The sequence below is a fragment of the Pseudomonas sp. P9_35 genome, assembly GCF_034008205.1.
Classification (GTDB): domain Bacteria; phylum Pseudomonadota; class Gammaproteobacteria; order Pseudomonadales; family Pseudomonadaceae; genus Aquipseudomonas; species Aquipseudomonas kilonensis.
Map to the genome: position 1 here is coordinate 1,035,556 of NZ_CP125373.1, position 57,671 is coordinate 1,093,226.

Consider the following 57,671-nt stretch of genomic DNA (forward strand, 5'->3'; position numbering starts at 1 on the left):
CGACTCGGCCAGCGAGCCGGGGTCCAGGCCCAGTTCGTCCAGCAGGCGTCGATTGCCCAGGGCCAGGCTGCGCCCGTCGAGGCTGCCGGCGATACCGCGTCCAGCCAGGGACTGACTGTCGCTGACATCCGCCACGTCCAGGCCGCGCTCGGCGCAGGTGTCCAACACGGCTTTGGCAAGAGGGTGCTCACTGCCGCGTTGCAGGGCGCCGGCCATTTTCAGCAGCGCGTCTTCATCTCCCTCCAGAGCCGTCAAGTGCGCGATGCGCGGCGTGCCGGAGGTCAGTGTGCCGGTCTTGTCGAACACCACGGTGTTGACTTCATGGGCGCGCTCCAGGGCCTCGGCATCCTTGATCAGAATCCCGTGGCGTGCAGCCACGCCGGTGCCGGCCATGATCGCCGTGGGCGTCGCCAGGCCCAGGGCGCAGGGGCAGGCGATCACCAGCACGGCGACGGCGTTGATCAGCGCGGTTTCCAGTGGCGCACCGTACAGCCACCAGCCGATCAACGTCGCCAGGGCCAGCACCAGCACCACCGGTACGAACACCTGGCTGACTTTATCCACCAGTTTCTGGATCGGGGCCTTGGCGGCCTGGGCGTCTTCTACCAGGCGAATAATGCGCGCCAGAACGGTTTCGGTACCCAGGGCCAGCGTGCGTACCAGCAGCCGGCCTTCGCCGTTGATGGCGCCGCCGGTAACTTTGTCGCCGGGCTGCTTGGGCACCGGCAGGCTTTCGCCGCTGATCAGCGCTTCGTCGGCGTGGCTCTGGCCTTCCAGTACTTCGCCGTCCACCGGGAAGCGTTCGCCGGGCTTGACCAGCACCCGGTCATTCAAGCGCAGGGCACTGATGGCAACATCCCGCTCCTGGCCATCGATCACCTGGATCGCCCGCTCCGGGCGCAAGGCCTCGAGGGCGCGGATGGCGCTGGCGGTTTGTCGCTTGGCGCGGCTTTCCAGGTATTTGCCGAGCAGTACCAGGGCAATCACGACGGCCGAGGCTTCGAAATACAGGTGCGGCATGCCGCCAGGGCGGGCGATCACCCATTCATAAAGGCTCAGGCCGTAGCCGGCGCTGGTGCCCAGGGCCACCAGCAGGTCCATGTTCCCGGCACCGGCACGCACGGCCTTGAAGGCGGCGACGTAGAAACGCGCACCGAAGATGAATTGCACCGGCGTCGCCAGGGCGAACTGCACCCAGGCTGGGAGCATCCAGTGCACGCCGAACGGCTGTAGCAGCATCGGCAACACCAGCGGCGCGGATAGCGCAATCGCCAGCACCAATATCAGGCGTTCACGGTTCAGACGGTTGGCCTGCGTGTCGGCGGGCTGTTCGGCCTGCCAGACAGTGGCGTCATAGCCGGCGCGCTTGACCGCGTCGATCAGGGTTTGCGGATCCACCTGGCCGAGCAGTTCGAGGTGGGCCCGCTCATTGGCAAGGTTGACGCTGACACTGTTCACACCGTCGACCTTGCCCAGGGCGCGTTCGACCCGGCCGACACAGGAGGCGCAGGTCATCCCGTCGATGTTCAGCTCCAGGGTTTGCACGGGGACGCTATAGCCGGCCTGTTCGACGGCTTGCATCAAGGCCGGCAGGCTGCCTTCGGGGGCCTGCACCCGCGCCAGTTCAGTGGCCAGGTTCACACTGACAGCGCGGGTGCCGGTGACTTTGCTCAAGGCCCGCTCGACTCGCCCGGCGCAGCTGGCGCAGGTCATGCCGGCAATCGGTAGATCGAACGTGGTGGATTCGGACATCGGTCAGGCTCCCTGTAGTGAATGACTACAGGATCAACCTTGCCATGCTGGCAAGGTCAAGCGCCAATCCAAAAAGCGCTGCCGACTCCTAATATGAGATCTGGCTCTGTGGGAGCAAGGCTTGCCCGCGATGAAAGCACCGCAGCTTTCTGAATGACCGCGGCGCCTGGATCGCGAGCAAGCTTTGCTCCCACAAAGCTTGCCCAAAGGGGCAAGAGGTGTGTCAGTAACCGAGCCCAGCCTGCTTGAGGTACATGCCTTGTTCATTCATGGCGATGCGGAACTTCAGGATGTCACCGGCCCTGAGCGTGATGTTCTGCGACCCTGGCGCGAGCATGCCCGGGTTGCACCCCGGTGCCTGGCCTGGCAGCAACTTCAGGCGTAAGGAGAACTGGCCCGGCGGCAGGTTGAACGAGGTGCTTTGCTCTTGGAACAGCCTGGCCGAGAGCTGATCCTGGATGTAGATGCCGATTTCGCAATTGGTCGCCACTTCCAGGCGCTCGCGAGAAATGATCAACACGCCGTAGTCTTCGCCAGCGGCCGATGCCTGGGGCGCCACCGCTGAAAAACCGAGCATGCAAAACAGGCTGAACGCTGACCAGCGCATGGCTGAACCTCCGGTGTTAAATCCTTGATGTGTGCAGCTTGGCTGAGCGCGATGCCGATTGCCAGCCCGGCAGTTTTTGTCAGAACTTGACCTTGCCATGATGGCAAGCTTGAGACTGCTGGCAACCTCAATCCCAAGGAGTCATCTCATGCACACTTTCAATGTCCAGGGCATGTCCTGCGGTCACTGTGTCAAGGCCATCACCCAGGCTGTCCAGGCCAAGGACCCGGCGGCCGACGTGCAAATCGACCTGGGTGCCAAGACTGTCCAGGTCCAGAGTTCGTTGTCGGCCGATGCCGTGCTCGCGGCCATCAAGGAGGAGGGCTATGAGGCCAGCGCTGCTTGAAGTTTTTTAATCGTTAGCGACCTACCGGAATGTTCAAGAGCGTCCGGCACGGCTAGACTGTCAGGCTGTCGAACGACGCCTGAGCTGGACGCCCGATGAACCTCCGTACCATTCTGATTCTTGGCGCCTTGAGCGCTTTCGGTCCCTTGGCGATCGACTTCTACCTGCCTGCCTTTCCGGCGATGGCCACGGCCTTCGGTACCGACGAAAAACACATTCAGTTGACCCTGGCGGCTTATTTCCTCGGCTTATCCATCGGGCAACTGGCTTATGGGCCGGTGGCGGATCGCTTCGGACGGCGAGTTCCATTGCTGACCGGTGTCGGTTTGTTCACGTTGGCCTCCCTGGCCTGCGCCTACGCGCCGAGCCTGGAATGGCTGATCGGCGCCCGCTTCGTCCAGGCCCTGGGTGGATGCGCCGGGATGGTGATCTCGCGGGCGGTGGTCAGCGACAAATGCGACGCGGTGGGTTCGGCCAAGGTGTTTTCGCAATTGATGCTGGTGATGGGCCTGGCGCCGATTCTCGCGCCGATGCTCGGCGGGTTGCTGGTGAACCTGCATGGCTGGCAGTCAATCTTCATTGCCCTGACCGTGTTCAGCGCATTGGCGTCGATGGCGGTGGCCTTGTGGCTGCCGGAAAGCTTGCCGGACCATGTGCCTCGGCAACCGTTGTCGGGGGCGTTGCGCCAATATGGCCGGTTATTGACCGACACCGTCTACCTCGGCCATGCACTGACGGGGGGCATCGCTATCGCTGGGATGTTTGCCTACATCGCCGGTTCGCCTTTCGTCTTCATCAAGCTCTACGGGGTACCGGCCGAACACTTCGGTTGGCTGTTCGGCACCAACGCGGCGGGCTTCATCCTGGTTGCCCAGGTCAACGCCCGGCTGCTGTCCAAGCGCGGCCCGGCGTTCCTGCTGAGCCGCGCGGTATGGGTCTACCTGGGGGCCGGGCTGAGCCTGTTGGCCGTCAGTTCATTGCAACCTGCGCAGTTGTGGCCGCTGCTGGTCCCGCTGTTTATCTGCATCGCCAGCCTGGGTTGTATCCTTCCCAACGCCTCGGCCTGCGCCATGAATGGACAGGGCGCCCGGGCCGGCAGTGCTTCGGCGATGCTGGGATGCCTGCAGTTTTCCGTAGCCGCTGGGGCCGCCTCGTTGGTGGCGGCATTGCATGACGGCACCGCCGTGCCCATGGCACTGGTCATCAGCCTTTGCGGGCTGTTGGTGGTGAGCGCAACGATGCTGAGTCGTCGCCTGCAAAATGCCCGGGCGCTGGCCCAGGCCAGTCGCGAGGGCTGACTCAGCCGGCCGCGCGCTGTTGTTGTTCGGGGAAATGATGGGGCGCGAGGATCCGCGCTTGCAGGGTGCTGGCGAAGGCCTGGGCCTCGGCCTCGGTACGGAAGGTGACGACGTGCTGGTCAAGGCGCACTTGCCATTGGGATTTTGCCACTTCTTTTATCAGGATCTTCATTGCTGACCTCCTCACGAAAAGATTGCGTTGCAAAGGCCTCGAGTGTAGACCCGAATGCGATCGCAATTGTGACAAGGATCAATTCTCGGACTGACGGTGCAGTTCCAGGTTGATGCAACACCTGTGGGAGCGAGCTTGCTCGCGATAGCGGTAGACCCGCCGACATCAATGTTGCCTGACCTGGCCCCATCGCGAGCAAGCTCGCTCCTACAGGATTGTTTGCAGGGCGACTGCCCAGTGCCGTCAGAAACCTTCAAGCACAATCTTGCCCTTGGACTTGCCGCTTTCCAGCAAGGCATGCGCCCGGCGCAGGTTCTCGGCGTTGATGGTGCCGAAATGCTCGCCAACCGTGGTCTTCAGTGTGCCAGCGTCGATCAGGGCGGCCACGCGGTTGAGCAGTTTGTGTTGTTCAAGCATGTCGGCCGTCTCGAACAGGGAGCGGGTGTACATGAATTCCCAATGCAACGACAGGCTCTTGCGCTTGAGCTTGGTCACGTCCAGCGCCTTGGGATCGTCGATCAGCGCCAGTTTGCCCTGGGGCGCGAGGGCTTCGACCAACTGGTCCAGATGCTGGTCGGTCTGGGTCAGGCTGGCGACGTGAGTCACCTGGGGCTGGCCCGCTTCTTTCAACACTTCGCTCAATGGCTGGCTGTGGTCAATCACCAGGTCGGCCCCCAGGTTGCGCACCCAATCCTGGGTCTGCACACGGGACGCGGTGCCAATCACCTTCAGCCCGGTGAGTTGGCTGGCCAGTTGCGTCAGGATCGATCCCACGCCGCCCGCAGCGCCGACGATCAACAAGCTCTGGCCCAGGTCGCTTTGGCCTTCCTGGATTTGCAGGCGCTCGAACAATAACTCCCAGGCGGTAATGGCCGTCAGCGGCAGCGCCGCCGCTTCGGCGAAACCGAGGGTCTTGGGCATGTGGCCGACGATGCGCTCATCCACCACGTGCAGCTCGCTGTTGCCGCCGGCCCGGGCGATGGAACCGGCGTAGAACACCTGGTCCCCGGCCTTGAACAGCGTGACCTCGCTGCCCACCGCCTTGACCACACCGGCCACGTCCCAGCCCAGCACCTTGACTGCGCCGTCTTCGGGCTGGACGTTCTGGCGGACTTTGGTATCCACCGGGTTGACCGAAATAGCCTTGACTTCCACCAGCAGGTCCCTGGGACCGGCGACCGGTTCCGGTAGGTCGATGTCCTGGAGCGATTGCGGGTCAGTGATGGGCAACGAGTGGTAGTAGGCGATGGCTTTCATGAAGGGGTTCCGTGAGATGAGTTCGATGAAAGCCATGTTTAGCTATTTATCGTCGAGATAAAACCGGCTAAAAGAACAGGCTCTTTCAATAATTTTTTGATAATGGAGTCGTCATGCTTCGCTTCGATGACTTGCAGTTGTTTGTCCGGGCGGCGGACCTGGGCAGTCTTTCGGCTGCGGCCAGGGTCATGGACCTGTCGGCGGCGGTGGCCAGTGCCGCGTTGAAACGGATCGAGCAGCACCTCGGCGCGCGGCTGTTGGCCCGTTCCACCCGTAGCCTGCGCCTGACGGCCGAAGGCGAGGGCTTTCTCGAATATGCCCGGGCCGCATTGAGCAGCCTTGACGAAGGCCGGCGGTTATTGACCAGCGGCCAGGACCAGGTCAGTGGGGTGTTGCAGTTGTCTGCACCGTCGGACCTGGGACGCAACCTGCTGCTGCCCTGGCTGGACGCGTTCCAGCGCGAGCACCCCGGGCTGACGGTGCGGCTGTTGCTGGGCGATCGCATGGCCGATCTGTTCAAGCAGCCGGTGGACATCGCCTTGCGTTATGGCGAGCCGGAAGATTCGAGCCTGGTCGCCCTGCCCATTGCCGCGGATAACCGCCGGGTGTTGTGCGCATCGCCGGACTATCTGGCTCGCCAGGGTGAACCCCATCAGTTAGAGCAACTGGCCCAGCACAACTGCCTGTTGTACATGCTTGGCAGCCGGGTCCATGACCGATGGGGTTTTCATGACGGCAAACGGGAAGTGAGCCTCACCGTCAGTGGCGACCGTTTCAGTGACGACGCCGATGTGGTGCGGCGCTGGGCGGTAGCGGGTGCCGGGATTGCCTATAAATCGTGGCTGGATGTGTCCACCGACGTGCTGGCCGGGCGCTTGAGAATCCTCTTGCCGCACCTGCAATGCGAACGCGCGCCCCTCAATCTGCTGTGTGCCCACCGGGCGCAATTGAGCAAGCCCATCAACCTTTTGCGGGACATGCTCCAGGCCCGCTGCGGTGAGTTGACGGCGCGTTTTCCGCTCTCGATGGGGGGCAGTCATTAGTCGCGGGCAAATAGAGAATTTTCCCTCAGGAACAATCGCCTCCATAGGTTTCCGGAGGACAGGAAAGCTCGAGCGCCCCGCTTATACTAGCGGCCGCCTGCGCCAGAGCAGTAGACGAATGATTCAACAGGGAGTGAATACATGGAACATGCACCTTGCATCAGCCAGATCGCCACGCTGCTGGCTGACCCCAAGCGCAGCGCAATGATGTGGGCCTTGATGGACGGCACGGCCCGCCAGGCCGAGGAGTTGGCGTTGCTCGCCGGGTTGTCGCCGTCCTCGGCCAACGCGCATCTGGGACGCCTGTCCGCCGGAGGCCTGTTGAAAGTCGAAGCCCGGGGTCGCAAGCGGTTTTTCCGCCTGGCCGCGCCTGAAATCGGCGCGGCCGTCGAAGCGCTGGCCAGCGCGACGCTGGTCAGTACGCCGCGGCAGATTCCAGACGTCTTCAAGCGCCGGGTCATGCCGACCAAGGCGCCGTCGGCCCCTGCTTCGTTGATGCGCGCCAGGCTTTGCGACGATCACCTGGGAGGAACCCTGGCGGCCGACCTCTACCAGCGCCTGCTGGATGCCGGGTGGATCGAGCAGTTCGAGCAGCGGGTGATCGTCACCCACAAGGGCGCCAATCAACTGGCCGGACGTGGCCTGTTCATCCAGGCCCTGGCCCATCGCAACACCCACATCGCCTGTGCCTGCCCCGACTGGAGCGAGCGTCGTCCACACCTGGGGGGCGCGCTGGGGGCGGCCCTGCTGCAACTGTTCATGCAGTCGGGTTGGCTGAGCTTGCCCAACGATTCGCGAGCCTTGCAGGTGACGACGCTCGGCCAGCAGGAAATCCACCGGTTCGCCCGGCAGGACACGGTGGAGATGGCAATCTAGGAAACGCTCCTGATGCGTCGCTCAGGGCTGTCGGCAGGTCGTATTCAGCAATAGCCACCTGCAAGGTTCGCGCACACTCGTTCCGGGGAATTATCGGATTGGGGGAGGCAGCATGGACACTCACGGCTACAGCGCGGCGGAACGCCTGGAACGGTTACCCATCAGCGGTTACCACCGGGTCATCTTCATTATCATCGCCCTGGCGTTTTTCTTTGACTCCATGGACCTGGCGATGATGACGTTCCTGTTGGGGTCGATCAAAGCCGAGTTCGGCCTGAGCACCGCCCAGGCCGGTTTGCTCGCCAGCTCCAGCTTCTTCGGCATGGTGGTGGGAGCGTCGCTGTCGGGCATGCTCGCCGATCATTTCGGGCGCAAGCCGGTGTTCCAGTGGAGCATCGTGTTGTGGGGCATTGCCAGTTACTTGTGCTCCACGGCCCAGGACATCGAGACCTTGACGCTGTTTCGCATCCTGCTGGGCATCGGCATGGGCATGGAATTTCCGATTGCCCAGTCGATGCTTTCGGAGCTGATCCCGGCCAAGCGTCGGGGCCGCTACATCGCCTTGATGGATGGCTTCTGGCCGCTGGGTTTCGTGGCGGCGGGGGTGCTGTCGTATTTCCTGCTGCCGGTGGTCGGCTGGCGCGACATCTTTCTGGTGCTGGCGGTGCCGGCGGTGTTTGTCCTGGCGATTCGTTTCTTCATTCCCGAGTCGCCACGCTGGCTGGAGCAAGCCGGTCGGGGTGACGAGGCGGACGCGGTGCTCAAGCGAATCGAAGACAAGGTCCGGGCCTCGCTGGGGCATCAGAACCTGCCGGAGCCGATCCGTTTGCCAAGGGTTGAGAGTACGCCGGGCAATTTCTTTTCGGCCCTGGCGCAGATCTGGTCACCGCAGTATCGCCAGCGCACGATGATGATCTGGAGCGTCTGGTTCTTTGCCCTGCTCGGTTTCTACGGCCTGACCTCCTGGCTCAGTGCGTTGTTGCAGCAGTCGGGGTTTGCGGTGACCCAGTCGGTGTATTACACCGTGCTGATTTCCCTGGGCGGGATTCCCGGCTTCTTGATGGCGGCCTGGCTGGTGGAGCGCTGGGGGCGCAAACCGGTGTGCATCATCACGCTGTTGGGCGGTGGGGCGATGGCGTTTCTGTATGGGCAGAGCGCGGTGTTTGGCGGCAACGTCGGCCTGTTGATCGGCACCGGGTTGCTGATGCAGTTTTTCCTGTTCGGCATGTGGGCGGTGCTCTACACCTACACGCCGGAGCTGTACCCCACCTCGGCCCGGGCCACCGGCTCAGGCTTTGCTTCGGCGGTGGGACGCGTCGGTTCGTTGCTCGGCCCGCTGGTAACCGGGCTGGTATTCCCCATCACCGGCCAGGGTGGCGTGTTTGCCCTGGGCGCGTTGTGCTTCGCCGTGGCGGCGGGGGTGGTCTGGTTGTTCGGGATGGAGACGCGGGGCAAGACGTTGGAGGAGTTGAGCGAAGCGACCGTCGCCGACTAAACACTATCCCTTGTGGGAGCGAGCTTGCTCGCGAAGGCGGTGTGTCAGTCGACATTAATGTTGGCTGATCCAAAGCTATCGCGAGCAAGCTCGCTCCCACAGGGGTTTCGGTGACGCTTAAGGCTTGACCAACCGCGCATCCAGGCTGTTCTGGGCCAGGCGCTTGGCCTGGTCCTGGGTCATGCCCAGGTGGGTATACAGCGCGTGGAAGTTCTCGGTGACGTAGCCGCCGAAGTACGCCGGGTCATCGGAGTTCACCGTCACTTTCACGCCGCGCTCGAGCATGTCGAGGATGTTGTGCTGCGACATGTCGTCGAATACGCACAGCTTGGTGTTGGACAATGGGCACACCGTCAACGGAATCTGCTCGTCGATGATCCGCTGCATCAGTCGCTCATCTTCAATTGCTCGTACGCCATGGTCGATACGCTGGATCTTCAGCAGGTCCAGGGCTTCCCAGATGTACTCGGGCGGGCCTTCTTCACCGGCGTGGGCGACGGTCAGGAAGCCTTCGTTGCGTGCGCGGTCGAATACGCGCTGGAACTTGCTCGGTGGATGGCCCATTTCCGAACTGTCCAGGCCCACGGCCACGAATGCCTCGCGGAACGGCAGCGCCTGGTCGAGGGTCTTCTCGGCTTGTTCTTCGCTCAGGTGGCGCAGGAAACTCAGGATCAGGCCGCTGGTGATGCCCAGTTGCTGCTCGCCGTCCTTGAGGGCGGCGGCGATGCCGTTGAGCACCACTTCAAACGGGATACCACGGTCGGTGTGGGTCTGCGGGTCGAAGAACGGTTCGGTGTGGATCACGTTCTGCGCCTTGCAACGCAACAGGTAGGCCCAGGTCAGGTCATAGAAATCCTGGGAGGTGCGCAGCACATCGGCGCCCTGGTAATACAGGTCGAGGAATTCCTGCAGGTTGTTGAAGGCATAGGCCTTGCGCAGGGTGTCGACGTCGCTCCACGGCAGGGCGATCTTGTTGCGTTCGGCCAGGGCGAACAGCAACTCGGGCTCCAGCGAGCCTTCCAGGTGCAGGTGCAGTTCAGCCTTGGGCAGGGCGTTCAGCCAGTCGTACATGGTCTTTTCTCATCAGCGAATCGATGGCGGGCATTCTACAGACGCTGGCCGCCCTGTCGGGTAAAACCTGACCGGCTGATCCACTACACGGCGAGCGACTCACGCCGGTAAGCATAGGTGTCGGCGAAGCGCGACAGCAGGAATTCGGCGCAGGTAGTCGTTGGGTACTTTGGCGGGTGGGCGTCATCCTGGCAACCGGGCAGGCATTGGATCAGCGTGTCGGGGTGCGGCTCGGCAAAGAACGGCATCGAGTACCTGTCCACCCCCAGCGGGCTGATCACCCGATGCGGCGTGGACAGGTAACGGTCGTTGCTCCAGCGCGCCATCATGTCACCGAGGTTGACCACGAAGGTGCCGTCGATGGGCGGCGCGTCGATCCACTGGCCGTCGACGTTGCGCACTTGCAGGCCGCCGGCGGCGTCCTGGTAGAGCAGGGTGATGCAACCATAATCGGTATGGGCGCCGGCACCTTGCTGCTCGGCGCTACTGGCGGTGTCGCGGGGCGGGTAGTGGATCAGGCGCAGTACGCTGACCGGCTCGTTGAAGCACGTGTCGAAAAAGTCCCGTTCGATACCCAGCGCCAGGGTCATGGCCCGCAGCAGGGTTTGGGCAAGTGCCTGCATGTCGTGGTAATGCTGCTCCATCAAGGTTTCCCAACCGCCCAGATGCGGATGCCGGTTGGGGCCGCGCAAGGGTTTTTCCGCCAGCACGTCGGGATGATCGGCCGGCAAGTGCAGGCCCATGTCGAAGGTTTCCTTCAGGTCGCTGGGCTTGGTCGGGTCCAGTTGTTCGGTGGCGACGGCGCCATAGCCACGGTGGTGGCGGGTCTGGGTGATGTCGATCTTGAGCTTTTCTTCGACGGGCAGGCCAAAGAAGCGTTGAGCACTGCCCAGTACCTCGGCGATGCGCGCCGGAGTGATGGGATGGCCCTTGATGTAGAAAAAGCCCCATTGGCGGCAGGCGCGGTCGATCTGCTCGGCGACGGTTTGCCAGGCGTCGGGTTCATCGCCGTAGAGTGGGCTGATGTCGATGATGGGAAGGCTGTTCATCCTGCTTTCCTGACTTGAAATAGGCACCCCATATGGGAGCGAGCTTGCTCGCGATAGCGGTGGGTCAGTCAATACAAATATTGAATGTCAGTCCGCTATCGCGAGCAAGCTCGCTCCCACAATGGGTTTTGTGTTGGTTTTTGGGCTGGGGGTTATTTCGGAATCTCAGCCTTCATGCCTTCCACGTAATAATTCATCGACGCCAGTTCCGCGTTGGTGGCGCTCACGCCCGCCGGGATTTTCTCGACGCCGGCCTGGTCCTTGATCGGGCCGGTGAACGGGTGGAAGGCGCCGCTCTCGATGTCGGCGATGATCTGCTCGGCTTCGCTTTTGACCGCTGCCGGCACCAGGTCGCTGATCGGCAGTTTCACCGTGCCTTCCTTCAGGCCACCCCAGTAGTCCTGGGATTTCCAGCTGTGGTCGAGCACGCTCTGGGTCGCCTGGATGTAATGCGGGCCCCAGTCATTGACGATGGACGTCAGCACCGCCTTGGGCCCGAAGTGAGCCATGTCCGAAGCGTAGCCCACTGCATAGACGCCGCGTCGCTCGGCAGCCTGGATCGGCGCCGGGCTGTCGGTGTGCTGGAACACCACGTCCACACCCTGGTCGATCAGCGCGTTGGCGGCGTCGGCTTCCTTGCCCGGGTCGAACCAGGAGTTGACCCACACCACTTTGATCTCGCTGCCGGGGTTGTACTTGTTCAGGGCCAGTTGGATGGCGTTGATGTCGCGGATGACTTCCGGGATCGGGAAGGACGCGACGTAGCCGATCTTTTTGGTCTTGGTCATCTTGGCCGCGAGGAAGCCACCGACGTAGCGGCCCTCGTAGGTGCGAGCCAGGTATGTGCCCAGGTTCTTGTCCTGCTTGTAGCCGGTGGCGTGTTCGAAGGTCACCTTGGGAAACTGCTTGGCGACTTTCAGTGTCGGGTTCATGTAGCCGAAGGAGGTGGTGAAGATCAGGTCGTATTTATCCTTGGCCATGTTGCGGATCACCCGCTCGGCGTCGGCACCCTCCGGCACGTTTTCCACGTAGTTGGTGGTGATCTGCTCGCCGAATTTCGCCGCCAGCTCCTTGCGCCCTTGTTCATGCTGATAGGTCCAGCCATGGTCGCCGATCGGGCCGATGTAGACGAAGCCGACCTTCAGCGGGTCGGCGGCACTGGCATTCAGGCCGGCGCCCAGGCCGAGGGCGGCGACGACGGCGCAAAGCAACTTTTTCAAGGGGCGTTGGTGCATGAACTCGAACTCCATTTTGTTGTGAGGTTGGCTGTGCAGCACCAATGCAAAATGCTGACCAACAAGACAACAAATAGTCGATACCTTGTTGCCGTCATCGCGGGCAAGCCTTGCTCCCACAAGTGCAAGGCCAAACCATGTGGAATCAGGCCTTGCCCCAACAGATGGGCAGCCCAACCTCAAGGGAGAGCAAGCTTGCTTCACAAGTGCGCCGCGATACTTGTGGGAGCAAGGCTTGCCCGCGATGAGGCCCTTGAGAACAATAAAGGTGCACCCTGCCTGCAAGCGCCACCCCCTGGTGCATCACACCGAACGAAACGTTCACCGCCTCCTATAGTCAGTAACTCATGACCCCGCCCACGCTGACAGGCCCGCGATGCTCACTTTGCTCAAGCAAGAAAAACTACTGTTGCTGGCGCTGATCGCCGCGTGTATCGCCTATCCGCTGGAGCACTGGCTGCTGGGCAGCGGGCAAGTGGTGGCGTTGGCCGGCGGCCTGGTCCTGATCGGTTTCATCGTCGCGGCGTCCATGCGTGTGGCCCATCACGCCGAACTGCTGGCGGAAAAGGTCGGAGACCCTTACGGCACCATGATCCTGACGCTGTCGGCGGTACTGGTGGAGGTGGTGATCCTGGCGATCATGATGAGCAACGAGGCTTCGTCGACGTTGGTGCGGGACACGATCTACTCGGCGGTGATGCTCGACATCAACGGCATCCTCGGGCTCGCGGCGCTGATGGGCGGGATCAAGCATGGCGAGCAGGCCTACAACGACGATTCGGCGCGCACCTACAGCGTGATGATTCTCACCGCCATGGGGGTATCGATGGTGGTGCCGGAGTTCATTCCCCGCGAGAGCTGGAAAATGTATTCGGCCTTTACCATCGGCGCGATGATCGTGCTGTACACCTTGTTCCTGCGCATGCAGGTCGGGCCTCACAGTTATTTTTTCAGCTACAGCTATCCGGAAAAACGCCGCAAGAAAGAACCGGTGGAAAACGAACCGCAACCCATCAGCCTGACGCTTTCCATCGGCGCGCTGGTGTTTGGCGTGGTGGTGATCGGCGCCCTGGCCGAAGTCATGTCCAAGGCCCTCGACCTGGGGTTGGAAGGCTCGGGTGCACCGCCGGTGGTCACGGCGATCCTGGTGGCCGCTATCTCCGCCGCACCGGAAATCCTCACCGCCCTGCGCGCGGCTCTCGCCAATCGCATGCAGTCGGTGGTGAATATCGCGCTGGGCGCTTCGCTGTCCACCGTGATCCTGACCGTGCCGGTGATGGAGGCCATGGCCCTCTACACCGGCCAGCCGTTTCAGATGGCAATGACCCCGGTGCAGACGGTGATGATCTTCATCACCCTGATTGTCAGCGCGATCAATCTCAACGATGGCGAGACCAATGCCATCGAAGGCATGACCCATTTTGTGTTGTTTGCGACGTTCATCATGTTGTCGTTGCTGGGCCTCTGAGCACAACACAATACCCATTGTGGGAGCGAGCTTGCTCGCGATAGCGGCCTGACATTCAACATCAGTGTTGAAAGATCTGGCGTCATCGCGAGCAAGCTCGCTCCCACAGGGGATTTGGTTTGGGTCAGGTGCCGGCGATCAGTTCCCGCGCCGCCTGGCTGTGATCGGCAATCAAGCCCTTCAAGTCCAATCCCTCGACCTGCCCGTCGATGACCCGCCATTGCCCACCGATCATCACCCGATCCGCCCGATCCGCACCGCATAGCAGCAGTGCGGAAATCGGATCGTGGCTGCCGGAGAAGCGCAGCTCATCAAGCTTGAACAGCGCCAGGTCGGCCTGCTTGCCCACCGCCAATTCACCGATATCGCTGCGCCCGAGCAGTTGCGCCGAGCCCCGGGTCGCCCAGCCCAGCACGCGTTCCGGCGTGATCGCTTGCGCACCGTAGCGCAGGCGCTGGATGTACAGCGCCTGGCGGGTTTCGAGGATCATGTTCGAGGCATCGTTGGATGCCGAACCGTCTACCCCCAGGCCCACGGGAGCGCCGGCGGCGGTCAGGTCCAGGGTCGGGCAAATGCCCGAGGCCAGGCGCATGTTCGAACTCGGGCAGTGACAGATGCCGGTGCCGGCGGCGCCGAGACGGGCGATTTCATCCGGGTTGAAATGAATGCCGTGGGCCAGCCAGGTACGCGGGCCAAGCCAGCCGACGCTGTCCAGGTAGTCCACGGTGCGCAGGCCGAAGCGTTGCAGGCAAAACGCTTCTTCATCGAGGGTTTCGGCCAGGTGCGTATGCAGGCGTACGTCGAGTTTTTCCGCCAGTTCGGCGCTGGCGCTCATGATCTGCGGCGTGACCGAAAACGGCGAGCAGGGCGCCAGGGTAATCTGGATCTGCGCGCCGTCGCCGCGCTCGTGGTACTGACCGATCAAGCGCTGGCTGTCGTCGAGAATCACCTGGCCCTGCTGCACGGTCTGCTGCGGCGGCAAGCCACCGTCGGCTTCGCCCAGGCTCATGGAACCGCGGGTCAGCATCGCGCGCATGCCCAGTTCACGAACACTTTGCACTTGCACGTCGATGGCATTTTCCAGGCCTTCGGGAAACAGGTAATGGTGGTCGGCCGCCGTGGTGCAGCCCGACAGCAGCAACTCGGCCAAGGCCACTTTGCTGGCCAGGGCGAGTTTTTCCGGGGTCAGCCGCGCCCACACCGGGTAGAGGGTCTTCAGCCAGGGGAACAGCGGCTGGTTCACCACCGGCGCCCAGGCGCGGGTCAGGGTCTGGTAGAAGTGATGGTGGGTGTTGATCAACCCCGGCAGGATCACATGCTCGCGCGCGTCGAAGATGTCGTCACAGGGCTGGGCGGGTTGCTGGCCGGCGCTCAGCAGTTCGACGATCACACCGTCCTGCAGGACGAGGCCGCCACGGGCATCGAGGTCGTTGGCCGTGAAAATGGCGAGGGGATTTTTTAACCAGGTACGGGTCGCAGGCATGGTGGCCGGCTCCTCTGAAAGTGGGTTCAGGTTAGCCAGCTCAGTGATGCCCTGTCTGCTGATCCAGGGTCGCCGTGGGGGGGCGAGGGTCGGAGTTTACTCAGGTTGCCGAAAACATTTCCAGTGCCCACTGAGATCAAAAATGTGGGAGCGAGCTTGCTCGCGATAGCGGTAGGTCAGTCGACATCGATGTTGGATGTGAGGCCGCTATCGCGAGCAAGCTCGCTCCCACAGGGGATTAGCGGAGTTACCAAGGGATTGTTTCGCCCCTGTAGTTGACGAAGTGATGCCCGCCTTTGCCGACGAACGCATTCACTTGGTCGATCAACCCGCGAGTGCTCGTCTCGACATCGATGTCCGCGCCTTCGCCGCCCATGTCAGTCTTCACCCAACCCGGGTGCAGCGACAGCACGGTCAATGCCTGCTCGCCCAGTTGGCTGACAAAGCTATTGGTCATGGAGTTGAGCGCTGCCTTGCTGGCCTTGTACAGCGCCAGTTCCGGCGCATCGGGCATGGTCACGCTGCCCAGCACCGAACTCATGAAGGCGAGTACGCCGCTGCCGTCGCGGATCTGGCCGACAAAGCGTTGGGCCAGGTTGATCGGCGCCACGGCGTTGGTGAAGAACAACTGGCCGACTTCGGCCAGCGTCGCGCCGCCCGGGTTCTGGTTGTCCGGGCCCTTGACGCCGGCATTGACGAACAGCAGGTCGAAGGTCTCGCCCTTGAGCTGTTGGCTCAGGGCGATGACCGCTTGCTGGTCGTCCATGTCGAGTTTTTCGATCCGCACCGGGCCCAGCGTCTTCAAAGCCTCTGCGTTCTGCGGGTTGCGCACGGTGGCGGTCACGTTCCAGCCATCGCTGAGCAACGTCTTCACCAGACCAAGGCCCAGGCCCCGGGAGGCGCCGATGATCAATGCGTTTCTTGCCGAATTCATGAGAGGCATCCTTGAAAGAAAGAGGTCATGGATTTAATGGACAGCGTTGCCCGAGCCGTTGTTTCAGCTCGTGACGCAACGCATCGAGTTCGGTGATGCGGGTTTCGATCAGGTTCAGTTTGTCTTGCAGCAATTGCGTCACCGCGCAGTCCGGATCGGGGGCGTTCCACAGGGCGCCAACGCTGGCGCTGATCTCGCCCAGGGTAAAGCCCAGGCGCTGGGCGGTCTTGATATAGAGCACCAGTTGCACTATGTCGGCGGGATAGTCGCGATAGCCATTGGCGCTACGCGACGCTGCGATCAGGCCCCGCTGCTCGTAGAAGCGCAGCGTGTCTCGACTGACGGCGCAGGCCTGGGCTAATTCACCGATGCGCATTGTGGAACTCCGGAGGACTTGACCTTGGAGCATACCCCAGGCTTTAGCCTCTTCGCTCCCCAATTATCTGGAGCAAAGTGTATGTGGACTTCGATGCAATACCGCCGGGTGGTGCTTGGCAGCGCCTGGTACGACCTGATCGTGTCGGCCGCGCTGGTCACGCCGTGGAGCTTTGCGGCGCTGCATGGTGTGTTGATGAGCCTGACTCAGCTATTCGACCTGCCTGGAGAACTACCGCCGTTTGCGCCGGCGCATGTGCTGATGGTGAATCTGCTCGGCTCGATTGTCTGCGTGTGGGCGGTGCTGCGGATTCGGGATCCGCAGCCGCTGTACGGGCGTTATGACGCGACGGGGCGGTTTCTGTTTGCAGCCTGGATGCTGTATGCACTGCTTCATGGGGCCAGCGCGGTGTTGTGGGTTTTCCTGGTTTTCGAGGTGGTGTGGGGTTTGGTTCAGGTGTTGCCTGTTCGGGACTCATCGCGAGCAAGCTCGCTCCCACAGGGGGCCTGAGTCGGAACTGCCGGCCGTGTGTGGGAGCGAGCTTGCTCGCGATAGGCACGCCACGGTCTATCTCAATGCCCCGCCTGCCAAGGCTGCCCCAGGGACACCGGCGCATACAGCCGGGTGCGCACGGCGTCCCGGGATAACAGCACCAGCACCACAATGGTCGCGGCATACGGCAGCATCGCCAGTAGACTCGATGGAATCGCCAGGCCCAGCCCCTGGGCCACCAGGTGCAGGATGCTGGCGAGGCCGAACAGGTAGGCGCCCAGCAGCAGGCGCCACACCCGCCAACTGGCGAACACCACCAGCGCCAGGGCGATCCAGCCGCGCCCGGCGCTCATGTTCTCGGCCCACATCGGCGTGTAGGCCAGCGACAGATAGGCGCCGGCCAACCCGGCCATGGCGCCGCCAAACAAGACCGCCAGGGTTCGCACCCGCAGCACCGGCAGGCCCATGGCACTGGCGGCATCGGGGTTTTCCCCGACGGCCTGGATGATCAACCCGACGCGACTTTTCACAATCATCCACGCCACCAGGGCAAACAGCGCGAAGGACAGGTAAACCAGCAGATCCTGGGCAAACAGCATCCGCCCGATCAGTGGAATGTCACTCAAGTAAGGAATCGCCAGCGGCTCGAACCCGGCCAACGGCTTGCCGACCCAGGCCGCGCCGACAAAGCTCGACAGGCCCACGCCGAAAATCGTCAGCGCCAGCCCGGTGGCGACCTGATTGGCGTTGAACACCAGCGCCACCAGCGCGAACAACGCCGACAACAGCATGCCGGCAGCCATCGCCAGCAGCACGCCGAGCCAGAGGTTGCCGCTGTTGAACGCGACGATAAAACCGATCACCGCGCCGAACAGCATCATGCCTTCCTGGCCCAGGTTGAGGACGCCGCTTTTTTCGCAGACCAATTCACCCAAGGCTACCAGCAGCAATGGCGTACCGCAGCGGACCATGGCGTAGAAAATATTGCTCAACAGGTCGATATCCATCACAGCGCTCCTGCCTGTACGGCGGTGGTTCGGGTACGTCGGGCCCAGCGCAGGTTGAGGCGTGGCCGGTACAGAATCAGCACGTCGCAGGCCAACAGGAAAAACAGCATCATCCCTTGGAACAGTTGGGTGATTGCCTGGGGCAGGTTCAGCGACATCTGCGCGCTCTCGCCGCCGATGTACAGCAATGCCATCAACAGGCTGGAAAACAGAATGCCGATGGGATTGAGGCGACCCAGGAACGCCACGGTAATTGCTGCATAGCCGTAGCCCGGCGACACCTGCGGCACCAGCTGACCGATCGGCCCGGTCACTTCGCAGACGCCGGCCAGCCCGGCCAGTGCCCCGCTGATCAACAGCGTCAGCCACACCAACGGCTTCTGGCGAAAACCGGCGAACCCGGCGGCGCGGGCATCGAGGCCCAGCACCTTGATCTGAAAGCCGACGAAGCTTTTCTGCAGCAACACCCACACCGCCACCAGCGCCAGCAGGGCGAAATACAGCCCGGCATGGACCCGCCCATCTTCCAGCAGCAACGGCAGGCGACTGGCCGCGCCGAACATCGCCGACTCCGGGAAGTTGAAACCCTCCGGGTCTTTCAACGGCCCGTGAACGCAAAACAGCAGCAGGTTCAGGGCGATGTAATTGAGCATGATGCTGGTCAGGATCTCGTTGGCGTTGAAGCGCGTGCGCAGCCACGCCGTGAGCCCGGCCCAGGCGGCACCGGCCAGGGTGCCGGTCAGCAGGATCAGCACCAGTGCCCAGCGGCTTTGCATGTCGATGATGTTCACTGCCAAGGCACTGCCGGCCAGGGCGCCCAGCAACAGCTGGCCTTCAGCGCCGATGTTCCAGATTCGCGCCTGATAGGCCACTGCCAGGCCGAGGGCACACAGCAGGATCGGCAAGGTCTTGACCAGCCATTCGGACACGCCGTACAGGTCGCTGATCGGGGCGATCAACAAGGTGTACAGCGTTTGCAGCGGGTCATGCCCGAGGGCGATGAACAGCAGTGAGCCGCAGGCCAGGGTCAGCACGGCGGCCAAGAGCGGCGAGCACCAGAGCATCAGGCGCGATTGCTGGCCGCGAGGTTCGAGAGAAAGCAGCATGTAGAACTCCGTTAAACCGGCGCGCGGGCAGGGGATTGAGGGGCGTCGAACTGGCCGGCCATCCAGCCGCCGACGTCACTGAGCCGGGTCTCGACGGTGGGCCTCAAGGCCGACAGACGCCCGCCGCACAAGGCGCCGAGGCGGTCGCTGATCTGGAACAGTTCGTCCAGGTCTTCGGAGATCACCAGAATCGCCGCGCCTGCATCGCGCAGGGCAATCAGGGCGCGATGGATGGTCGCCGCCGCGCCGACGTCCACGCCCCAGGTCGGGTGAGCGGCCACCAGCAGCTTCGGCTGTTGCAGGATTTCCCGGCCGAGAATGAATTTCTGCAGGTTGCCTCCCGAGAGGCTGCGCGCTGGGGTTTTGGTGTCGGGTGTCTTCACGCCAAAGCGACGGATGATCTCCTCGGCCAGGTGTTCGACCTTGCTGCGGCGAATCAGTCCGTGGCTGACCAGGCCCTGTTGGAAAGCGCTGAGCAAGGCGTTATCCGCCAGGCTCAACTGCGGCACGGCGCCATGGCCCAGGCGCTCGGCGGGGACAAAGGCCAGCCCGAGCCGGCGACGGGCGTCGGGGCGTAGATGAGCCACGGGTTGCCCGTCGAATCGGATCGTTTCGCCTTGCTGGCGGGCAAGCGGCGTTTCTCCGCTGAGCAACGCCAGCCATTCATCCTGACCGTTGCCCGCCACCCCGGCGATGCCGACGATTTCGCCGCTGCAGACCTCAAGGTCAATGTCCCGCAACGAGCAGCCGAACGGGTCCGGGTTGTGCCAGGACAGCTTGTTGATCTGCAGGAAGGCTTTGTCTGCGCTGACCTTGGGATAATCCGTGATCAGCCCGGCCGCTTCGCCGACCATCAGTTGCGCCAACTCCCGGTCCGAGCAGTGCGCCGGCGTGCAATGCCCCGACACCCGCCCGCCGCGCAGCACCGTGGCGCTGTGGCACAACGCTCGCACTTCCCCAAGCTTGTGGCTGATAAACAGGATGCTGCAGCCCTCGCTCGCCAGGCGGCGCAGGGTCACGAACAATTCTTCGGCTTCCACGGGCGTGAGCACCGAAGTCGGTTCGTCGAGAATCAGCAGGCGAATGTCCTGCATCAGGCAGCGAATGATCTCCACCCGCTGCCGCTCGCCAATCGACAAGCTGTGGACCAGCCGCTGCGGCTCCAGCGCCATGCCGTAGCGCCTGGAAACCTCGCGGATCCGGGGTTCCAGCTGCGCCGGCGTACCGGCTGCCGCGCCCATAGCCAGGGCAATGTTTTGCGCAACGGTGAGGGTTTCGAACAGCGAGAAATGCTGGAACACCATGCCGATTCCCAGGCTGCGGGCCTGGGCCGGGTTGCGCAGGTTGACGCGCTGGCCTTGCCAGATCACCTCGCCCGAATCGGCAGGGGTGACGCCGTAGATAATCTTCATCAGGGTACTTTTACCCGCACCGTTTTCCCCGAGCAGGGCGTGGATCTCCCCGGGTTGGATGCTCAGGTCGATGGCGTCGTTGGCCAGGCAACCGGGGTAGCGTTTGCTGATGTTGCGCAATTGCAGGCGCGCGATGGAATCGGGGTTGGACATGACAGGCTCGGGCCGATGGACAGGAATGCCTGTGGATAAAGCAATTTCCTGGCCATCAGGTCAGGAAATTGCCTCGGCCCGCGTCGCCAAGGCTCTCTGCATGTCGCCTGGGCATCTGCCGCAGGAAAATTCTGCACCGGCTTGGAGCGCACGAGTTTTGCGCAGGCATCGGTTTGCTCTGAAATGGGTGGTTAAAAATTGAGCAAGCGGCTGCGAGCCATGCCCTTCTTGGGGTGGCAGGAGCCATGAACGGGTTATCCACAGGTTGCTCCACAGTTATTGTGTGCAAGCCGGAAACTCGGGCATAAGCACTGCGGGGCTTTCTTCTAAAGGTGATAAACCGCCGCAAGCGTTTGTTTTATGGATGGATTTGTCGGTTCGGCGAGACTTTGGCTGAAAAATGAGCAACTCTCTGAAACCCGCATGACAGAAGGGTTACAGAGGGATGTGCTCAGGTTATCCACAGTCGGGTACACAGTGGATGTGGGCAAGTTGAACGATTGCGGGGCGCCCTGAAAGGTCGCAGGTTGTCTCAACGTGCCAGCAGGATCCGGCCACGGCTCAGGTCGGCGAGGTGCGTTTGCAATGTTTCGATCTGCGCTTCGCCCACGGCCAGTTGAAGGTCGACGCCATTGGCCGTAAAGCGTTCTTCATTGACCAACCCGCCGCATTCGGCGACGCGCAGTTTCACCAGGGCCAGTTCGGCGAATCCACAGGAACAGCGCAACGCCACGCGACTGATCAATTCGATTTTCTCGGCGTTTTGCAGGCATTTGTTCGCGCCGCCGCCATAAGCCCGGGCCAGCCCGCCCGTGCCCAGTTGAATCCCGCCGTACCAACGGATCACCAGCACCGCGACCTGGTCGCAGGCTTGTGCTTCGATCGCGGCCAGGATCGGCCGCCCGGCGGTGCCTCCCGGCTCGCCATCGTCGTTGCTGCGGTATTGGTCGCCGAGTTTCCAGGCCCAGCAATTGTGCGAGGCATTCAGGTCGCTGTGCTGGTCGATAAAGGCCTGGGCGTCGGCGGGGCTGGTGATGGGCGCGGCGAACGTGATGAAGCGGCTTTTGCGAATTTCTTCGCGGTATTCGCAAAAGCCGGCAAGGGTAAAGGGCATGGCGATCTTAGAGGGCAGGTGTCAGGCCGCAGCCCTTGAGAATGATGCGGATCAGGTTGTCGCCAGCCTCGACCATGTCCTGCTTGGTCAACTTGCTGCGCCCGGTCACGCGACAGATCTGGGTGGCGAAGTCGGCGTAATGCTGGGTACTGCCCCACAACAGGAAAATCAGGTGAACCGGGTCGATCGGGTCCATCTTGCCGGCATCGATCCAGGCCTGGAATACGGCCGCCCGACCATTGAACCAGGCGCGATAATCCTGGTTGAAATACTCGCTCAGGCATTCGCCACCGCTGATCACTTCCATGGCAAACAACCGCGACGCCTGGGGTTGGCGACGAGAGAATTCCATCTTGGCGCGGATATAGCGGGTCAAGGCTTCGGCCGGATCATCCTCGGTGGTGAGGGTATTGAAGGTGCTGTCCCACAATTCGATGATGTTGCTCAGCACCGCCACGTACAAGCCGAGCTTGTTGGTGAAGTAGTAATGCAGGTTCGCCTTGGGCAGCCCGGCCTTGAGGGCGATGGCATTCATGCTGGTGCCTTTGAACCCGTGACGGGCGAATTCATCTTCGGCAGCCTTGAGGATCGTCTCTTCATTCTTTTGACGAATGCGACTGGTGGGTTTGCCACCGTGGGCAGGGACTTCAAAGGTCATGGGCGTTTCCGGGCTGGGTCTGTGGGCAAGCAAATGCGTTGATAGCGCACCGGCATCAATCCGACAAGTGCCATCACACTAAAAGCCCGACTAAACACCTGTGGGAGCAAAGGGGATCAGCGGGTGGCGGCGAGGCTTTCGAGAAAACTCTCCAGCACCAGGTGAGGCCGACGCCCCTTGCGCGTGACCGACGCCAGGCTCAGGTCATAGAACCGTGCGGAGGGCTTCAAGGCGCGCAGCCGACCTTGCTGGACCCAGAGGCTGGCGTAGTGATCGGGCAGGTAACCGATGTAGCGTCCGGTGAGGATCAGGAACGCCATGCCTTCGCGGTCCGATGCGCTCGCGGTGCAATTGAGCGCCTGGTAATGGGCCTGTATTTCGGCTGGCAGGCGGAAGGTCGGCGCGATGGCGTCCTGGCTGTTGAGGCGAGCGTCCTCGAGTTGCTGGTCATCGACATAAAACAGTGGATGCCCGACCGCGCAGTACAGCAGCGATCGTTCGCTATACAGCGGTTGATATTCCAGCCCGGACAGGGCACTGGCCTGGGGAACTACGCCAACATGCAAGCGCCCGTCGAGCACGCCTTGCTCGACTTCATTGGGGGCGATCATGCGAATCTGGATCTGCACGTCGGGCCCGCGTTCTTTCAATTGCGCCAAGGCGTGGGTGATGCGCATGTGGGGCAGGGTGACCAGGTTGTCGGTCAGACCGATGGTCAACTCACCGCGCAAATGCTGGTGCAGACCGTTGACCTCGGTGCGAAAGCTTTCCAGTGCGCTCAATAGCTGCAACGCCGATTGATACACCTCGCGACCTTCCTCGGTCAGGGAAAAGCCCGCGCGCCCACGCTGGCACAGACGCAGGCCGAGACGTTGCTCGAGATCGCTCATCTGCTGGCTGATGGCCGAGCGGCCGATGCCAAGCACGGTTTCAGCGGCGGAAAATCCACCACATTCCACTACGCTGCGGAAGATGCGCAGCAGGCGAATATCAAAGTCGCTGACCTGGGCCAGTGGATCGGGACGACGAACGCTCATAGTTTAGTGATCCGCCGACTGAAGGTTACAAAAGTTGGATTTCACCGACTTTATCGCCGTGGCAACTTAGCTGCAAGAACGCTTTCGATTCCCTGTCGCTTATGATCTGCGAGGTTTTGTCGATGAACATGCCCGAACACGCTGCCGGTTCCCTGGCCAGCCAGCTCAAGCTGGATGCCCACTGGATGCCTTACACCGCCAACCGCAATTTCCAGCGCGATCCGCGCCTGATCGTCGCTGCCGAAGGCAGTTGGCTGGTGGATGACAAGGGGCGCAAGGTGTACGACTCGCTGTCGGGCCTGTGGACATGCGGTGCCGGGCACACCCGCAAGGAAATCCAGGAAGCGGTCGCCAAGCAACTGGGCACCCTCGATTATTCGCCGGGGTTCCAGTACGGCCATCCGCTGTCGTTCCAACTGGCGGAAAAAATCACCAGCCTGACCCCGGGCAATCTCAATCATGTGTTCTTTACCGACTCCGGCTCCGAGTGCGCCGATACCGCGGTGAAGATGGTCCGCGCCTACTGGCGTCTCAAGGGCCAGGCGACCAAGACCAAGATGATTGGTCGTGCCCGTGGCTATCACGGCGTGAACATCGCCGGCACCAGCCTCGGCGGTGTCAACGGCAACCGCAAACTGTTCGGCCAGGCCATGATGGACGTCGACCACTTGCCTCACACCTTGCTGGCCAGCAATGCCTATTCCCGTGGCATGCCAAAAGAGGGTGGCATCGCCTTGGCCGATGAGTTGCTGAAGCTGATCGAACTGCACGATGCGTCCAACATCGCTGCGGTGTTCGTCGAACCGATGGCGGGTTCGGCCGGCGTGCTGGTGCCGCCTGAGGGTTACCTCAAGCGCCTGCGGGAAATCTGCGACCAGCACAGCATTCTCCTGGTGTTCGACGAAGTGATCACCGGTTTCGGCCGCACCGGTTCGATGTTCGGTGCCGACAGCTTTGGCGTGATCCCGGACCTGATGTGCATCGCCAAGCAAGTCACCAATGGCGCGATCCCCATGGGGGCGGTGATTGCCAGCTCCGAGATCTACCAGACGTTCATGAACCAGCCGACACCCGAGTACGCGGTGGAATTTCCCCACGGCTACACCTACTCGGCCCACCCGGTGGCCTGCGCGGCTGGCCTGGCGGCGCTGGACCTGCTGCAGAAGGAAAACCTGGTACAGAGCGTGGCCGAGATCGCCCCGCATTTCGAGAATGCATTGCACGGCTTGAAGGGCGCGAAGAACGTCATCGACATTCGCAACTATGGCCTGGCCGGCGCGATCCAGATCGCCGGGCGCGACGGCGATGCCATCGTGCGTCCGTTCGAGGCCGGCATGGCGTTGTGGAAAGCCGGGTTCTATGTGCGCTTCGGCGGCGACACCCTGCAGTTCGGGCCAACGTTCAACAGCAAGCCGCAGGACCTGGATCGCCTGTTCGATGCGGTCGGTGAAGTGCTGAACAAGCTCGACTGATACGTCCTTCTATATAGCTTTCGATAACGGGCGTCCGGTCACGGGCGCCTGTGGATAATTCTGGAGTCCCCCATGAGCCTCATCCCGCATTTGATCAATGGCGAACTGCTGAGCGACAGCGCTCGCACCGCCGATGTGTTCAACCCGTCCACTGGCCAGGCCATCCATAAAGTACCGTTGGCTGATCGCGCGACCATCCAGCAGGCCATCGACGCCGCGAAGGCGGCTTTCCCGGCCTGGCGCAATACACCGGCGGCCAAGCGCGCGCAGGTGATGTTTCGTTTCAAGCAACTGCTGGAGCAGAACGAGTCGCGCATCGCGCAGTTGATCAGTGAAGAACACGGCAAGACGTTGGAAGACGCGGCCGGTGAGCTCAAGCGTGGCATCGAAAACGTCGAGTTCGCCTGTGCGGCACCAGAAATCCTGAAAGGCGAATACAGCCGTAACGTAGGACCGAACATCGACGCCTGGTCAGACTTCCAGCCTCTGGGCGTGGTGGCGGGCATCACGCCGTTCAACTTTCCGGCGATGGTGCCGCTGTGGATGTATCCGCTGGCGATCGTTTGCGGTAACTGCTTTATTCTCAAGCCGTCCGAGCGTGACCCGAGTTCGACGTTGCTGATCGCCCAGTTGTTGTTGGAAGCCGGTTTGCCCAAGGGCGTATTGAGCGTGGTGCACGGCGACAAGGCTGCGGTGGACGCGCTGATCGAAGCGCCGGAAGTGAAGGCGCTGAGTTTTGTTGGTTCAACGCCGATTGCCGAATACATCTATGCCGAGGGCACTCGGCGCGGCAAACGTGTCCAGGCGCTGGGTGGGGCGAAGAACCATGCGGTGCTGATGCCGGATGCGGACCTGGACAATGCCGTCAGCGCGCTGATGGGCGCGGCGTACGGTTCGTGTGGTGAACGCTGCATGGCGATTTCGGTGGCGGTGTGTGTCGGCGACCAGGTGGCGGATGCGCTGGTGACCAAGCTGGTGCCGCAGATCAAGGCGCTGAAGATTGGTGCAGGTACATCCTGTGGGCTGGACATGGGGCCGTTGGTGACGGGGCAGCATCGGGACAAGGTCAGCGGCTATATAGAAGACGGTGTGGCGGCGGGTGCTTCGCTGGTGGTCGACGGCCGTGGCTTGAGTGTGACGGGGCATGAGGAAGGTTTCTTCCTGGGTGGCTGCCTGTTTGATCGCGTGACACCTGAGATGCGCATCTATAAGGAAGAGATCTTTGGGCCGGTACTGTGTATCGTCAGGGTCAATAGCCTGGAAGAGGCGATGCAATTGATCAACGATCACGAGTATGGCAACGGTACCTGCATCTTCACTCGCGATGGCGAGGCTGCGCGGTTGTTCTGCGATGAGATCGAAGTCGGCATGGTGGGCGTCAACGTTCCATTGCCGGTGCCGGTTGCCTATCACAGCTTTGGCGGCTGGAAGCGCTCGCTGTTCGGTGACTTGCACGCCTACGGCCCGGACGGCGTGCGTTTCTATACCCGTCGCAAAGCTATTACCCAGCGTTGGCCGCAGCGTGCCAGCCATGAGGCTTCGCAGTTTGCGTTCCCCAGCTTGTAACCGGTAAGTGAAGAGGCCGGCGCCCTTGGGCGCCGGCCTGTGTGTTTGCGGTGCTTTTTGACTGATGTGACAGAATTGTGAAAAAAGGTGTTGACGGCAGATTCTGGAAGTCTATAATTCGCCCCACTTCCGGCGCAGTCGAAACGGAAAACTCCTTGAGATTCAATGAGTTAAGTAGGTTTCGAAGGTGTTGGGCTTCAGTTCATCGAGGCCCGGAAGGAGCAGGTAGAGCGGTGTTGTTTGGCTCTATCGGCGGTTCGATCTTCTCGGTCGAAAGCGGTGAAAAAGAGGTGTTGACAGCAGCGAGTAACGCTGTAGAATTCGCCTCCCGCTAACGAGAGATCGGAAGCGCAAGTGGTTGAAGTTGCAAAGGAAACTTTGAAAGCTTCTGAAAATAACCGCTTGACAGATACACGGGGCGCTGTAGAATGCGCGCCTCGGTTGAGACGAAAGACTCAGCCAACCGCTCTTTAACAACTGAATCAAGCAATTCGTGTGGGTGCTTGTGGAGTCAGACTGCTAGTCAACAGATTATCAGCATCACAAGTTACTCCGCGAGAAATCAAAGATGTAACCAACGATTGCTGAGCCAAGTTTAGGGTTTTCTCAAAACCCAAAGATGTTTGAACTGAAGAGTTTGATCATGGCTCAGATTGAACGCTGGCGGCAGGCCTAACACATGCAAGTCGAGCGGTAGAGAGGTGCTTGCACCTCTTGAGAGCGGCGGACGGGTGAGTAATGCCTAGGAATCTGCCTGGTAGTGGGGGATAACGCTCGGAAACGGACGCTAATACCGCATACGTCCTACGGGAGAAAGCAGGGGACCTTCGGGCCTTGCGCTATCAGATGAGCCTAGGTCGGATTAGCTAGTTGGTGGGGTAATGGCTCACCAAGGCGACGATCCGTAACTGGTCTGAGAGGATGATCAGTCACACTGGAACTGAGACACGGTCCAGACTCCTACGGGAGGCAGCAGTGGGGAATATTGGACAATGGGCGAAAGCCTGATCCAGCCATGCCGCGTGTGTGAAGAAGGTCTTCGGATTGTAAAGCACTTTAAGTTGGGAGGAAGGGCATTAACCTAATACGTTAGTGTTTTGACGTTACCGACAGAATAAGCACCGGCTAACTCTGTGCCAGCAGCCGCGGTAATACAGAGGGTGCAAGCGTTAATCGGAATTACTGGGCGTAAAGCGCGCGTAGGTGGTTCGTTAAGTTGGATGTGAAATCCCCGGGCTCAACCTGGGAACTGCATTCAAAACTGTCGAGCTAGAGTATGGTAGAGGGTGGTGGAATTTCCTGTGTAGCGGTGAAATGCGTAGATATAGGAAGGAACACCAGTGGCGAAGGCGACCACCTGGACTGATACTGACACTGAGGTGCGAAAGCGTGGGGAGCAAACAGGATTAGATACCCTGGTAGTCCACGCCGTAAACGATGTCAACTAGCCGTTGGGAGCCTTGAGCTCTTAGTGGCGCAGCTAACGCATTAAGTTGACCGCCTGGGGAGTACGGCCGCAAGGTTAAAACTCAAATGAATTGACGGGGGCCCGCACAAGCGGTGGAGCATGTGGTTTAATTCGAAGCAACGCGAAGAACCTTACCAGGCCTTGACATCCAATGAACTTTCCAGAGATGGATTGGTGCCTTCGGGAACATTGAGACAGGTGCTGCATGGCTGTCGTCAGCTCGTGTCGTGAGATGTTGGGTTAAGTCCCGTAACGAGCGCAACCCTTGTCCTTAGTTACCAGCACGTAATGGTGGGCACTCTAAGGAGACTGCCGGTGACAAACCGGAGGAAGGTGGGGATGACGTCAAGTCATCATGGCCCTTACGGCCTGGGCTACACACGTGCTACAATGGTCGGTACAGAGGGTTGCCAAGCCGCGAGGTGGAGCTAATCCCACAAAACCGATCGTAGTCCGGATCGCAGTCTGCAACTCGACTGCGTGAAGTCGGAATCGCTAGTAATCGCGAATCAGAATGTCGCGGTGAATACGTTCCCGGGCCTTGTACACACCGCCCGTCACACCATGGGAGTGGGTTGCACCAGAAGTAGCTAGTCTAACCTTCGGGGGGACGGTTACCACGGTGTGATTCATGACTGGGGTGAAGTCGTAACAAGGTAGCCGTAGGGGAACCTGCGGCTGGATCACCTCCTTAATCGACGACCGCAGCTGCTTCATGAGCTCCCACACGAATTGCTTGATTCATTGAAGAAGACGATAGAAGCAGCTTTAAGCTCCAAGCTGATAGCTCACAGCTAACAGTTACAAGCTCGAAATTGGGTCTGTAGCTCAGTTGGTTAGAGCGCACCCCTGATAAGGGTGAGGTCGGCAGTTCGAATCTGCCCAGACCCACCAATTTTGTAATGGGGCCATAGCTCAGCTGGGAGAGCGCCTGCCTTGCACGCAGGAGGTCAGCGGTTCGATCCCGCTTGGCTCCACCATAAACTGCTTCTGAAAGCTTAGAAATGAGCATTCCATCAAGGTGATGGTGAATGTTGATTTCTAGTCTTTTGATTAGATCGTTCTTTAAAAATTTGGGTATGTGATAGAAAGATAGACTGAACGTTACTTTCACTGGTAACGGATCAGGCTAAGGTAAAATTTGTGAGTTGCTCTCATGAGCAAGATCGAATTTTCGGCGAATGTCGTCTTCACAGTATAACCAGATTGCTTGGGGTTATATGGTCAAGTGAAGAAGCGCATACGGTGGATGCCTTGGCAGTCAGAGGCGATGAAAGACGTGGTAGCCTGCGAAAAGCTTCGGGGAGTCGGCAAACAGACTTTGATCCGGAGATGTCTGAATGGGGGAACCCAGCCATCATAAGATGGTTATCTTGTACTGAATACATAGGTGCAAGAGGCGAACCAGGGGAACTGAAACATCTAAGTACCCTGAGGAAAAGAAATCAACCGAGATTCCCTTAGTAGTGGCGAGCGAACGGGGACTAGCCCTTAAGCTTCTTTGATTTTAGCGGAACGCTCTGGAAAGTGCGGCCATAGTGGGTGATAGCCCTGTACGCGAAAGGATCTTAGAAGTGAAATCGAGTAGGACGGAGCACGAGAAACTTTGTCTGAATATGGGGGGACCATCCTCCAAGGCTAAATACTACTGACTGACCGATAGTGAACTAGTACCGTGAGGGAAAGGCGAAAAGAACCCCGGAGAGGGGAGTGAAATAGATCCTGAAACCGTATGCGTACAAGCAGTGGGAGCCCACTTTGTTGGGTGACTGCGTACCTTTTGTATAATGGGTCAGCGACTTATTTTCAGTGGCGAGCTTAACCGAATAGGGGAGGCGTAGCGAAAGCGAGTCTTAATAGGGCGTCTAGTCGCTGGGAATAGACCCGAAACCGGGCGATCTATCCATGGGCAGGTTGAAGGTTGGGTAACACTAACTGGAGGACCGAACCGACTACCGTTGAAAAGTTAGCGGATGACCTGTGGATCGGAGTGAAAGGCTAATCAAGCTCGGAGATAGCTGGTTCTCCTCGAAAGCTATTTAGGTAGCGCCTCATGTATCACTGTAGGGGGTAGAGCACTGTTTCGGCTAGGGGGTCATCCCGACTTACCAAACCGATGCAAACTCCGAATACCTACAAGTGCCGAGCATGGGAGACACACGGCGGGTGCTAACGTCCGTCGTGAAAAGGGAAACAACCCAGACCGTCAGCTAAGGTCCCAAAGTTATGGTTAAGTGGGAAACGATGTGGGAAGGCTTAGACAGCTAGGAGGTTGGCTTAGAAGCAGCCACCCTTTAAAGAAAGCGTAATAGCTCACTAGTCGAGTCGGCCTGCGCGGAAGATGTAACGGGGCTCAAACCATACACCGAAGCTACGGGTATCACGTAAGTGATGCGGTAGAGGAGCGTTCTGTAAGCCTGTGAAGGTGAGTTGAGAAGCTTGCTGGAGGTATCAGAAGTGCGAATGCTGACATGAGTAACGACAATGGGTGTGAAAAACACCCACGCCGAAAGACCAAGGTTTCCTGCGCAACGTTAATCGACGCAGGGTTAGTCGGTCCCTAAGGCGAGGCTGAAAAGCGTAGTCGATGGAAAACAGGTTAATATTCCTGTACTTCTGGTTATTGCGATGGAGGGACGGAGAAGGCTAGGCCAGCTTGGCGTTGGTTGTCCAAGTTTAAGGTGGTAGGCTGGAATCTTAGGTAAATCCGGGATTCTAAGGCCGAGAGCTGATGACGAGTTACCCTTTGGGTGACGAAGTGGTTGATGCCATGCTTCCAAGAAAAGCTTCTAAGCTTCAGGTAACCAGGAACCGTACCCCAAACCGACACAGGTGGTTGGGTAGAGAATACCAAGGCGCTTGAGAGAACTCGGGTGAAGGAACTAGGCAAAATGGCACCGTAACTTCGGGAGAAGGTGCGCCGGTGAGGGTGAAGCACTTGCTGCGTAAGCCCACGCCGGTCGAAGATACCAGGCCGCTGCGACTGTTTATTAAAAACACAGCACTCTGCAAACACGAAAGTGGACGTATAGGGTGTGACGCCTGCCCGGTGCCGGAAGGTTAATTGATGGGGTTAGCTAACGCGAAGCTCTTGATCGAAGCCCCGGTAAACGGCGGCCGTAACTATAACGGTCCTAAGGTAGCGAAATTCCTTGTCGGGTAAGTTCCGACCTGCACGAATGGCGTAACGATGGCGGCGCTGTCTCCACCCGAGACTCAGTGAAATTGAAATCGCTGTGAAGATGCAGTGTATCCGCGGCTAGACGGAAAGACCCCGTGAACCTTTACTATAGCTTTGCACTGGACTTTGAATTTGCTTGTGTAGGATAGGTGGGAGGCTTTGAAGCGTGGACGCCAGTTCGCGTGGAGCCATCCTTGAAATACCACCCTGGCAACTTTGAGGTTCTAACTCAGGTCCGTTATCCGGATCGAGGACAGTGTATGGTGGGTAGTTTGACTGGGGCGGTCTCCTCCTAAAGAGTAACGGAGGAGTACGAAGGTGCGCTCAGACCGGTCGGAAATCGGTCGTAGAGTATAAAGGCAAAAGCGCGCTTGACTGCGAGACAGACACGTCGAGCAGGTACGAAAGTAGGTCTTAGTGATCCGGTGGTTCTGTATGGAAGGGCCATCGCTCAACGGATAAAAGGTACTCCGGGGATAACAGGCTGATACCGCCCAAGAGTTCATATCGACGGCGGTGTTTGGCACCTCGATGTCGGCTCATCACATCCTGGGGCTGAAGCCGGTCCCAAGGGTATGGCTGTTCGCCATTTAAAGTGGTACGCGAGCTGGGTTTAGAACGTCGTGAGACAGTTCGGTCCCTATCTGCCGTGGACGTTTGAGATTTGAGAGGGGCTGCTCCTAGTACGAGAGGACCGGAGTGGACGAACCTCTGGTGTTCCGGTTGTCACGCCAGTGGCATTGCCGGGTAGCTATGTTCGGAAAAGATAACCGCTGAAAGCATCTAAGCGGGAAACTTGCCTCAAGATGAGATCTCACTGGGACCTTGAGTCCCCTGAAGGGCCGTCGAAGACTACGACGTTGATAGGCAGGGTGTGTAAGCGCTGTGAGGCGTTGAGCTAACCTGTACTAATTGCCCGTGAGGCTTGACCATATAACACCCAAGCAATTTGTGAACTCGAAAGAGGCCAGATTGCGGTGTGTGAAGACGAAACGAACCGAAAGTTCGAATCTCACAAAACACCGACGCTATCACATACCCAATTTGCTGAAGCGAGGCCAACTGGCCACGACTCAGTACCCGAATTTCTTGACGACCATAGAGCATTGGAACCACCTGATCCCATCCCGAACTCAGCAGTGAAACGATGCATCGCCGATGGTAGTGTGGGGTTTCCCCATGTGAGAGTAGGTCATCGTCAAGATTAAATTCCGAAACCCCTATCTGCTGATGCAGGTAGGGGTTTTGTTTTGCCCGCAGGAAAGTTCTTACGACAAGCGCGGATAGCTCCCGGCTGTCACAACCCCCCGACAGTGCTAAGGTTCTGCCCCTAGCTTTTGCATTTTCAAGGATGCCTTTCATGCCGGACGCAACGTCCCTCAGCCCAGCTTTCATGGTGGTTCACGGGAACCGCCTTGATGAGTTGCGCAGCTTGGTAATCAGCTTGATGCGGCGCTATCCGCTGTCCCCCCTTGAAAATGAAATCGCTCTGGTACAGAGCAATGGCATTGCCCAATGGCTCAAGCTCGCACTGGCTGAAGACCCGGAAGACGATGATTCCGGCGGTTGCGGTATTGCGGCTGCCATTGATGTGCAACTGCCGGGCAGTTTCATGTGGCAACTTTATCGAACAGTCCTGGGACGCGATGAAATTCCGGCCAAGTCCCTGCTGGATAAGGCTCCGTTAACCTGGCGCCTGATGCGTCTGCTGCCGCAGTTGATCGAGCAGCCTCATTTCGAACCTCTGCGACGATTCCTTACCCACGACACCGACTTGCGCAAGCGCTATCAACTGTCCGAGCGTCTTGCCGATCTGTTCGACCAGTACCAGGTCTACCGGGCCGACTGGCTTGAGGATTGGGCCGAAGGTCGACACCAGACCAGAAATGTCCGAGGTGAAATAAAGCCGCTCGCGCCGGCAAATTGCTGGCAAGCGGAACTGTGGCGAGCCTTGTTGCTGGATGTGGGGGAGCAAGGCATGGCGCAAAGCCGTGCCGGCGTTCATCAGCGCTATATCGAACGTATCAACAGCCTGGAAACCGCTCCGAAAGGCCTGCCCGCACGGGTCATCGTGTTTGGTATTTCTTCGTTGCCTGCCCAGGTCCTGGAGGCGCTCGCCGGCCTTTCCCGGTTCAGCCAGGTTCTGCTCTGCGTGCATAACCCGTGTCGCCATCATTGGGCGGACATCGTCGCCGACAAGGATTTGTTGCGTCACCAATACAAGCGCCAGGCACGCAAGGCTGGCATGCCCGTCGTCCTCGATCCGCAAACCCTGCATCAGCATGCCCATCCGTTATTGGCCGCCTGGGGCAAGCAAGGGCGCGACTATATCAACCTGCTCGACAGCTACGATGACCCCAACAGCTATCGCTCGGTATTTCGCGATGGGCGAATCGACCTGTTCACTGATGGGACCCCCACGACCCTTCTCAGCCAGTTGCAGGATGACATCCTGGAGCTGCGCCCCCTGAATGAAACCCGGGAACACTGGCCTGTCGTCGATCCGGAGCGAGACGGCTCGATCCGTTTTCATGTGGCGCATGGCGCCCAGCGCGAGGTTGAAATTCTCCACGACCAATTGCTGGCCCACTTCAGTGCGGATCCGACCCTGCGCCCACGGGATATCATCGTCATGGTCCCGGACATCGACAGTTATGCACCGCACATTCGCGCAGTGTTCGGCCAGCTCGACAGGAGCGACCCGCGGTTCATCCCCTTCACGTTGACCGACCAGGGCCAGCGTGGACGTGATCCACTGCTGATCGCCGTCGAGCATTTGCTCAAGCTGCCGGACAGTCGTTTTCCGGTCAGCGAAATCCTCGATCTGCTGGATGTCCCGGCGTTGCGCGAACGGTTTGGCATCGATGAGGCCGACCTGCCGACACTGCACCGCTGGATCGAAGGGGCAGGCATTCGTTGGGGGATGAGTGCCGAGCACCGTGCCGGCTTGGGCCTGCCTGCCGAGCTTGAGCAGAACAGCTGGCATTTCGGCTTGCGTCGCATGTTGCTGGGGTATGCCGTCGGCAGTTCGAACGCTTATGAGGGCATTGAGCCTTATGACGAGATCGGTGGCCTGGATGCGGCGTTGATCGGTCCCCTGGTTGCTTTGCTGGATGCCCTGGAAGTCGCCCATCATGAACTCACCCGGCCGGCATCGCCGCAGCAATGGGGTTCACGCCTGCAAGATCTGATGCAGCTGTTTTTCCAGGCAAGCAACGAGCATGACGACTATTTGCTGGCCCAACTCGAAGACTTGCGTGAAACCTGGCTGGAAACCTGTGAGTCGGTGGGGCTGCACGATGAATTGCCGCTGACGGTGGTACGCGAGGCGTGGTTGGCCGGACTGGATCAGGGGCGACTGTCCCAGCGCTTCCTGGCCGGCGCAGTCAACTTCTGTACCTTGATGCCGATGCGCGCGATCCCCTTCAAGCTGGTGTGCCTGCTGGGGATGAATGATGGTGATTACCCGAGAGCCCAGCCGCCTTTGGACTTCGACCTGATGGGTGGCGATTATCGTCCGGGCGATCGTTCCCGCCGTGAGGACGACCGTTACCTGCTGTTGGAAGCGCTGCTTTCTGCCCGGGAAAAGCTGTACATCAGTTGGGTGGGGCGCAGTATTCGCGACAACAGTGAGCGCCCGGCATCGGTGTTGATCGGCCAACTGCGCGATCATCTCGCCGGTGGCTGGCGGTTGGCAGATGACAGCAAGCCTCTTCTCGATGCCCTGACCCAGGAGCATCCGCTGCAACCGTTCAGTGCGCGTTATTTCCATCAAGGCGATGCGCTGTTCAGTTACGCCAGCGAATGGCGAATGCTCCACGACATCTCCGATGACGCCGACACAACCCAGGTGCTGGAGCCTTACGTTCAGGAAGAACCCTTGGGCCTCGGTCAGTTGCAGGACTTCCTGCGCAATCCTGTTCGCCATTTCTTCAGCCAGCGGCTGAAAGTGTTCTTCGAGGCCATCGAAGCGCCTCTGGCCGATGACGAACCTTTCGTGCTCGATGCGCTGCAACGCTACAGCCTGAGTGACAGCTTGCTCGAGGCCGCCCTGGTACGCCTGGACCAACCGGATCTTGCCCTTACCGCTCACGCCAAAAGACTGCAGAACAGCGGCCTGTTACCCATGGCCGGTTTCGGTGAATGCATGCAGCGTGAATTGATCGAACCTCTGCCGGATCTGCTCCAGCGGTACCAACAGCTTCTGGCGTTATGGCCGACACCGTCGGTCAGCGCTGTGCCAGTCAGCCTGCAATTGCAGGGAGTGAATGTCGAGGGCTGGCTCAGTGGTTTGCACCAGCGTTCCGACGGTGCGGTCCTCGCCATCACGGCCATACCCAACAGCATCGGCTCCACCAAAACCCGTAAGTGGCATCGCCTGATACGACCTTGGGTCAACCATCTCGTGGCCTGCGCTAATGGCTTGTCGTTGACGACGGCACTGGTGGCCAGTGATGACAGCTTGCTGCTGGCACCTTTTGAAGAGACTGTCGCACAAAGGCTACTGGGCGACATGCTGCTGGCCTGGCAGACCGGTATGCGCCAGCCGCTACCGATTGCGGTTAAGACGGCTTTCGCCTGGCTCGGCCAGACTGATCCGGGCAAGGCCGAAGCGGCGGCTCGCAAAGCCTATGAGGGCGATGGACAGACGTTTGAAGGCGAGCGGCGGGAAAGTCCGGCGTTGGCTCGACAGTTTGCTGATTTCGATGCCTTGATGGCTGACGAAACATTCCCCGATTGGTGCGATGCACTCTACCGACCATTGCTCGAAGCCCCATGGCGTTCATTGGTCAGCGAGGAGGCCCGTTCATGAGTCAGCAGGCACCATTGGCCCTGGCTTTCCCGCTGCGGGGCAGCCAACTGATCGAGGCCAGCGCCGGTACCGGCAAGACCTTCACCATTTCGGCGCTGTACCTGCGTCTGGTGCTGGGGCATGGCGGTTCGGCATCCGGCTTCGGCCGCGAGTTGCTTCCACCGCAAATCCTGGTGGTGACCTTCACGGACGCTGCCACCAAAGAGTTGCGTGAACGAATTCGCACCCGTCTGGCCGAAGCGGCGCGTTTCTTCCGTGACGAAATTCCCGCCCAGGACTCGCTGATCGCTGCGTTGCGCGATGAGTTCAACGCTGACCAATGGCCTGGCTGCGCGAACCGGCTGGACATCGCTGCGCAGTGGATGGACGAAGCGGCCGTCTCGACCATCCACAGTTGGTGCCAGCGCATGTTGCGTGAGCATGCCTTCGACAGCGGTAGCCTGTTCACCCAGACTCTGGAAACCGACCACAGCGAATTGCTGGGCGAGGTGCTGCGCGATTATTGGCGGTTGTTCTGCTATTCGATGCAAGGCGAGGCGCTGAACTGGGTACGTACTCATTGGGGAGGGCCTGCTGCGCTGTTGCCGCGGGTGCGAGGTTTGTTTTCCAGCGAGCGCGGCGACGGCGACGGGCTTGAGCCTGCCGAACTCATCGCCGCGGCCTTGCAGGAGCGCAGTGCCGCCTTGCTCGATCTCAAGGCGCCGTGGCGGCAATGGGCGGTGGAACTGTTGGAGATCTGCCAGCAAGGCGTGGCCAGCAAGGCTGTCGACGGGCGCAAGATGCAGGCGCGTTACTTCGAGCCATGGTTTCAGAAAATCACTGCCTGGGTCGATGACGAAAGCCTCGAGCTGTTGGACATCGGTACCGGATTCACGCGGTTGACGCCCGAGGGCATGGCCGAAGCCTGGAAAGGTGAAGTGCCCAACCATCCCGGGCTGGACGCCATGGCCAGTCTCAAGGCCAGCCTGGATGCGTTGCCCACGCCAGATGCCGCCGTGTTGCAGCATGCCGCGCAATGGGTCGGGGCGCGCTTCGAGGCAGAGAAACGTCGCCGCGCCGAGATGGGCTTCGATGACATGCTGCTGCGTCTCGATGCAGCCCTGCAGGCCGACGGAGGCGAGCGTCTGGCGAGCCTGATCCGCGAACAGTTTCCGGTGGCGCTGATCGATGAGTTCCAGGACACCGACCCGGTTCAGTACCGGATCTTCGAAAGCATCTACCGCATCGAAGACAACGACCCCGGGACCGGACTTTTCCTGATCGGCGATCCGAAGCAGGCGATCTACGCTTTTCGCGGCGCCGACATCTATACCTACCTGCGCGCTCGCGAAGCCACTGCTGGCAGGCTGCACACGCTGGGCACGAACTTCCGTTCCAGCCATGCCATGGTCGGCGCGGTAAACCATGTTTTCCAGAATGCCGAGTCCCGCCCGAAGGGGCGTGGGGCTTTTCTGTTCCGTGAGCCTTCGGGCGAGAACCCGGTGCCGTTCCTGTCCGTCGAGTCCCAGGGGCGCAAGGAGTCCTTGCAGGTTGCTGGGCAGGCGGTCGCGGCGCTGAACATCTGGCACCTGTCGTCGGACCAGCCACTTTCCGGTGCGGTGTATCGACAATCCATGGCGGCCGCCTGCGCCAGTGAAATCACGGCGTTGCTCAACGGCGGCCAGTCGGGGCGCGACGGCTTCACGGTCGATGGAAAAGTGCTGCGAGGCGTGCGCCCGGCAGATATCGCCATCCTGGTGCGCGATGGTAAAGAAGCGCAGGCGGTGCGAGACGCGTTGTCCGCGCGAGGCGTGCGCAGCGTGTATCTGTCCGACAAGGATTCGGTCTTTGCCTCGCAGGAAGCGCGGGACTTGCTGATCTGGCTCAGGGCCTGTGCCGAGCCGGATGCCGAACGACCGCTACGGGCAGCCCTGGCCAGCATCACGTTGAATCTGTCGCTGACGGAACTGGAACGTCTCAACCAGGATGAGCTGGCCTGGGAAGCACGGGTCATGCAGTTCCGCAGTTATCGTACGGTCTGGCGCAGCCAGGGCGTGCTGCCGATGTTGCGACGCCTGCTGCATGATTTCGAACTGCCCCAGGCCTTGATGGTGCGCAGCGATGGCGAGCGGGTGCTGACCAACTTGTTGCACCTTTGCGAACTGTTGCAGCAGGCCGCCGGTGAACTGGATGGCGAACAAGCCTTGATCCGGCATTTGTCCGAGCACCTGGCTTTGTCCGGGCAAGCGGGAGAAGAGCAGATCCTGCGCCTGGAAAGCGATGAGCAACTGGTCAAGGTGGTCACGATCCACAAGTCCAAGGGCCTCGAATATCCGTTGGTCTTCTTGCCCTTTATCTGTTCGACGAAACCGGTGGACGGCAGTCGATTGCCATTGCACTACCACGACGAGGCCAACAAGGCGCAGATCAGCCTCAAGCCCACTGCCGAATTGATCGCCAAGGCCGATGACGAGCGTCTGGCCGAGGATCTGCGGCTTCTCTACGTGGCACTGACCCGCGCACAACACGCCTGCTGGCTTGGTGTCGCGGATCTCAAGCGGGGCAGCAACAACCGCTCGATCCTCCATGTGTCCGCGCTGGGGTACTTGTTGGGTGGTGGTGCGCCGCTGGCCGAATCGGTGGAGTTGAGGCGTTGGCTGGAAGACCTGCAACAAGGCAGTGACGCGGTGAGCTACCAGCCAATGCCTGAGGCCACCGACGAGCACTACCGGCCCCCGCGCAACGAAGCCGTGTTGCTTGAACCCTTGGTACCCTTGCGAAAAGCCAGCGAGAACTGGTGGATCGCGTCCTACAGTGCCTTGCGCATCAGCGAAAGCCTGAGCGAAGGCAGCGATACCGCGCCAGAGAGTCCCCAGGCCCAGAAACTGTTCGACGATGAACGACTGGACCCGGACGCGCCCAGGGAGACCGTCGCTGTCGGTGGCGACATCCACCGCTTTCCCCGTGGCCCCAACCCCGGCACTTTCCTGCATGGCCTGCTGGAGTGGGCCGCAGGGGAGGGCTTTTCATCGGCGCCAACGGATATCGAGGATGCCATTGCCCGACGCTGCAATCGCCGAGGCTGGAAAGGCTGGATCACCACGCTGAGCGATTGGCTGCAGCACCTGATCAAGATGCCCATGCACGTCGGCGACGACCAGGCGCCAGTGGTGCTCGAACAGCTGAGCCGATTCCAGGTCGAGATGGAGTTCTGGTTCGCCAGCCACAAGGTCGATGTGCAAAAGCTCGACCAACTGGTTTGCCGGTTCACCCATGGTGGTGTGGCCCGCGTCGCGGCAGAACCGGTGCTGCTCAACGGCATGTTCAAGGGCTTCATCGATCTGACGTTCGAGCACGACGGCCGGTACTACGTGGCCGATTACAAATCCAACTGGCTGGGTGTCGATGACATGGCCTACACCGTACCGGCCATGGAACAGTCGATCCTGGACCATCGCTACGACCTGCAATACGTGCTGTACCTGTTGGCCCTGCATCGCCAGCTCAAGGCACGGCTCCCCGATTACGACTACGACCGGCATGTCGGCGGCGCGTTGTACCTGTTCCTTCGCGGAACCCGCTCAGCCAGTCAGGGCGTGTATTTCACCAAGCCGCCACGGGCATTGATCGAACAACTGGATCGCCTGTTCCAGGGGGCGCCCGAACCCAAGGCTGAACCGGCGTGGGTACAGGGAGAGTTGCTATGAGTCGTTCTTTTGCCGACCTGCTGCCCAAATCGTCCGATGACGAAAGCCTGGTGGAGTTGGCGCCCTTGAGCCGTGCGCAGGACCTGCTGTTGTTATTGACGCGCTGGGTCGAGCGCGGCTGGTTGCGCGCCCTGGACAAGGCATTCGTGGCGTTCCTCCATGAACTGGCGCCCGACGATGATCCTTTGGTTCTGCTCGCCGCTGCATTGACCAGCCATCAACTGGGCCACGGCCATGTTTGCCTGGATGTGTTCGAGACCCTCAAGGAACCGGATTTTGCGCTGTCGCTGCCTCCCGAGGGTGACCTGCAGACGGGCGTGATGCTGTTGCCATCGCAAATATTGGCGACACTGGACGGCGTCCATTGGTGCAAGGCCCTGGCGTCCAGTCGTCTGGTGGCCCTGGCCGTGGATGGGAGCGAAGAGGCGCAGCAACGCCCGTTGGTGCTGTCCGGCAAACGTCTTTATCTGCGCCGCTACTGGGGTTATGAACGGCGAATCGATGAAGCGTTGCGTCAACGGCTTATCGAGCATGAAGCGGCGCCCGGTGACCTGCGCGAGCGTTTGGACGGGTTGTTCGGGCCGGCCAATGCCAGCGGCCCGATCGACTGGCAGAAACTGGCCTGCGCGCTGGCGACACGAGGGGCCTTCAGCATCGTGACCGGCGGCCCGGGCACCGGCAAGACCACGACCGTTGTGCGCCTGCTGGCCCTTCTGCAGGCTCCGGCCGTCGAGGCCGGGAAGCCGCTGCGGATTCGCCTGGCTGCGCCAACCGGCAAGGCGGCGGCGCGCCTGACCGAGTCCATCAGCCAGCAGGTCCGGACCCTGGATGTGGACGACGCGGTGCGCGAACGGATTCCCTGCGACGTCACGACAGTCCATCGTTTGCTGGGCAGCCGCCCGGGCACCCGGCATTTTCGCCACCATGCAGGCAATCGCTTGCCACTGGATGTGCTGGTGGTCGATGAAGCGTCGATGATCGACCTGGAGATGATGGCCAATCTGCTGGATGCCCTGCCGGCCCATGCACGGTTGGTGTTGCTGGGGGACAAGGACCAGTTGGCCTCCGTTGAAGCCGGTGCGGTGCTGGGGGATTTGTGTCGAGACGCCGAGGAGGGCTGGTACAGCCCCCGGACCCGAACCTGGCTTGAGTCGGCCAGTGGTGAAAACCTGGCGGCCAGTGACCTGCAACAGGACCTCGACGGCACTCATCCCCTGGCACAGCAAGTGGTCATGCTCAGGCATTCCCGGCGCTTTGGCGAGGGCAGCGGGATCGGTCAACTGGCTCGCTGGGTCAACCAGCAGCAGCCTGAAAAAGCCCGTCAGTTGCTGGAGCAAGGGCAGCATGCCGATCTGTCTTCCCTGAAATTGGCGAGTGAACACGACACGAAACTGGAAAAGCTGCTGCTCGACGGCAAGCCAGATGGGCCCCAGGGATATCGGCATTACCTGAGCCTGCTACGGCAGCGACGCCCGGCCATTTCTCGCCCGCTGGAAGACCGTTGCTGGGCCGATTGGGCCCGGGAAGTCCTGGCGGCCTTCGACGAATTCCAATTGCTTTGCGCGGTGCGCAAAGGTCCGTGGGGCGTCGAAGGACTGAACCTGCGAATCACCGCCGCCTTGCTCAAGGCCCGCCTTATCGATAGCGATCACCAGTGGTACGAAGGGCGCCCGGTGTTGATGACCCGCAATGACTATGGGCTGGGGCTGATGAACGGCGATATCGGTATCGCCCTCAAGTTGCCCGAGCGTGACGGCCCCGATGCCGGTAAACAGGTTCTGCGGGTCGCTTTCCCGCGCAACGATGGCCAGGGCGGTGTGCGTTTCGTCCTGCCCAGCCGCCTGAATGATGTGGAAACCGTGTATGCCATGACGGTGCATAAATCCCAGGGCTCGGAATTCACCCATACCGCGTTGATCCTCCCGGATGCGCTGAACCCGGTATTGACCAAGGAGTTGGTGTACACCGCCATTACCCGGGGCAAGCAATGGTTCAGCCTGATAGAGCCACGAGCGGGGGTGTTCGAGGAGGCGGTGCGGCGCAAGGTCAAGCGTTTGAGCGGGCTCATGTTGGAGTTGGAGGGGGATGACTGAATGATCAGCTTTCGTGATTCGATGCCGGAGTCACGATTTTGACTGTTTTCTGTCAGATATGTCCGTAGGGCGCCGGCTCGCTGGCTTTTTGGCACTGTGCTATCGTTCCGACACTTATCGTATGACCAAGAGATTTTCCATGAAAGTGGCGGTTCGGGAGGCGGTGCGCAGCAAGGACTGGGGGCATTATCTGCTTGCCGGTCTTCTGTGGTTGCTGTCGCCTATGGTGCTTGCCGAAGATCCGCCCTCCACGAGCCGGGCTGAACAGCGGGCCGAATCGGTCACTCAAGTCGTCTTGGGCATTCTCAGCTACGCACGCTGGCCAGTAGAGCCTGCGCAGTTGCAACTGTGCATCGTCGGCCCGACCCAATACACCGACGATCTGGTCAAAGGCACCACCCAGGCCACCGGTCGACCGGTGGCCGTACAGCGATTGCTGGCCGATCACCCCAACATCGCTACGGATTGCAACGCCGTCTACATCGGCAGGCTGACCAGCGACGAGCGCACCCGTCTGTTTGACTCCCTGATCGGCAAACCCGTGTTGAGCATCAGCGAAGGCGGTGACCAGTGCACCGTGGGGAGCCTGTTCTGTCTGCGGGTCGGTGATGAGCAGGTATCGTTCGAGGTCAACCTCGACTCGGTAGCGCGCAGTGGCGTGCGTATCCATCCGAGCGTTCTGCAGCTTTCCCGTCGCAGGCCGGCAGTACCATGAGCCTGTCCAAATCGCGGATCCTTCCCACCCTGGGCTCGGTCATCGGGCGCGGCCACCTGATTGTCGCGTTGGTGGCGATCACCATGGCCAGTGTTTCCCTGACGTTGCTGGGGGTGCTTGCGTTGCGGGTCTACGCCGATCACAACCTGCACCTGATCGCCCGTTCGATCAACTACACCGTGGAAGCCGCCGTGGTATTCGATGACGCGGCGGCGGCCACCGAGGCGCTGGCCTTGATCGCCTCCACCGAAGAGGTCGCCGATGCCCAGGTGCTCAATGAACATGGCCGTCTGTTGGCGCGTTGGCAGCGACCGGAAACAGGCCTGTTGTCGGGGCTGGAAGTGCACATTGCCAAGGCATTCCTGGAGAAGCCCATCAGCCTGCCAATCGTTCACCAAGGACAGAACATCGGCCGCATCGTGCTGGCGGGGCATGGCGGCAGCCTGTTGCGCTTTCTGCTCAGCGGCCTGACGGGGATTATCTTATGCACGGCGGTGAGTGCCTGGGTGGCGCTTTATCTGGCGCGGCGCCAGTTGCGGGCGATCACCGGACCATTGCGCAGCCTGGCCGAAGTGGCTCACGCGGCACGCAGCGAGCGGGCCCTGGACCGGCGGGTGCCGCCGGCCGCCATCGCCGAACTGGATAATCTGGCCAATGACTTCAATGCACTGCTCGACGAACTGGAGTCCTGGCAGACCCACCTGCAAAGCGAAAACGAAACCCTGGCCCACCAGGCCAGTCACGACAGTTTGACCGGCTTGCCGAACCGGGCGTTTTTCGAGGGCCGGCTGATCCGCGCCTTGCGCAACGCCAGCAAGCTCAACGAGCAAGTGGCCGTGTTGTACCTGGACAGCGACCGGTTCAAGGGCATCAATGACAATTTCGGCCACGCTGCCGGTGACGCGGTGCTGACGGCCGTGGCGACCCGGGTCCGGGCACAGTTGCGTGAAGACGACCTGGTCGCACGCCTGGGCGGCGATGAATTCGCCGTGCTGCTGGCGCCCCTGCACAACGCCGAGGACGCCGAGCGGATCGCTGAAAAAATCATCGCCAGCATGGAAATGCCGATTCAATTGCCCGGCAACGCCTCCGTGTTGACCTCCCTCAGTATCGGCATTGCCGTTTACCCGGATGATGGTGCCACACCGGGCACCCTGCTCCACGCCGCCGATGCGGCCATGTATCAAGCCAAACGCCTCGCCCGAGGCGGTCAACATACGGCGGAGTCGGATCACTCCGTCGCTGATCTTCAAACCAGGAGCTGACTCGTGCGTTCATCCCTTCAATTTTCCCTGCGCTGGTTCGCGACGCTTTTCCTGCTTGCCGTCGTGGTCCTGAGCGGTTGCCAGACAGCACCGCCGAAAGGCCTGACCCCGGCGCAAATTGCCGTACTCAAGCAACAAGGTTTCGAGCTGACTGACGATGGCTGGGCCTTCGGTTTGTCGGGCAAGGTGTTGTTTGGCAGCGATGTGGAAAACCTCAACCCGGCCAGTACCGAAATCGTCGAGCGTATCGGCAAGGCACTGCTGGGGGCGGGAATCCAGCGGGTACGTGTCGATGGCCATACCGACGCATCGGGCTCACAGGCCTACAACGAACAACTGTCGAAGCGGCGGGCCGCCAGCGTGAGCAAGGTGCTGACAAGCGTTGGCATGCACGAAGAGAACGTCCAATTGCGCGGCCTGGGCAGTAGCAAACCGGTCGCCTCCAACGACACCGCCAGCGGCCGCACCGAAAACCGCCGTGTCGCCATCGTGGTCAGCGCCGACTAGTCGGCGAACACCATCTCCCGGCTGTCGCCCATCAGCAGTGGCTGGTTCTGTTCAGTCACCTCGCGAATGTAATCCCACAACAACGTAATCCGCTTCAGCTTCCTCAAGTCCTCACGGCAGTACATCCAGAACTGCCGGGTGACGGTGATGTCCTCCGGCAACACCGGCAACAGCCGTGGGTCCTGGGCGGCGAGGAAACAGGGCAGGATGGCCAGCGAACGGCCTTGCTGCGCTGCCACGAATTGCGCGATCACGCTGGTGCTGCGCAGGTGGGCATTGGCGCCGGGCAGTACGTTGGCCAGGTAGAGCAATTCGGAACTGAACGCCAGGTCATCCACGTAGCTGATGAACGAGTGCTTGCCCAGGTCGGCCGGGCGCTGGATGGGTGGGTGGTTGTCCAGGTAGGACTGAGTGGCGTAGAGCTGCAGTCGGTAGTCGCACAATTTGCAGCACACATACGGGCCATGTTCGGGGCGTTCGAGGGCGATGACGATGTCGGCTTCGCGCTTGGAGAGGCTGATGAAGTGCGGCAGCGGGAGAATGTCTACCGAAATGGCCGGGTAGGCGTCGACGAAGTGGCTCAGTTGCGGGGTGATGAAGAAGCTGCCGAAGCCTTCGGTGCAGCCCATGCGCACGTGGCCGGACAGCGCGACGCCGGAGCCTGAGACCTGTTCGCAGGCCATGTGCAGGGTGCTTTCGATCGATTCGGCGTAACCCAGCAGGCGCTGGCCTTCGGCCGTCAGGACAAAACCGTTGGTCCGGGATTTCTCGAACAGCAGCGTGCCCAACGAGGCTTCCAGCGAGCTGATGCGTCGCGACACCGTGGTGTAGTCGACAGCCAGGCGCTTGGCGGCCGTGCTGGCCTTGCGGGTGCGGGCCACTTCGAGGAAAAACTTGAGGTCGTCCCAATTCAGCGACCCCAGGGAGGTGATGTTTTTTTGCATGTTGGACCGGCTTTTATGTGCATTCTTATTAGAAGTTTGCACATCTATACTCCAAAAACAGTCCCATCACCAAGCGTGTCCCGTGCACCTTGGTTTTTGCTGAACCAACGCTCTCTATAAGAACAATCCCGGAGGCCAGCATGAACGTTTCCCTTACGCCCAGCGACACCACCCTGCAAACCGTCAGACTGCTGATCGATGGCGAGTGGGTTGAATCCCAATCCAGTGAATGGCACGACATCGTCAACCCGGCCACCCAGCAGGTGTTGGCGAAGGTTCCGTTCGCCACGGCCTCGGAAGTCGATGCCGCCATCGCCGCTGCCCAGCGTGCTTTCCAGACCTGGAAACTGACCCCCATCGGCGCGCGGATGCGCATCATGCTCAAGCTCCAGGCGTTGATCCGCGAGCATTCCAAGCGCATCGCCGCGGTGCTCAGCGCCGAACAGGGCAAGACCATCGCTGATGCCGAAGGCGATATTTTCCGTGGCCTGGAAGTGGTCGAGCACGCCTGTTCCATCGGCACCCTGCAGATGGGCGAATTTGCCGAGAACGTCGCCGGTGGCGTTGACACCTACACCCTGCGCCAACCGATTGGTGTGTGCGCGGGCATTACCCCGTTCAACTTCCCGGCGATGATTCCGCTGTGGATGTTCCCGATGGCCATCGCCTGCGGTAACACCTTTGTGCTCAAGCCATCGGAACAGGACCCGCTGTCGACCATGCTCCTGGTGGAACTGGCCATCGAGGCCGGCGTGCCGGCGGGCGTGCTCAACGTGGTGCATGGCGGCAAGGACGTGGTGGATGCGCTCTGCACCCACAAGGACATCAAGGCGGTTTCGTTCGTCGGTTCGACGGCAGTTGGCACCCACGTGTATGACCTGGCGGGTCGTCACGGCAAGCGCGTGCAGTCGATGATGGGCGCCAAGAACCACGCGGTGGTGTTGCCTGATGCCAATCGTGAACAGACCCTCAACGCCTTGGTCGGCGCCGGTTTCGGCGCGGCGGGCCAGCGTTGCATGGCCACTTCCGTGGTGGTGCTGGTGGGCGCGGCCAAGCAGTGGTTGCCGGAGCTCAAGGCCCTGGCACAGAAGCTCAAGGTCAATGCTGGCAGCGAGCCGGGCACTGACGTCGGCCCGGTGATTTCCAAGCGCGCCAAGGCACGGATCCTCGAATTGATCGAGAGTGGCGTGCAGCAAGGGGCGAAGCTGGAGCTCGATGGTCGTGGTATCAGCGTGCCGGGTTTCGAGCAGGGCAATTTCGTTGGCCCGACCCTGTTTTCCGGCGTGACCACCGACATGCGTATCTACACCGAGGAAATCTTCGGCCCGGTGCTGGTGGTGCTGGAAGTCGACACCCTGGATCAGGCAATTGCCCTGGTCAATGCCAACCCGTTTGGCAACGGCACTGGCCTGTTCACCCAGAGCGGTGCGGCGGCGCGCAAATTCCAGAGCGAAATCGACGTCGGCCAGGTGGGCATCAACATTCCGATTCCGGTGCCGGTGCCGTTCTTCAGCTTTACCGGTTCCCGCGGTTCGAAACTCGGCGACCTTGGTCCGTACGGCAAACAAGTGGTGCAGTTCTACACTCAGACCAAGACCGTGACCGCGCGCTGGTTCGATGATGACAGCGTCAATGACGGTGTGAACACCACCATCAATTTGCGTTAAGGAGCCGGACATGAACATCGCATTTATCGGCCTGGGCAACATGGGCGCCCCCATGGCGCGCAACCTGCTCAAGGCTGGCCATTCGCTGAACCTGTTCGACCTGAACCAGACGGTGCTGGCTGAACTGGCAGCATTGGGCGGCACGATCAGCGCCTCGCCGCGCGACGCGGCCCAGGGCGCTGCCCTGGTGATCACCATGCTGCCGGCCGCCGCCCATGTGCGCAGTGTCTGGCTGGGTGAAGACGGTGTGCTGGCCGGCATCGCTGCCGGTACGCCAGCGGTGGATTGCAGCACCATCGATCCACAAACCGCCCGCGACGTGGCGGCTGCCGCGGCGAAACAAGGGGTGGCGATGGCCGATGCGCCGGTCTCGGGTGGCACCGGTGGTGCGGCGGCGGGCACGTTGACCTTCATGGTCGGTGCCACGGCCGAGTTGTTCGCCACCTTGCAACCGGTGCTGGCGCAAATGGGCCGTAACATCGTGCACTGTGGCGAAGTCGGCACCGGGCAGATCGCCAAGATCTGCAACAACCTGCTGCTGGGGATTTCCATGGTCGGTGTCAGCGAAGCCATGGCGTTGGGCGATGCCTTGGGGATCGACACCCAGGTGTTGGCCGGCATCATCAACAGTTCAACGGGCCGTTGCTGGAGTTCGGACACCTACAACCCATGGCCGGGCGTGATCGAAACGGCACCGGCGTCCCGGGGCTACACGGGGGGCTTTGGCGCCGACCTGATGCTCAAGGACCTGGGCCTGGCGACCGAAGCCGCGCGGCAGGCCCGTCAGCCGGTGGTGCTGGGGGCGGTGGCGCAGCAGTTGTACCAGGCGATGAGCCAGCGGGGCGAGGGCGGCAAGGACTTTTCGGCGATTGTGAACAGCTATCGCAAGCCGCAGTAAGAGCGGCGATATCGACGGGCTTTTGTGGCAAGGGCAATTGTCTGTGGGAGCAAGGCTTGCCCGTGATTACAGGCGATGCGGTCTCTGAGAGAACGAGGTGCCTGCATCGCGGGCAAGCCTTGCTCCCACAGATTGCTCCGTCGCCACAGAGGCTGCGCAATCTACAAAGTTGTTTTCCGAGAGACCATGTCGGGTGGTCTCTCGGTTTTTTGTTTCAGGCAAAGACGAAATATTTGCGCACGGTCTCGACCACTTCCCAGGTGCCCTTCATGCCTGGCTCGACGACAAAGATGTCACCGGCCCGCAGATGGATCGGCGCCATGCCGTCCGGGGTGATGATGCAGTAGCCTTCCTGGAAATGGCAGTACTCCCACTTCACGTAATCCACACGCCATTTGCCGGGTGTGCAGATCCAGGTGCCCATGATCTTGCTGCCGTCTTCGCTGGTGTAGGCGTTGAGGTTGACGGTGTGCGGGTCGCCTTCGAGTTTTTCCCATTTGCAGGCGTCGAGTACGGGCAGCGGATGGGTGTCGCGCAGGACGGTGATGGGTGCGGTCATGTGAGCTCCGAAAGGGGCAGAAGAGAACAGGCACCCTAACGCGCGGCATGAGCGGGTAGATGTCTGTGGTCGACACCGGGCTATCCAGAAGCGCGCATCAATCGGCCAGATGCCGAGCCAGGGCCGTGGCGTAGGCAGGCAAACCGTCGAAGTTGCGGGCGCACAACAGCAAGGCCCGGTATGCCCAAGCCTCTTGCAGCGGGACGCATTGATACGAAGGCTCGGGTGGGCGCCGGTCGATGGCAGCCTTCGGCACGATGGCAATGCCTGCACCATGGGCCACCATGCGAATCATCCCGTCGAAACCCTCGGCGCGAATGCGCACTTGCATGCGTGAGCCGATGTGCAGGGCCTGCTCTTCCAGGTGGATCGCCAGGGCGCTGGAGGCGTTCAGACCGACATAATCGTGGCTGAGGGTCTCACTGAAACGTACGGCGCGACCGTCAGCCAGGGGGTGTCCGGTCGGTAGGATCAATACCAGCGGATCGTCGCGAAAAGGCCAGGTCTGAAGGCCCTCGGTGTCCACTGCGTCGGAAACGATCCCGAGGTCTGCCGCGCCTTGGCGCAGCGCATGGGTGATCCGTGAGCTGGGCAACTCCTGCAGGTCAATGTCGAGGTTGGGATGGGCCTGGAGAAAACCGGCCAGCAACTCGGGCAGGTATTCGGTCATGGCGCTGGTGTTGCACAGCAGCCGCACCCGGCCTTTGACGCCTTTGGCGTATTCGGCCAGGTCCTGTTGCAGGCGTTCGGCCTGTTGCAGCAGGATCCGGGCGTGCTCGGCCAGGGCTTTGCCCGCGGGAGTGGGCGTTACGCCACGCCGCCCGCGTTCAAGCAGGTCGATGCCCAGGGACGCTTCCATGGCTCGCACTCGTGCGCTGGCCGCGGCCAGGGACAAATGGCTGCGAGCCGCACCGGCGGTGATGTTGCCGGTGTCGAGGATGTTCAGGTAGAGGCGCAGGTCGGTGAGGTCGAAGTGCATGGGTGGGGATCCTGTCTCAAGTGCTGTGGCGCCTGGTTTATCGTCATCGCGAGCAAGCTCGCTCCCACAGTTGAAATGCAATCCCATGTGGGAGCGAGCTTGCTCGCGATGGCGTCGGCCGCATCAGCGAATTCACAGCCTCTTGCCGCAAGAGAGGCACCCTCAGTATATGGCAGATTTTCAAGCCAAGCCCCGGGGCGCACGATACCCCCCATGGACACACTCATTACTTTCTATCAAAACCTCGGTCTAGCCCTTTCCCTGCTGGTCATCGGCACCTTCCTGCTGGCCGGCACCATCAAGGGTGTGATCGGCCTCGGTTTGCCGACCATCTCCATGGGCTTGCTTGGGTTGGCTATGGCCCCGGCGCAGGCTGCGGCGCTGCTCATCATCCCGGCGACCCTGACCAATCTCTGGCAATTGGCGTTTGGCGGTCATCTGCAAGCCCTGCTCCGGCGCCTGTGGCCGCTGCTGCTGGCGATTTTCATTGGCACCGGGCTCGGTACGCTGTGGCTTGGCATGACGGGTGGGGCCTGGGTGGTGCGGGCCTTGGGTGGGGCGCTCGTGCTGTATGCGCTGAGCGGGCTGTTGCTGCCAACGCTGCGGGTCGGCGCCTGTGCCGAGCCGTGGATCGCTCCGCTCTGCGGGCTGCTCACTGGCCTCATCACATCCGCCACTGGCGTATTCGTCATTCCGGCGGTGCCCTATCTGCAAGCGCTGGGCCTGAGCAAGGACGAACTGGTACAGGCCTTGGGCCTGTCATTCAGCGTTTCTACCCTGGCCCTGGCCGCCGGCCTGTTGTGGCGCGGCGCACTGGGCGGGGGCGAGTTGAGCGCTTCGTTGCTGGCGCTGGCTCCGGCGCTGCTGGGGATGTGGCTGGGGCAATGGTTGCGTCAGCGGATCAGCGCCGTGTTGTTCAAGCGGGTGTTTTTTGTCGGCCTCGGCGTGCTCGGCGGTCATCTGCTGATCAGCGGCTAGCCGAGGACGGGCTGAGCATGTCGACGCGACGGATTTCGAAGTCGCGCTCCAGATAATCCATGCGTTGCTCGAAGAACTGCTGCATGTGCGGCAGGTTCGAGTGCACCTCCAGGTGCGCCTGGGATGCCCAAATCTCATAGAAGATAAACAGCGTCGGATCCTGCTGGTCCCGCAGCATGTGATATTCGATGCAGCCGGGCTCGGCGCGGCTTGGTTCGACGTAGGCGCGGAACAGCGCTTCGAAGGCTTCGGCTTTTTCCGGACGGGTCTTGGCGTGCAGGATGAAACCGTGCAGTTCGCTCATCGAGGTGGCTCCTGGGATAAAAGAGGTCTCGAAGTCTAAGGCAATAATCGACCATTCATTCGTGCGTATAGGTCAAATCACTTTTGCCGTTGGACGGCTTATTCCCCATGAAGCTCATCGTTATTCTGCCGCCATCACTTTCAACCTTTCCATGCGGCGGCCTTTGACGGCCCATGCCGTGGAACCCGATGAGACTCCCCATGAAAAAAGTCCTGTTGCTCAATGGCGGCAAACAATTCGCTCACTCCGACGGTCGCTACAACGCCACCCTTCACGACACGGCGCTCAGCGTGTTGGACCGTGGCGGTCTTGATGTGAAAACCACTTTCATCGACGGCGGCTACGACATCAAGGAGGAAGTCGCCAAGTTCCTTTGGGCCGACGTGATCATTTACCAGATGCCGGGTTGGTGGATGGGCGCGCCCTGGACCGTGAAGAAATACATCGACGAAGTCTTCACCGAAGGCCACGGCAGCCTCTACGCCAGCGACGGCCGGACCCGTTCCGATGCCTCGCAGAAATACGGCAGCGGTGGCCTGGTCCAGGGCAAGCAGTACATGTTATCGCTGACCTGGAACGCCCCGCAGCAAGCCTTCGACGACCCGAGCGACTTCTTCGAGGCCAAGGGCGTGGACGCGGTGTACTTCCCGTTCCACAAGGCCAATCAGTTCCTCGGCATGACCGGCCTGCCGACTTTCCTGTGCGTGGACGTGATGAAACGCCCGAACATCGAAGGGGATGTGGCGCGGTATGAACAGCATTTGCGCGAGGTGTTCGGCCTGAAGGCGTGACCTGTCTTTTACCTCACATCCCGATACTATTCTGTGGCGGGTGGGTAAACCTGCGCTGTGGGAGCAAAGCTTGCTCGCGAAACAGACCCCTCGATCCCCGAAAGACCGCGGCGCCTTCATCGCGAGCAAGCTTTGCTCCCACATCGCGAGGATAAATCCCCTCGCCACAAGAGAGATCAGTCGACAGGGGGATACGTGAAAGCCAGATCCGACGAATTGCAGATTTTCGTCTGCGTGATCGAGTGCGGATCCATCTCCGCCGCCGCCGAGCAGGTCGGGCAGACGCCGTCGGCGGTCAGCCGAACGTTGTCGCGGCTGGAGGCCAAGCTCGACACCACGCTGATCAACCGCACCACGCGGCGTATGGACCTGACCGAGGAGGGCAAGTATTTCTTCGAGCAGGCCAAAGGCATCCTCGACCAGATGGATGAGCTGGAGGAGCGCCTGTCCTCCCGCCAGAAGAACCCTGCAGGCCGGTTGCGCATCAACGCGGCCTCGCCGTTCATGCTGCATGCCATCGTCCCGCACATCGACGAGTTCCGCAGGCTCTACCCGGACATCCAGCTCGAACTCAACAGCAACGATCTGATCATCGACCTGCTGGAGCAAAGCACCGACATCGCCATCCGCATCGGCACCCTCACCGACTCGACGCTCCACGCCCGCGCCCTGGGTTGCAGCCCGTTGCACATCCTGGCCAGCCCCGCTTATCTGAAGCGGCACGGCACACCGTCTAGCGTCGCCGAGCTGGCAGGTCATGCGCTGCTGGGGTTTGCCCAGAACGAGGGCCTCAACCAGTGGCCGCTGCGCCACGTACACGGTGATCGTTGGCCGATCCAGCCCGTCATCAGCGCGTCCAGCGGCGAGACCGTGCGCCACTTGGCGCTGCAGGGGCAGGGCATTGCCTGCCTGTCGGACTTCATGACCCGCGAAGACATCCGTGCCGGTCGGCTGAAGGTGCTGCTGGCCGATGCCAACAGCGGATATCGCCAGCCGATCAATGCCGTGTACTACCGCAACTCGCAACTGGCCTTGCGGATCCAGTGCTTCCTGGACTTCATCCAGGGCAAGCTCGCTGGCTACGCCTCGCGGGAGTTCAAAGGCTGATTCGTGACTTCAAGGCAAGAGTGATTTGGGCAATGTGGACTGTTTCGTCAGGGACGGGGCCTCGATACTTGCGCCATCACTGATCTGGCCAAGGAGTTTGTCCATGAACGTATTCGTCACCGGCGCTGCCGGTTTTATCGGCGGTTCCATCGCCACTGGCCTGGTACGCGCCGGGCACCACGTCACCGGTCTGGTGCGCAGCGCCGAACAGGCGAACGAACTGACGGCGCTGGGCATCGAGCCGGTTATCGGCACCCTCGAAGACAGCGCGCTGCTGACCGAGCAGGCCCGTGCCGCCGATGCGGTGATCAATGCCGCCAGCAGCGACCACCGCGGTGCGGTCGAAGCGTTGATCGAAGGGCTCAAGGGCTCGAACAAAGTGCTGCTGCACACCAGCGGTTCGAGCATCGTCGGCGACGCGTCGGGCGGTCGTTCCAGCGATGCCATCTACTACGAAAATGACCTGCCGGCACCTACCGCCGACAAGGCTGCCCGTGTCGCCATCGACAACCTGGTCCTGGATGCGGCGAAGCAAGGCGTGAACTCGGCGGTGATCTGCAACACCTTGATCTACGGCCACAGCCTGGGCGTCAAGCGCGACAGCGTGCAACTGCCGCGCCTGCTCAAGCAGGCAGGTAAAAGTGGCGTGGTTCGGCATGTCGGGCGGGGGCAGAACATCTGGTCCAATGTGCACATCGAGGACGTGGTCGAGTTGTACAAACTGGCCCTGACCCGCAACCAGTCGGGCACCTTCTACTTCGTCGAAAGCGGCGAAGCCTCGTTCATCGACATGACCACCGCCATGGCCCGGGCGTTGAACCTGGGCGAACCGCAGGACTGGCCATTGGCCGATGCCGAAGCGGAGTGGGGCTACGAAATGGCCAACTATGGCCTGGGTTCCAACAGCCGGGTGCGGGGCAAGAACGCCCGTGAGCTGCTGGGGTGGACGCCGAAGCGGACGTCGGTGGTGGCGTGGATTCTTGATGAGATGGTGTGAGTGACGCCGCTATCGCGAGCAAGCTCGCTCCCACATTTGATCACAGACGATCACTCTATCTTCTTCAGCCCAATAACCCCTGTGGGAGCGAGCTTGCTCGCGATGGCGTCAGGTCAGTCAGCGTTGAAGTTGGCTGATCCACCGCTATCGCGAGTTCAAGCTCGCTCCCACAGGGTGTGTGTTGGCATGTCGTCAGTCGTGGTTCACGCCCGCGCGCTTGAGCATTTGCTTGCAGCGCTCGGACAGGTGGAACACACGCAGGTGCTTGCCGGCTTTGCTGTAGCGTTCGCGCAGGGTCTTGAGTGCGGCGACGGCCGAGTAGTCGACGAAGCGCAAGTGGCGGCAATCGAGGGTGACCTGGGCCGGGTCGTTGGCCGGGTCGAACTGGTTGAGAAACGGCGTCGTCGAAGCGAAGAACAGCGTGCCGTGCAGGCGATAGAGTTTGCTGCCGTCGGCTTCCTGGTGCGTGTCGGCGTACAGCTCCCGGGCCTGTTGCCAGGCGAAGTTGAGCGCCGCGATGACGATACCGCAGAGCACGGCCACCGCCAGGTCGGTGAACACCGTAATGATGGTCACCGCGATGATCACCAACACATCACTCTTCGGCACCTTGTGGATCACCCGCAGCGAGGCCCAGGCGAAGGTTTGCTGCGCAACCACGAACATCACGCCCACCAGCGCGGCCAGCGGGATGCGCTCGATCAACGGCGACAGGAACAACACGAATAGCAACACCATCACCCCGGCCACCACGCCCGATAACCGTCCGCGCCCACCCGAGCTGAGGTTGATCACCGTCTGGCCGATCATGGCGCAGCCGCCCATGCCGCCGAACAGCCCGGAGGCGATGTTGGCAGCGCCCAACGCCACGCATTCACGGTCCGGATAACCGCGGCTCTGGGTGATTTCGTCGGTCAGGTTCAGGGTCAGCAGGGTTTCCAGCAAACCGACCATTGCCATGATCACCGCGTAGGGCACGACGATCTGCAGGGTCTCCAGGTTCCAGGGAAGATCGGGCCAGGCGAAGGCGGGCAAGCCGCCGGCGATATGGGCCATGTCACCCAGCGTTCGGGTGGGCAGGCCGAGCAGGTAGACCGCCAGGCCGACACCGAGGATCGCCACCAGGGCCGGCGGTACGCTACGGGTCAGGCGTGGCAGCAGGTAGACGATGGCCATGGTCAGCGCCACCAGGCCGGCCATCAGATACAGCGGATCGCCGTTGAGCCAGGTTTCACCCTGCTTGAAATGCTCCAGTTGGGCCAGCGCAATGACAATCGCCAGGCCGTTGACGAAGCCGAGCATCACCGGGTGCGGGACCATGCGCACCAGCTTGCCCAACCGCAACAGCCCGAAGGCCATCATGATCAGCCCGCCCAGCAGCACGGTGGCCAACAGGTATTGCACGCCGTGCTGCACCACCAGCGCGATGATGACCACGGCCATCGACCCCGCCGCCCCCGACACCATGCCTGGCCGACCGCCGAACAATGCGGTCAGCGTGCAGATGATGAACGCGCCGTAGAGCCCCATCAGGGGGTTGAGGTGGGCTACCAGGGCGAAGGCGATGCATTCGGGGAGCAAGGCGAAAGAAGTGGTGAGGCCGGCGAGGGCGTCGGCGCGAAGACGTGCTGATTTCATGATTTACCTGACTGGGCGCCGGTGGAGAGTCGGCTGCCGGGGAGTGGTGCAAAAAACAGGGGCGGATGGTACGGAATTGAGTGCGGGGCGGCCAGCCGTTGGTCGGTTGTGTTGATCGTTCCCACGCGGGAGCGTGGGAACGATCAAAAGCTAGGGCGATGAAAGTCTTGCGCTGAATTTTCATCAACGCCGTCTCGCGATGTCCGTCAGCGACAAGTTTTATCTGTGCGCGAAAATTACTTTCAGTGGGTTTGAAGATTCGTTGGCGAAATGATTTATGAGTTTCACAACACATCGACGTGACCCCATTCGAGGAGTAACGCATGGCACCTGCTTTCGGTTATTGGCTACTGGTCTACGCGGCCATCGCGATCATTGCGCTGATCGTGCTGATCGCCCGTTATCGGCTCAATCCGTTCATTGTGATTACCCTGGTGTCCATTGGCCTGGCGCTGCTGGCCGGGATGCCGCCCTCGGGTGTGGTGGGGGCGTACGAGGCGGGTGTCGGCAAGACGCTGGGGCACATTGCGCTGGTGGTGGCCTTGGGCACCATGCTCGGCAAGATGATGGCCGAGTCCGGCGGGGCCGAGCGCATGGCGCAGACGCTGATCGAGCGTTTCGGCGAGCGCAACGCCCACTGGGCGATGGTGTGCATTGCCTTCCTGGTCGGGCTGCCGTTGTTCTTCGAAGTCGGGTTTGTGCTGCTGGTGCCCATCGCCTTCACCATCGCCCGGCGTGTGGGCGTGTCGATCCTGATGGTGGGGCTGCCGATGGTCGCCGGGCTGTCGGTGGTGCATGCGTTGGTGCCGCCGCATCCGGCGGCGATGCTGGCGGTGCAGGCCTTCCAGGCTTCGGTGGGGCAGACCTTGCTGTACGCGATCCTTATTGGCATTCCCACCGCGATCATCGCCGGCCCGCTGTACGCCAAATTCATCGTGCCGCGCATCCAGCTGCCGGCTGAAAACCCGTTGGAGCGACAATTCCTCGACCGTGAGCCGCGCGCGAACCTGCCGGGTTTCGGCGTGACCCTGGGGACCATTCTGCTGCCGGTGATCCTGATGCTGATCGGCGGCTGGGCCAACCTGATTTCCACGCCGGGCAGCGGTTTCAATCAATTCCTGCTGTTCATCGGCAATTCGGTGATTGCCCTGCTGCTGGCGACCATCCTCAGCTTCTGGACCCTCGGCCTGGCCCAGGGTTTCAACCGTGAGTCGATCCTCAAGTTCACCAACGAATGCCTGGCACCGACCGCCAGCATCACTTTGCTGGTGGGCGCCGGCGGCGGTTTGAACCGGATCCTGGTGGACGCCGGGGTCACGCAACAGATCGTCGGCCTGGCCCAGGAATTCCAGCTGTCACCGCTGGTCATGGGCTGGCTGTTCGCCGCACTGATGCGCGTCGCCACGGGGTCGGCCACCGTGGCAATGACCACCGCCTCGGGCATCGTCGCTCCCGTGGCGATTGGCCTGGGTTATCCACACCCCGAGCTGCTGGTGCTGGCGACCGGCGCCGGGTCGGTTATCTTTTCCCACGTCAACGACGGCGGCTTCTGGCTGATCAAGGAATACTTCAATATGACCGTCACGCAAACCTTCAAGACCTGGACCGTGCTCGAAACGCTGATCTCCGTGGTCGCGTTCGCCTTGACCCTCGGGCTTTCACGCTTGCTTTGAGCGCAACGCCACCCAACAGGAGCCGCCATGGACATCCTCTACCAGATCCGCTCCCGGCAGGATTCCTTCAGCGCCGGCGAAGGCCGAATCGCTCGGCTGATGCTCGACGACGTGGGCTTTGCCGCCTCCGCCAGCCTCGATGAACTGGCCCAACGGGCGGAAGTCAGCAGCGCTACGCTGTCGCGCTTCGCCCGCACCGTTGGGTGCCGCGACCTGCGGGACTTGCGCCTGCAACTAGCTCAGGCCAGCGGTGTCGGCAGCCGCTTCCTCGACCCGGCTGGCGCGCCGGAGCAATCGGCGTTTTATGGACAGATCGTTGGTGATATCGAAGCGACCCTGCGCCAGCATCTGTCGGCGTTCGAAGAGTCGCGGTTCGGCGATGCGGTGCGGATGATCGGCAAGGCGCGGATGATCCATGCGTTCGGCCTCGGTGGTTGGTCGGCGCTGTGCAGCGAGGAGTTGCAAGTACGGCTGGTGCGTTTCGGCTACCCGATTGCCGCCTGTCGCGACCCGGTGATGATGCGCATCACCGCCACTTCGCTGAGCGACCAGCATCTGGTCATCGCCTGTTCACTGACCGGTATCACGCCGGAGCTGTTGAGCGCGGTCGAACTTGCTCGCAGCTACGGCGCGGCGATCCTGGCCATCACGCGTGCCGACTCGCCACTGGCCCAACTGGCCGACTGCGTGCTGCCCCTGCAAGGCGCCGAAACCTCGTTCATCTACAAACCCACGGCGGCGCGCTACGGCATGCTGCTGGCCATCGACGTGCTCGCCACCGAGCTGGCGCTGACCCACCCCGAAGACAATCAAGAGCGCCTGCGGCGGGTCAAACTCGCCCTGGACGATTACCGCGGCGGCGACGATCACTTGCCGCTGGGAGACTGACATGCTGTACGACACGCTTATCCGTAATGCACTGGTCATCG

Annotated in this window: 45 protein-coding genes, 2 tRNA genes and 3 rRNA genes (2 of these 50 only partly in view); 29 read left to right on the forward strand and 21 right to left on the reverse strand. The window is 61.1% G+C overall.

The features are described from left to right. Positions 1-1,752, reverse strand: partial view of a heavy metal translocating P-type ATPase gene (locus QMK47_RS04480; protein WP_320389848.1) — the 5' portion only. It extends 642 nt beyond the left edge of the window; 1,752 of the gene's 2,394 nt are visible here — the first part of the coding sequence; its start codon is at positions 1,750-1,752; its stop codon lies off the left edge, out of view. A gap of 223 nt (positions 1,753-1,975) precedes the next feature. Next, a complete protein-coding gene (locus QMK47_RS04485; protein WP_214512992.1) occupies positions 1,976-2,359 on the reverse strand; it encodes a hypothetical protein in 384 nt (127 codons plus the stop codon). Positions 2,360-2,507: 148 nt separating this feature from the next. On the opposite strand from QMK47_RS04485, the gene QMK47_RS04490 reads away from it, so the two are divergent. After that, the gene (locus tag QMK47_RS04490) at positions 2,508-2,705 is read left to right on the forward strand and encodes a heavy-metal-associated domain-containing protein (RefSeq protein WP_320389849.1); all 198 of its coding nucleotides are present in this window, start codon (positions 2,508-2,510) and stop codon (positions 2,703-2,705) included. A 95-nt stretch (positions 2,706-2,800) separates the two neighbouring features. Further along, entirely contained in the window at positions 2,801-4,003 is a 1,203-nt protein-coding gene (locus tag QMK47_RS04495) for a multidrug effflux MFS transporter (RefSeq protein WP_320389850.1), read from the forward strand. Between the two features lies 1 nt (position 4,004). Here QMK47_RS04495 and QMK47_RS04500 read toward each other — a convergent pair whose 3' ends face one another. Together QMK47_RS04500 and QMK47_RS04505 are read right to left on the reverse strand one after the other, a co-directional pair. Next, positions 4,005-4,175 carry a hypothetical protein gene (locus QMK47_RS04500; RefSeq protein WP_165826052.1) on the reverse strand — a complete coding sequence of 57 codons (171 nt, stop codon included), beginning with the start codon at positions 4,173-4,175 and terminating at the stop codon, positions 4,005-4,007. Between the two features lie 243 nt (positions 4,176-4,418). Further along, positions 4,419-5,432, reverse strand: coding sequence for a zinc-binding alcohol dehydrogenase family protein (locus QMK47_RS04505; protein ID WP_258690298.1), 1,014 nt, complete (start codon positions 5,430-5,432; stop codon positions 4,419-4,421). A 113-nt stretch (positions 5,433-5,545) separates the two neighbouring features. Between QMK47_RS04505 and QMK47_RS04510 the strand changes: the two genes are divergently transcribed. The 3 genes from QMK47_RS04510 (at position 5,546) to QMK47_RS04520 (ending at position 8,846) form a co-directional block, all read left to right on the forward strand. Next, positions 5,546-6,475, forward strand: a complete 930-nt coding sequence (locus QMK47_RS04510) for a LysR family transcriptional regulator (protein ID WP_258690299.1) — start codon at positions 5,546-5,548, stop codon at positions 6,473-6,475. A 141-nt stretch (positions 6,476-6,616) separates the two neighbouring features. Then, positions 6,617-7,351 carry an ArsR/SmtB family transcription factor gene (locus QMK47_RS04515; RefSeq protein WP_018603237.1) on the forward strand — a complete coding sequence of 245 codons (735 nt, stop codon included), beginning with the start codon at positions 6,617-6,619 and terminating at the stop codon, positions 7,349-7,351. Between the two features lie 112 nt (positions 7,352-7,463). Beyond that, positions 7,464-8,846, forward strand: a complete 1,383-nt coding sequence (locus QMK47_RS04520; RefSeq protein WP_320389851.1) for an MFS transporter — start codon at positions 7,464-7,466, stop codon at positions 8,844-8,846. A 117-nt stretch (positions 8,847-8,963) separates the two neighbouring features. On the opposite strand, the gene QMK47_RS04525 is transcribed toward QMK47_RS04520, so the two are convergent. The 3 genes from QMK47_RS04525 to QMK47_RS04535 all read right to left on the reverse strand — a co-directional run bounded on the left by QMK47_RS04525 (position 8,964) and on the right by QMK47_RS04535 (position 12,201). Next, entirely contained in the window at positions 8,964-9,917 is a 954-nt protein-coding gene (locus tag QMK47_RS04525) for an adenosine deaminase (RefSeq protein ID WP_003197486.1), read from the reverse strand. A gap of 83 nt (positions 9,918-10,000) precedes the next feature. Next, positions 10,001-10,966: a 2-oxoglutarate and iron-dependent oxygenase domain-containing protein gene (locus QMK47_RS04530; protein ID WP_258690301.1), complete on the reverse strand. Its 966-nt coding sequence runs from the start codon at positions 10,964-10,966 to the stop codon at positions 10,001-10,003. Positions 10,967-11,118: 152 nt separating this feature from the next. After that, positions 11,119-12,201, reverse strand: a complete 1,083-nt coding sequence (locus QMK47_RS04535; RefSeq protein ID WP_253471408.1) for a BMP family ABC transporter substrate-binding protein — start codon at positions 12,199-12,201, stop codon at positions 11,119-11,121. A gap of 376 nt (positions 12,202-12,577) precedes the next feature. Here QMK47_RS04535 and QMK47_RS04540 point away from each other — a divergent pair, with 376 nt between their 5' ends. Continuing rightward, positions 12,578-13,669 (forward strand): calcium:proton antiporter, encoded by a 1,092-nt coding sequence (locus QMK47_RS04540; RefSeq protein WP_253471410.1) that lies wholly within the window; start codon positions 12,578-12,580, stop codon positions 13,667-13,669. A gap of 124 nt (positions 13,670-13,793) precedes the next feature. Here QMK47_RS04540 and QMK47_RS04545 read toward each other — a convergent pair whose 3' ends face one another. From QMK47_RS04545 to QMK47_RS04555, 3 genes are all read right to left on the reverse strand, one after another. Then, the gene (locus QMK47_RS04545; RefSeq protein ID WP_320389852.1) at positions 13,794-15,152 is read right to left on the reverse strand and encodes an 8-oxoguanine deaminase; all 1,359 of its coding nucleotides are present in this window, start codon (positions 15,150-15,152) and stop codon (positions 13,794-13,796) included. A gap of 247 nt (positions 15,153-15,399) precedes the next feature. Further along, entirely contained in the window at positions 15,400-16,086 is a 687-nt protein-coding gene (locus QMK47_RS04550) for an SDR family oxidoreductase (RefSeq protein WP_258690303.1), read from the reverse strand. 25 nt (positions 16,087-16,111) lie between these two features. Then, entirely contained in the window at positions 16,112-16,462 is a 351-nt protein-coding gene (locus QMK47_RS04555; RefSeq protein ID WP_018605117.1) for a MerR family transcriptional regulator, read from the reverse strand. A gap of 81 nt (positions 16,463-16,543) precedes the next feature. On the opposite strand from QMK47_RS04555, the gene QMK47_RS04560 reads away from it, so the two are divergent. Further along, positions 16,544-16,972 (forward strand): hypothetical protein, encoded by a 429-nt coding sequence (locus QMK47_RS04560; RefSeq protein WP_253471416.1) that lies wholly within the window; start codon positions 16,544-16,546, stop codon positions 16,970-16,972. Positions 16,973-17,034: 62 nt separating this feature from the next. Here the strand turns inward: QMK47_RS04560 and QMK47_RS04565 are convergent, their stop codons facing one another. The 6 genes from QMK47_RS04565 to QMK47_RS04590 all read right to left on the reverse strand — a co-directional run bounded on the left by QMK47_RS04565 (position 17,035) and on the right by QMK47_RS04590 (position 23,441). Next, positions 17,035-17,961, reverse strand: coding sequence for an ABC transporter permease (locus QMK47_RS04565; protein ID WP_013692177.1), 927 nt, complete (start codon positions 17,959-17,961; stop codon positions 17,035-17,037). Further along, entirely contained in the window at positions 17,961-19,067 is a 1,107-nt protein-coding gene (locus QMK47_RS04570; protein ID WP_320389853.1) for an ABC transporter permease, read from the reverse strand. Before QMK47_RS04570 ends, QMK47_RS04565 begins: the two co-directional genes overlap by 1 nt. Before the next feature lie 11 nt (positions 19,068-19,078). Then, entirely contained in the window at positions 19,079-20,632 is a 1,554-nt protein-coding gene (locus tag QMK47_RS04575) for an ABC transporter ATP-binding protein (RefSeq protein ID WP_320389854.1), read from the reverse strand. Positions 20,633-21,164: 532 nt separating this feature from the next. Continuing rightward, positions 21,165-21,746, reverse strand: a complete 582-nt coding sequence (locus tag QMK47_RS04580; RefSeq protein WP_320389855.1) for a YigZ family protein — start codon at positions 21,744-21,746, stop codon at positions 21,165-21,167. A 7-nt stretch (positions 21,747-21,753) separates the two neighbouring features. Continuing rightward, positions 21,754-22,404: a TetR/AcrR family transcriptional regulator gene (locus tag QMK47_RS04585; protein WP_320389856.1), complete on the reverse strand. Its 651-nt coding sequence runs from the start codon at positions 22,402-22,404 to the stop codon at positions 21,754-21,756. 116 nt (positions 22,405-22,520) lie between these two features. Continuing rightward, positions 22,521-23,441 carry a LysR family transcriptional regulator gene (locus tag QMK47_RS04590; protein WP_057451680.1) on the reverse strand — a complete coding sequence of 307 codons (921 nt, stop codon included), beginning with the start codon at positions 23,439-23,441 and terminating at the stop codon, positions 22,521-22,523. A 122-nt stretch (positions 23,442-23,563) separates the two neighbouring features. Here QMK47_RS04590 and QMK47_RS04595 point away from each other — a divergent pair, with 122 nt between their 5' ends. The 13 genes from QMK47_RS04595 (at position 23,564) to QMK47_RS04655 (ending at position 44,207) form a co-directional block, all read left to right on the forward strand. Beyond that, positions 23,564-24,913, forward strand: a complete 1,350-nt coding sequence (locus QMK47_RS04595; protein ID WP_320389857.1) for an aspartate aminotransferase family protein — start codon at positions 23,564-23,566, stop codon at positions 24,911-24,913. Between the two features lie 72 nt (positions 24,914-24,985). Next, positions 24,986-26,479: a CoA-acylating methylmalonate-semialdehyde dehydrogenase gene (locus tag QMK47_RS04600; RefSeq protein ID WP_214513007.1), complete on the forward strand. Its 1,494-nt coding sequence runs from the start codon at positions 24,986-24,988 to the stop codon at positions 26,477-26,479. A 625-nt stretch (positions 26,480-27,104) separates the two neighbouring features. After that, positions 27,105-28,641: ribosomal RNA gene (locus QMK47_RS04605) — 16S ribosomal RNA — on the forward strand. 123 nt (positions 28,642-28,764) lie between these two features. Then, a tRNA-Ile gene (locus QMK47_RS04610) sits at positions 28,765-28,841 on the forward strand. Between the two features lie 10 nt (positions 28,842-28,851). Beyond that, positions 28,852-28,927: transfer RNA gene (locus QMK47_RS04615), tRNA-Ala, on the forward strand. Between the two features lie 242 nt (positions 28,928-29,169). Then, positions 29,170-32,061: ribosomal RNA gene (locus QMK47_RS04620) — 23S ribosomal RNA — on the forward strand. Positions 32,062-32,216: 155 nt separating this feature from the next. Next, a 5S ribosomal RNA gene (gene rrf / locus QMK47_RS04625) occupies positions 32,217-32,332 on the forward strand. The 16S, 23S and 5S rRNA genes sit together here with 2 tRNA genes alongside, the layout of an rRNA operon. Before the next feature lie 156 nt (positions 32,333-32,488). Beyond that, positions 32,489-35,941 (forward strand): exodeoxyribonuclease V subunit gamma, encoded by a 3,453-nt coding sequence (recC, locus tag QMK47_RS04630; RefSeq protein ID WP_320389858.1) that lies wholly within the window; start codon positions 32,489-32,491, stop codon positions 35,939-35,941. Beyond that, a complete protein-coding gene (gene recB / locus QMK47_RS04635) occupies positions 35,938-39,627 on the forward strand; it encodes an exodeoxyribonuclease V subunit beta (RefSeq protein WP_320389859.1) in 3,690 nt (1,229 codons plus the stop codon). Before recC ends, recB begins: the two co-directional genes overlap by 4 nt. Continuing rightward, positions 39,624-41,720, forward strand: coding sequence for an exodeoxyribonuclease V subunit alpha (gene recD / locus QMK47_RS04640; protein ID WP_320389860.1), 2,097 nt, complete (start codon positions 39,624-39,626; stop codon positions 41,718-41,720). Before recB ends, recD begins: the two co-directional genes overlap by 4 nt. Positions 41,721-41,859: 139 nt before the next feature. Next, on the forward strand, positions 41,860-42,435 hold the full coding sequence (locus QMK47_RS04645; RefSeq protein WP_320389861.1) for a YfiR family protein: 576 nt from the start codon (positions 41,860-41,862) through the stop codon (positions 42,433-42,435). Then, on the forward strand, positions 42,432-43,700 hold the full coding sequence (locus tag QMK47_RS04650; protein ID WP_258690309.1) for a diguanylate cyclase domain-containing protein: 1,269 nt from the start codon (positions 42,432-42,434) through the stop codon (positions 43,698-43,700). Before QMK47_RS04645 ends, QMK47_RS04650 begins: the two co-directional genes overlap by 4 nt. Positions 43,701-43,703: 3 nt before the next feature. Further along, positions 43,704-44,207: an OmpA family protein gene (locus QMK47_RS04655; protein ID WP_258690310.1), complete on the forward strand. Its 504-nt coding sequence runs from the start codon at positions 43,704-43,706 to the stop codon at positions 44,205-44,207. On the opposite strand, the gene QMK47_RS04660 is transcribed toward QMK47_RS04655, so the two are convergent. Then, on the reverse strand, positions 44,204-45,151 hold the full coding sequence (locus QMK47_RS04660) for a LysR family transcriptional regulator (protein ID WP_046063064.1): 948 nt from the start codon (positions 45,149-45,151) through the stop codon (positions 44,204-44,206). The two genes, QMK47_RS04655 and QMK47_RS04660, sit on opposite strands and share 4 nt — an antisense overlap. Before the next feature lie 140 nt (positions 45,152-45,291). Between QMK47_RS04660 and QMK47_RS04665 the strand changes: the two genes are divergently transcribed. Together QMK47_RS04665 and mmsB are read left to right on the forward strand one after the other, a co-directional pair. Then, positions 45,292-46,818 (forward strand): CoA-acylating methylmalonate-semialdehyde dehydrogenase, encoded by a 1,527-nt coding sequence (locus QMK47_RS04665; RefSeq protein ID WP_003197536.1) that lies wholly within the window; start codon positions 45,292-45,294, stop codon positions 46,816-46,818. Positions 46,819-46,828: 10 nt separating this feature from the next. Further along, entirely contained in the window at positions 46,829-47,716 is an 888-nt protein-coding gene (mmsB, locus tag QMK47_RS04670) for a 3-hydroxyisobutyrate dehydrogenase (protein ID WP_214512151.1), read from the forward strand. A 214-nt stretch (positions 47,717-47,930) separates the two neighbouring features. On the opposite strand, the gene QMK47_RS04675 is transcribed toward mmsB, so the two are convergent. Next, complete coding sequence (locus QMK47_RS04675; protein ID WP_003197542.1) at positions 47,931-48,275, reverse strand: cupin domain-containing protein; 345 nt, start codon at positions 48,273-48,275, stop codon at positions 47,931-47,933. 97 nt (positions 48,276-48,372) lie between these two features. Then, entirely contained in the window at positions 48,373-49,254 is an 882-nt protein-coding gene (locus tag QMK47_RS04680; protein ID WP_253471448.1) for a LysR substrate-binding domain-containing protein, read from the reverse strand. Between the two features lie 213 nt (positions 49,255-49,467). Between QMK47_RS04680 and QMK47_RS04685 the strand changes: the two genes are divergently transcribed. Beyond that, positions 49,468-50,232 carry a sulfite exporter TauE/SafE family protein gene (locus tag QMK47_RS04685; RefSeq protein ID WP_258690312.1) on the forward strand — a complete coding sequence of 255 codons (765 nt, stop codon included), beginning with the start codon at positions 49,468-49,470 and terminating at the stop codon, positions 50,230-50,232. Here the strand turns inward: QMK47_RS04685 and QMK47_RS04690 are convergent. Then, positions 50,222-50,536 (reverse strand): putative quinol monooxygenase, encoded by a 315-nt coding sequence (locus QMK47_RS04690; protein ID WP_253471452.1) that lies wholly within the window; start codon positions 50,534-50,536, stop codon positions 50,222-50,224. The two genes, QMK47_RS04685 and QMK47_RS04690, sit on opposite strands and share 11 nt — an antisense overlap. A 200-nt stretch (positions 50,537-50,736) precedes the next feature. On the opposite strand from QMK47_RS04690, the gene QMK47_RS04695 reads away from it, so the two are divergent. From QMK47_RS04695 to QMK47_RS04705, 3 genes are all read left to right on the forward strand, one after another. Then, positions 50,737-51,327: an NAD(P)H-dependent oxidoreductase gene (locus QMK47_RS04695; protein ID WP_320389862.1), complete on the forward strand. Its 591-nt coding sequence runs from the start codon at positions 50,737-50,739 to the stop codon at positions 51,325-51,327. 195 nt (positions 51,328-51,522) lie between these two features. Further along, positions 51,523-52,434, forward strand: coding sequence for a LysR family transcriptional regulator (locus QMK47_RS04700; protein ID WP_320389863.1), 912 nt, complete (start codon positions 51,523-51,525; stop codon positions 52,432-52,434). A gap of 103 nt (positions 52,435-52,537) precedes the next feature. Further along, positions 52,538-53,431 carry an NAD-dependent epimerase/dehydratase family protein gene (locus QMK47_RS04705; protein ID WP_258690315.1) on the forward strand — a complete coding sequence of 298 codons (894 nt, stop codon included), beginning with the start codon at positions 52,538-52,540 and terminating at the stop codon, positions 53,429-53,431. A 192-nt stretch (positions 53,432-53,623) separates the two neighbouring features. Here the strand turns inward: QMK47_RS04705 and QMK47_RS04710 are convergent, their stop codons facing one another. Further along, positions 53,624-55,069 (reverse strand): SulP family inorganic anion transporter, encoded by a 1,446-nt coding sequence (locus QMK47_RS04710; RefSeq protein WP_320389864.1) that lies wholly within the window; start codon positions 55,067-55,069, stop codon positions 53,624-53,626. A 323-nt stretch (positions 55,070-55,392) separates the two neighbouring features. On the opposite strand from QMK47_RS04710, the gene QMK47_RS04715 reads away from it, so the two are divergent. The 3 genes in view from QMK47_RS04715 to QMK47_RS04725 are tightly spaced (at most 27 nt apart) and all read left to right on the forward strand, a layout consistent with a single transcriptional unit that may run on beyond the window. Next, positions 55,393-56,742, forward strand: a complete 1,350-nt coding sequence (locus QMK47_RS04715) for a gluconate:H+ symporter (protein ID WP_018613047.1) — start codon at positions 55,393-55,395, stop codon at positions 56,740-56,742. A gap of 27 nt (positions 56,743-56,769) precedes the next feature. Continuing rightward, positions 56,770-57,630 carry a MurR/RpiR family transcriptional regulator gene (locus tag QMK47_RS04720; RefSeq protein ID WP_258690317.1) on the forward strand — a complete coding sequence of 287 codons (861 nt, stop codon included), beginning with the start codon at positions 56,770-56,772 and terminating at the stop codon, positions 57,628-57,630. Between the two features lies 1 nt (position 57,631). Beyond that, positions 57,632-57,671 carry the start of a D-aminoacylase gene (locus tag QMK47_RS04725; protein ID WP_320389865.1) on the forward strand. 1,433 nt of this gene lie beyond the right edge of the window, so 40 of the gene's 1,473 nt are visible here — the first part of the coding sequence; it begins with the start codon at positions 57,632-57,634; its stop codon lies beyond the right edge, outside the window.

Coding starts and splice junctions, on each gene's coding strand:
- QMK47_RS04675 (WP_003197542.1), bottom strand. CDS start 48,275: ATGACCGCACCCATCACCGTCCTGCGCGACACCCATCCGCTGCCCGTA.
- QMK47_RS04555 (WP_018605117.1), bottom strand. CDS start 16,462: ATGCGCATCGGTGAATTAGCCCAGGCCTGCGCCGTCAGTCGAGACACG.
- QMK47_RS04525 (WP_003197486.1), bottom strand. CDS start 9,917: ATGTACGACTGGCTGAACGCCCTGCCCAAGGCTGAACTGCACCTGCAC.
- QMK47_RS04710 (WP_320389864.1), bottom strand. CDS start 55,069: ATGAAATCAGCACGTCTTCGCGCCGACGCCCTCGCCGGCCTCACCACT.
- QMK47_RS04535 (WP_253471408.1), bottom strand. CDS start 12,201: ATGCACCAACGCCCCTTGAAAAAGTTGCTTTGCGCCGTCGTCGCCGCC.
- QMK47_RS04570 (WP_320389853.1), bottom strand. CDS start 19,067: ATGCTGCTTTCTCTCGAACCTCGCGGCCAGCAATCGCGCCTGATGCTC.
- QMK47_RS04565 (WP_013692177.1), bottom strand. CDS start 17,961: ATGGATATCGACCTGTTGAGCAATATTTTCTACGCCATGGTCCGCTGC.
- QMK47_RS04585 (WP_320389856.1), bottom strand. CDS start 22,404: ATGACCTTTGAAGTCCCTGCCCACGGTGGCAAACCCACCAGTCGCATT.
- QMK47_RS04550 (WP_258690303.1), bottom strand. CDS start 16,086: ATGAATTCGGCAAGAAACGCATTGATCATCGGCGCCTCCCGGGGCCTG.
- QMK47_RS04645 (WP_320389861.1), top strand. CDS start 41,860: ATGAAAGTGGCGGTTCGGGAGGCGGTGCGCAGCAAGGACTGGGGGCAT.
- QMK47_RS04705 (WP_258690315.1), top strand. CDS start 52,538: ATGAACGTATTCGTCACCGGCGCTGCCGGTTTTATCGGCGGTTCCATC.
- QMK47_RS04490 (WP_320389849.1), top strand. CDS start 2,508: ATGCACACTTTCAATGTCCAGGGCATGTCCTGCGGTCACTGTGTCAAG.
- recC (WP_320389858.1), top strand. CDS start 32,489: ATGCCGGACGCAACGTCCCTCAGCCCAGCTTTCATGGTGGTTCACGGG.
- QMK47_RS04575 (WP_320389854.1), bottom strand. CDS start 20,632: ATGTCCAACCCCGATTCCATCGCGCGCCTGCAATTGCGCAACATCAGC.
- QMK47_RS04650 (WP_258690309.1), top strand. CDS start 42,432: ATGAGCCTGTCCAAATCGCGGATCCTTCCCACCCTGGGCTCGGTCATC.
- QMK47_RS04685 (WP_258690312.1), top strand. CDS start 49,468: ATGGACACACTCATTACTTTCTATCAAAACCTCGGTCTAGCCCTTTCC.
- QMK47_RS04560 (WP_253471416.1), top strand. CDS start 16,544: ATGTGGACTTCGATGCAATACCGCCGGGTGGTGCTTGGCAGCGCCTGG.
- QMK47_RS04715 (WP_018613047.1), top strand. CDS start 55,393: ATGGCACCTGCTTTCGGTTATTGGCTACTGGTCTACGCGGCCATCGCG.
- QMK47_RS04540 (WP_253471410.1), top strand. CDS start 12,578: ATGCTCACTTTGCTCAAGCAAGAAAAACTACTGTTGCTGGCGCTGATC.
- QMK47_RS04590 (WP_057451680.1), bottom strand. CDS start 23,441: ATGAGCGTTCGTCGTCCCGATCCACTGGCCCAGGTCAGCGACTTTGAT.
- QMK47_RS04485 (WP_214512992.1), bottom strand. CDS start 2,359: ATGCGCTGGTCAGCGTTCAGCCTGTTTTGCATGCTCGGTTTTTCAGCG.
- QMK47_RS04660 (WP_046063064.1), bottom strand. CDS start 45,151: ATGCAAAAAAACATCACCTCCCTGGGGTCGCTGAATTGGGACGACCTC.
- QMK47_RS04600 (WP_214513007.1), top strand. CDS start 24,986: ATGAGCCTCATCCCGCATTTGATCAATGGCGAACTGCTGAGCGACAGC.
- QMK47_RS04515 (WP_018603237.1), top strand. CDS start 6,617: ATGGAACATGCACCTTGCATCAGCCAGATCGCCACGCTGCTGGCTGAC.
- QMK47_RS04595 (WP_320389857.1), top strand. CDS start 23,564: ATGAACATGCCCGAACACGCTGCCGGTTCCCTGGCCAGCCAGCTCAAG.
- QMK47_RS04495 (WP_320389850.1), top strand. CDS start 2,801: ATGAACCTCCGTACCATTCTGATTCTTGGCGCCTTGAGCGCTTTCGGT.
- QMK47_RS04505 (WP_258690298.1), bottom strand. CDS start 5,432: ATGAAAGCCATCGCCTACTACCACTCGTTGCCCATCACTGACCCGCAA.
- QMK47_RS04695 (WP_320389862.1), top strand. CDS start 50,737: ATGAAAAAAGTCCTGTTGCTCAATGGCGGCAAACAATTCGCTCACTCC.
- QMK47_RS04500 (WP_165826052.1), bottom strand. CDS start 4,175: ATGAAGATCCTGATAAAAGAAGTGGCAAAATCCCAATGGCAAGTGCGC.
- QMK47_RS04680 (WP_253471448.1), bottom strand. CDS start 49,254: ATGCACTTCGACCTCACCGACCTGCGCCTCTACCTGAACATCCTCGAC.
- QMK47_RS04720 (WP_258690317.1), top strand. CDS start 56,770: ATGGACATCCTCTACCAGATCCGCTCCCGGCAGGATTCCTTCAGCGCC.
- QMK47_RS04520 (WP_320389851.1), top strand. CDS start 7,464: ATGGACACTCACGGCTACAGCGCGGCGGAACGCCTGGAACGGTTACCC.
- mmsB (WP_214512151.1), top strand. CDS start 46,829: ATGAACATCGCATTTATCGGCCTGGGCAACATGGGCGCCCCCATGGCG.
- recD (WP_320389860.1), top strand. CDS start 39,624: ATGAGTCGTTCTTTTGCCGACCTGCTGCCCAAATCGTCCGATGACGAA.
- QMK47_RS04530 (WP_258690301.1), bottom strand. CDS start 10,966: ATGAACAGCCTTCCCATCATCGACATCAGCCCACTCTACGGCGATGAA.
- recB (WP_320389859.1), top strand. CDS start 35,938: ATGAGTCAGCAGGCACCATTGGCCCTGGCTTTCCCGCTGCGGGGCAGC.
- QMK47_RS04545 (WP_320389852.1), bottom strand. CDS start 15,152: ATGCCTGCGACCCGTACCTGGTTAAAAAATCCCCTCGCCATTTTCACG.
- QMK47_RS04580 (WP_320389855.1), bottom strand. CDS start 21,746: ATGCCCTTTACCCTTGCCGGCTTTTGCGAATACCGCGAAGAAATTCGC.
- QMK47_RS04690 (WP_253471452.1), bottom strand. CDS start 50,536: ATGAGCGAACTGCACGGTTTCATCCTGCACGCCAAGACCCGTCCGGAA.
- QMK47_RS04665 (WP_003197536.1), top strand. CDS start 45,292: ATGAACGTTTCCCTTACGCCCAGCGACACCACCCTGCAAACCGTCAGA.
- QMK47_RS04510 (WP_258690299.1), top strand. CDS start 5,546: ATGCTTCGCTTCGATGACTTGCAGTTGTTTGTCCGGGCGGCGGACCTG.